Source organism: Microvirga sp. P4_A5 (genome assembly GCF_056402495.1).
The window spans coordinates 1-57,671 of record NZ_JBFUHH010000015.1; the positions used below are offsets into that span (position 1 = coordinate 1).

Below are 57,671 nucleotides of genomic sequence, written 5' to 3' on the forward strand. Positions count from 1 at the left end.
GGGTTACTGCTCGTGAACTGGAAAAACACAAGCGTGTCGAGAAGGTTCCGCCGAGATTTGCAGCGATCGCATCCGGCAGGCGCTCCGGGTCGGAGCACCTGCCGGCTTTTTCATCGCGAGTAAGACTCCGGGTCAGTTGCCTTCAGGCGCGATATTGGCCGCCTTGATCACGTCCGCCCAGGTCTGGATTTCCTTCGCGAGGTAGGGCTTGAAAGCCTCCGGATCGCGCACGTTCAGGGTGAAACCCAGCTTGGTGATCCGGTCCTTGACGTCGGGCTTGTTGAGGATCGTGACGATAGTGCCCGAAAGCTTGTCCAGGATCGGTTTTGGGGTGTTCACGGGCGCAAAGAACGCGGCCCAGGATTCAGCGTCCGCGTTGGTGATGCCCTGTTCCTGCAAGGTCGGCACGTCGGGCGCCCGCGGGTTGCGCTTCGGGCTCGCGATGCCGATGGCCCGCATCTGGCCGGCCTGGAACTGCGCGAGCACGCTCGGCAGCGTCGAGTTCGAAACGTCGATGCGGCCCGCCATCAACTCGGTCACCAGGGGAGCGGCGCCCCGGAACGGCACATGGGTCATCTTGGTGCCGGTGCGGGTCATGAAGAGTTCGGTTGCCAGATGCGAGCCGGAGCCCACGCCGGTGGACCCGTAATTGAGCTTGCCGGGATCGGCCTTTGCGAGGGCGATCAGCTCCTGCATGGACTTTGCCGGGAGGGAGTTGCTGACCACGAATACGTGCTCGAAGGCGCCGGCGCCGGCCAGGGGTGCAAAATCCTTGATGGCGTCGTAGCCGGGCTCCTTCAGCAGGAACATGTTGTTGCCGTGCGTCTGGTTGTTGCCGAACACGATCGTGTAGCCATCGGGCTCGGCCCGGGCCACCGACCGCGTGCCGACCGCGCCGGAAGCCCCCGCGAGGTTCTCCACGATGACGTTCTGGCCGAGGGTCTTGCCCATCTCTTCGGCGACGATGCGCGCGATCACGTCCGTCGGGCCGCCGGCCGGATAAGGCACCACCATCTTGATGATCCGCTCCGGAAAGGTCTGTGCCGAAACACCGGTGGCGAGAAGGGTGGCGCCTGCGAACAGGCCCAGCGCGAGGCGGCGGGTAATGGAAGAATTCATGGCTTCAGGCGTCTCCTCAAAAACCCGTTCCACACGGGCTGTTTTGCTTGCTTGGCCGGCTTGGGCGGACTAGAGCATGGTCCCGGAAAGCCTGACGGCTTTTCCGGCAAGGGCAGGCTCCCGCCGGTCGATCCCTCGGCGGCACGCGTCCGAGGAACGTCCAGGCAGAGGTGCTTCCGCTCCGCGCCGCCCTGATTCCTTATCTAACGCCCCGCTCGGAGGATTCCCATGGGCTTTTTGTCTGACGCCCTTTCCCGCATCAAGCCGTCTGCAACGATCGTCATCACGCAGAAAGCGCGGGATCTCAAAGCGCAAGGGCGGGATGTCATCAGCCTCTCCGTCGGGGAGCCCGACTTCGACACCCCCGATAACATCAAGGAAGCCGCCATCGCGGCCATCCGCCGCGGCGAAACCAAATACACCCCGGTCCCCGGCATCGTGCCCCTGCGCGAGGCGATCGCCCGCAAGTTCAAGCGCGAGAACGGCCTCGACTACAAGCCCTCGCAGGTCATCGTGGGGACCGGCGGCAAGCAGGTGATCTACAACGCGCTTCTCGCCACACTGAACCCCGGCGACGAGGTCATCATTCCCGCGCCCTACTGGGTCTCCTACCCGGAGATGGTGGTGCTCTGCGGCGGCACGCCGGTCTTCGTCGAGACCACCATGGAGCACAATTTCAAGCTCCAGCCCGGGCCGCTGGAACGCGCGATCACGCCCAAGACGAAGTGGATCATCCTCAACTCGCCGTCGAACCCGACGGGCGGCGCCTATACGCGCGACGAGATGAAGGCGATCACCGACGTGCTGATGCGCCATCCGCATGTGTGGGTCCTCACCGACGACATGTACGAGCATCTGACCTACGGCGATTTCGAATTCGTGACGCCCGCCCAGGTCGAGCCCCGTCTCTACGACCGCACGCTCACCATGAACGGCGTGTCCAAATCCTACGCCATGACGGGCTGGCGGATCGGCTACGCGGCCGGTCCCGAGGAATTGATCCGCGCCATGGATTTCGTCCAGGGCCAGCAGACCTCCGGCGCCTGCTCCATCGCCCAATGGGCGGCGGTCGAGGCGCTGAATGGTCCGCAGGATCACCTCAAGGTGTTCCGCAAGGCTTTCGAGGAGCGCCGCGACCTCGTCGTCTCGATGCTCAACCAGGCCAAGTACCTGAAATGCCCCATGCCCGAGGGCGCGTTCTACGTCTATCCGTCCTGCGCGGAGGCCATCGGCAAGACGGCTCCGTCGGGTAAGGTGATCGAGACCGACGAGGATTTCGTCTCCGAGCTTCTCGAGACCGAGGGCGTCGCGGCGGTCCACGGCTCGGCCTTCGGCCTCGGCCCGAACCTACGCATTTCGTACGCCACCTCTACGGAGGTTCTCGAAGACGCCTGCCACCGCATCCAGCGCTTCTGCGGCAGCTTGCGGTAGACGGCCCAATCCTTGTGGCCTCCGCACCAGACGGAGGCCACAACCCCGAAATTGCCCCGCCTGGGCATGGAACATCCGCCACCTCTCGGCGGTTAACGGCCAAGCTGTTCAAAGCTGGAGAGATCGCCATGTTCCGTGCCGTCGCCTCAATCGCCGTCCTGACCGCATTTGCCGCCCTTGGGGCAACCGACGCCTCCGCGCAAAGCCGAACCCGCGCCGGGGTGCTCACCTGTAACGTGGCGGGTGGTGTCGGGCTGATCCTCGGTTCGCAGAAAGCAACATCCTGCGTCTTCGCTCCCCGGCGTGGCCGCAGCGAGCGTTATACGGGCGTGATCCGCAAGTTCGGTCTCGACATCGGTGCCACCCAGCGCGGCGTCATCACATGGGCGGTGTTCTCGCAAGGGAGTCTGGCTCCGGGCTCGCTCGCCGGCAGCTATGTGGGCGCAAGCGCCGAGGCGACCGTCGGCGCGGGTCTCGGCGCCAACGTTCTGGTGGGCGGCAACAACCGCACCGTGGCACTCCAGCCGCTTTCGGTGAGCGGGCAGACGGGCCTGAACTTCGCGCTCGGCGTGGGCGACCTGGAACTCCGCCCCAGCCGCTGACCCCTCTCATTCGCATGACGTTCGCAACGGCCGGGCTCATCCCCGGCCGTTGCCGTTTCGGCGTAAGCGCTTGCCAACCAGCCGCGACAGGCAGAGCATTGGGGCCGACGCGACGGTGAAGAGCGCGCTTTTCTCGGGGCAGGAAAGGAGACTTTCATGGCCACCAACGGAAGAGAAGCCGGGGGCCCTCGGTGCATCGCCATCGTCGGCCCATTTCAGAGCGGAAAAACCAGCCTCCTCGAATCCATTCTCGAACGCACCGGAAGCATCGGACGCTCCGGCCGCGTCAGCAATGGCGATACGGTCGGCGATTCAAGCGCGGAAGCGCGCGCCCACCGCATGAGCATCGAGCCCAACGTGGCGAGCGCGACGTTCCTCGGCGAAACCATGACATTCGTCGATTGCCCCGGCTCCACGGAATTCATTCATGAGATGCGCAATGTGGCCCCGGTCTGCGACGCGGCCGTTGTGGTCTGCGAGGCGGATGAGCGCAAAATTCCCGCCCTCGAAGTCGTCCTGCGCGAACTCGAAGAAGCGGACATCCCGCGCTTTCTGTTCATCAACAAGGTCGACACCGCGTCGCGCCGGGTCCGCGAGACGCTGGCGCTCTTGCAGCGCGCGTCGCGCACGCCGCTTCTTCTGCGCCAGATCCCGATCTGGAAAGACGGGATCGCGGTCGGCTTCATCGATCTGGCGCTGGAGCGCGCCTTCATCTACCGCGAACATGCGCCAAGCGAGATCGTGGACATCCCCGAGGGTGAATCCTTGCGCGAGCGCGAGGCGCGTTTCGCCATGCTGGAGCGGCTCGCGGATTACGACGATGYGCTGATGGAAGATTTGATTTCCGAAATCGATCCGCCGCGCGATCGCATCTTCGACGACCTTGCGCGGGAGTTGAAGGACCAGCACGTCGTGCCGGTCTTCATCGGCGCGGCGGAACGCGGCAATGGCGTCACGCGGCTGTTGAAGGCGCTGCGGCACGAAGCGCCGACATTGTCCGAAACGCGCTCCCGCCTCGGTGTTGCGGAGGACGGCGCGCCGCTCGCGCAGATCGTCAAGACGCTGCATATGGGCCAGGGCGGCAAGATGTCCGTTGCCCGGGTTCTGCGCGGCGCGTTCCATGAGGGCGACGGCGTCGTGGGATCGCGGGGAGCCGAGACGCGGGTCGGGTCGCTGTTGGCGCTCACCGGCGCCGGAACCGCGCGCGTTCCCGAGGCGAATGCGGGCGAGGTCGTCGGTTTCGGGAGACTTGAAGGTCTCGCCACCGGCGATTGCTTCGCGGCCGGCAAGACGCGTCCTGAGGCCATCCTCTCGAATGCGCCGCCCGAACCCGTCTATGCGCTGTCGCTTCGCATCAAGGACCGCAAGGACGACGTGCGCTTGTCCGGCGCTCTTGCCAAGATCGCCGAGGAAGATCCCTCGCTGGTGATTGAAACCTCGCCGGAACTCGGCGAGATCCGCCTGCTCGGGCAGGGCGAGATGCATCTGCGGGTCGCCGTCGAACGGCTGCAATCGCGGTTCCAGGTCGGGGTCGAGACCGCCAGGCCCCGCATCGGCTATTGCGAGACGATCCGGGCTCCGGCCTCGGCGCGTGGCCGCCACCGCAAACAGACCGGAGGGCACGGGCAGTTCGGCGATGTGATGATCGAGATCAAGCCGCTGCCGCGAGGGGAGGGGTTTGCGTTCGTCGACCGGATCACCGGCGGCGTCGTTCCGCGCCAATACATCCCGTCGGTCGAGACCGGGGCGCGGGACGCGGTGAAAAGCGGTCCGCTGGGCTTTCCCGTCGTCGACCTGTCGGTCACCTTGACCGACGGCTCGTACCACACGGTCGATTCATCCGACGCAGCCTTCCAGGCCGCCGCGCGGCTCGCCCTCGCCGAAGCTCTGCCGAAGGCGAAGCCGGTGCTCCTCGAACCGGTGCTGGCGGTGGAGATCACCATTCCATCCGATGCGCTCTCGCGGGCGACCGGCCTTGTCACGTCGCGACGTGGGCAGATCCTCGGCTACGATTCCAGGCCGGGATGGTCCGGCTGGGACGTGATCAGCGCGACGATCCCGGAGGCTGAGATCGGCGACCTGATCGTGGAGCTGCGTTCGGCAACCTCGGGGGTGGGGACGTTTTCGACACGCTTCGACCATATGGCCGAACTCAGCGGCAAGCCTGCCGAGGCCGTGACACACAAGGCGCATTAGGAGGGCGCCTGCCGGGAAAGGCGCGGCCGGCGTCGCCGGTCGGCCGACCATCGACAAACCGTTTCGGACGCGCCAAGTTAAGCTTCAGAGGAGACATCATCTCCCGTCGCGAAAACCGCGTCCCCGCGGAGGAAAAGTCGATGAACGTCAGTGGTCCGGCAGAGATGCCAGGTTCGGAAGCCGCCAATGCTGCAGCCGCTTCGATCTCGCGGCCCTGGCTGAAATCCTATCCCGAGGCGATTCCGCCGAAGATCGACGAAGCCAGGATCGGAACCCTCGTCGATTTCTTCCGGCACGGGATCAGCGCCTATGCGGATCGCCCGGCGGTCGAAAGCTTCGGCAAGCGCATGACCTACCGGGAGCTCGGGCAAGAGGCCGCGAAGGTGACGTCGTGGTTGCAGAGCCGGGGCATCGGCAAGGGAGATCGCGTGGCCATCATGCTGCCGAACGTGATGGCTTATCCGGCCATCATGTACGGCGTCCTCAACGCGGGCGCGACGGTCGTCAACATCAATCCGCTCTATACGCCGCGCGAGTTGATCCAGCAGATGCGCGATTCCGGCGCGCGTCTTCTGTTCGTGCTGGAGAACTTCGCCACCACCGTGGAGGCGGCGGGCGCCGACATCAAGGTCGATCAAGTCGTCATCGTAAAGCCGGGCGATCTGCTGGGGCTGAAAGGTGCGATCATCAACCTCGTGTCCCGCTACGTGAAGAAGGCCGTGAAACCCTTCACGCTTCCCGGCTCCGTATCTCTGCACGAAGTGATGGCGAAAGGTGCGGGGACGCCCCCCAAACTGGTGCCAGTGTCGCCCGACGATATCGCGTTCCTGCAATATACCGGCGGCACGACCGGCGTGGCGAAGGGCGCGATGCTGCTCCATCGCAATGTCGCGGCGAATGTCATGCAATGCGAAGCCTGGATGGTGCCCTATTTCGGTGATCRCAGCGACCACGTGATGGTGACGGCGCTGCCGCTCTATCACATCTTCGGGCTCACGGCGTGCGCCTTGCTGATGCTCAAGATCGGCGGTTGCCAATTGCTCATCACCAATCCGCGCGACATTCCGGGATTCGTCAAAACATTGAAGACGCGACCGTTCACGCTGATGTCGGGCGTCAACACGCTCTACAACGCCCTGTCGCACGCGCCCGGCATCGAGGAGGTGGATTTTTCGCACCTCGTCTTCGCGATTTCGGGGGGCATGGCCACGCAGGCGGCGGTGGCGAAGAAGTGGCAGGAAGTCGCCGGTGTGCCCATCGTCGAAGGATATGGCCTGTCGGAGACATCCCCGGTCGTGTGCGTGAACCGACTCGACATCAAGGAGTTCACCGGAACCATCGGTTATCCGGTCCCCTCCACGGACATCGATGTCCGCGGGCCGACCGGCGCGGTTCTGCCATTTGGCGAGCGCGGGGAGCTGTGCGTGAAAGGTCCGCAGGTCATGGCGGGCTATTGGCAAAAGCCCGACGAGACCGCGAAGGTCACCACGCCCGATGGCTTTTTCCGGACCGGCGATGTGGCCGTCATCCTTCCGGACGGGCAGGTGAAGATCGTCGATCGAATGAAGGACATGATCCTGATTTCCGGTTTCAACGTCTATCCCAACGAGGTCGAGGACGTGATCGCGATGCATCCGGGCGTCATGGAGGCGGCGGTCATCGGTGTGCCGGACAACGATGGCGGTGAGACCGTGGCCGCATACGTGGTTCGCAAGGATCCCACCCTTACGGCGGACGCCCTTCGTGATTTCTGCCGCGAGAACCTCACCGGCTACAAGGTGCCGAAGCGGATCGAGTTTCGCGACGCATTGCCGAAGACGAATGTCGGCAAGGTGTTGCGGCGCGTGCTCAAGGACGAGGTCACGAGACACGCCTGAGACTGCGCGCAGGGGCGCTCGACAATCCACGCTCCCGACAAGGCAAAAAAAAGCCGGGCACGAGGCCCGGCAAAGTAGAGGTCCGACAAAAAGTCAAAACCTTCCAGAGGGAACGGCCGAACACGGGATCACCGGGAGGAAGAAAGTGATGCCGTGCTGAATTCGACCAAGGCTGATATCGGCCGCATCGTGCCCGTTTGCAAGGCAAAGTGCATCATGAAGGGGCTGCGTTAAGCGCATGGCTCACGCGGTGACCCGCCACAATACGGACATCTTGCGAAGCTTGGCTGTTGGCATGCTGCGCTAAAAGGTCCAGCGTTGCGCCTTCGTGATGAGAAAATCGCGAAATGCCTGCACGCGCGCCACCGAGCGCATTTCCTCGGCATAGACCAGATAGCTGTCGAGCGTCGGCATCTCAACGTCGCGCAGGATCTGCGTGAGATCAGGATTGCCGACGACCGCGTAATCCGGCAGCACCGCGATGCCCGCGCCCGTTTCGACGGCGAGTTTCAGCGCCGTGATGTTGTTGACCATGTAATGGTATTGGCGCGGTTCCTGACCTTCGCGCCCGGCGGTCGACAGCCAGTGCACGGCCAGCAGGTACGACGGCTCCTGTCCGCCGAACGACACGATGCGATGCTTGTCGAGATCCGCGATCGTGGTGGGCTCGCCGAACCGCTTGAGATAATCGTTCGACGCATAGACGTGGAAGTGGATCGTGAAGAGGCGACGCTGGATGAGATCGGGCTGGGCCGGGCGACGCAGGCGGATCGCCACGTCGGCCTCGCGCATGGCGAGATCGAGTTCCTCGTTGTTGAGGATGAGCTCCACGCGGACGTCGGGATAGAGATCGAGAAACTCTCCGATCCGCTGCGCCAGCCAGATCGAGCCGAGGCCGACCGTGGTGGTAACCTTCAGCGTGCCCGAAGGGCGCTCGCTGGTATCGACCAGCCGCGCCTTGGTGGTTTCGAGCCGCATCCGCATATCGCGCGCCGCGCGGAACAGAAGGTCGCCCTGCTCGGTGAGAATCAGCCCGCGGGCGTGACGGTGGAAGAGGGGCGCGCGCAACTCGCGTTCGAGGGCGCTGATCTGGCGGCTCACGGCGGACTGGCTCAATCCCAGATCCTCACCGGCGCGCGTGAAGCTGCCTGCCTCCGCGACGGTGTAGAAAATCCGGACCTTGTCCCAATCCACGACGTGTTCCTCGTATCCAGCGCACGCGTGGCCGGTCTTGGCCTTTGGAGCGGTTGTCGTTCGGGCCGTTCAAGGCCCGGACACTTAAATCTATGTCCTGCGAGTGCCCGACGGACACAATAGGAATTCTGCCCAGTCGTAAACGAAATTTCAGCGGGCGCCAGAGCGCGGCCTCACTCGGCGGCCTGTCGGGTCAGCTCAATCGCCTGCAGATAGCGCTCGGCCTCCAAAGCCGCCATGCAGCCGAGGCCGGCCGCCGTCACCGCCTGGCGGAACACGTCGTCCGCGACATCGCCCGCGGCGAACACGCCCGGAATGTTGGTGGCGGTCGAGCCCGGCTGGGTCTGCAAATAACCGCCCGGCTTCATATCGAGCTGCCCGACGAAGAGTTCGGTGGAGGGTTTGTGGCCGATGGCGACGAAAACCCCGTCGGTGCGCAATTCGGAGACCTGTCCGGTGACGATGTTCTTCAGCCTCACGTGGTCGACCGACAGGGGCGCCTCGGTGCCGCCGATTTCCTCGACGGCCGAATTCCACACCACCTCGATATTGGGATGCTTGAACAACCGATCCTGCAGGATTCGTTCGGCCCGGAACGAATCGCGCCGGTGGACCACCACGACTTTCGACGCGAGATTGGCGAGATAGAGAGCCTCCTCGACCGCCGTATTGCCGCCGCCCACCACCACCACTTCCTTGCCGCGGAAGAAGAACCCGTCACAAGTCGCACAGGCCGAGACGCCGAAGCCCTGGAACCTCGCCTCGGACGGCAGGCCGAGCCATTTGGCCTGCGCCCCGGTGGCTATGACGAGCGAATCGCACGAGAAGGTAGCACCGGAATCGGCCTCCAGGCGGAAAGGGGCCTTGCTCAGGTCCGCCTTGACGATGTGATCCGAGATCATCTTCGTGCCCACATGCTCGGCCTGCATGCGCATCTGTTCCATCAGCCACGGGCCCTGGATGACATCGGCGAAACCCGGATAGTTCTCCACATCCGTGGTGATCATCAGCTGGCCGCCCGGCTGGAAACCGGAAATGAGCAGCGGCTCGAGCATGGCGCGGGCCGCGTAGATCGCCGCGGTATATCCCGCCGGGCCGGAGCCGATGATGATGAGTTTGGCGTGAGTGTGGGCCATCAAAGTCTCTCCGGTCCATCGGGCGCGGCGGCAAGTCCGAGGGCGCGGCGATGGGAGGCCACGCCTTGGGCGATGGCGCTGGCGATGTCAAAGGTTGAATTTAGGGGCTTGTAGGGGTTTCCTTCAAGCTGACCCCCGAAGCCATGCACAATTCCCTCGGATTTCAGGACGCCAATATAGGCGTCGAGCTTGGGATGGCCGCCCTGGGGCTCGAAAACCAGCACCGGAACGCCGGTCGCGGCGGCCTCACCGATCATGTTGAAGGAATCCGCCGTGACGACGACATAATCCGCCAGCGCCAGCATGGACAAATAGGGGTTGGTGCCGTCGCCGTTCCAGAAGAAGCCTCCGTGGTCCACCGCCAGGGCGATCATGCGCCGGCGCAGGGCCTCGGGCGTGCGGCGCGAGGCGGTCATCATCAGGCCGGCACCGCTTTGCGCCAGAGCGCCGAGCTGATCGGCAAGGCGCGCCACGTCCGCGTCGGTGAAACGATGGTGGCGGCTGTCGCCGCCGACCAGCACCGCGACGCGGGGATGCGGCAGCGGGGCGAGGCGCATGTCCGGCGCGGCGCGGGCCTCCCTCAGACGCTCCGGCGAGATTCGGTGCGGCGGGGTCAGGGTGGTGAGGACGTTCGAACCCCGGATGCGATCGTAGCTGGGAGCCCAGATGAAATCCGCGGCCCCGGGGCCGGTACGCGGGTCCTTCAGGAACACCGTGTAGGTGCGCCCGCCCGAAGCATGCTTGACGTAGCGCAGATAGGGCACCGCACGGCGGCCGGATGCGATGGCGATATCGGGGAAGGGCGGCGCGAGCGGCGAGTTATGGGCGCCCGGTCGCTCGCGCGGGTCGATCGGCCCGAAAGGCATGAACCAGCTGAAGGGGGGTCGGGGACGCACGCGACGGATCTCGGGATCGAGACCGAGCGCCTCGGCGACGCTGAGGGCCTGCAGCTCGTCCCCGGCCTTGCCGTCGGTCAACACCCAGGCCGTCAAGGAAGCCGGGAGGGTCACCAAAGCGCGCCTGCGCAAGAATCGATCACGGTGCCTGTGGAGTTCATGTGGTTCGTTGCGATGGCCGGGCCGGGACTGCTTGTGTCCTCCGTCTACACCGTCTACTCACCCGAGACGAGCTTTTCTCGGGAAGATCACGTGCGCGGACGCCTCGATTCCATCGACTGGGCCATCCTGAAAGAACTGCAGGCCGACGGCAGCATCACCAATGTGGAGCTGGCGCGGCGTGTCGGCCTTTCGGCTCCCCCCTGCCTGCGCCGGGTGCGGGCGCTCGAGAGTTCGGGCGTGATCAAGGCTTATCGGGCCATGCTCGACCCGAAGGCCCTCGGCTTCGAGATCGTCTGCTTCGCGATGGTGCAGCTGGCGGTCCAGGGGCAGGCCGAACTCAAGGCCTTCGAGGATCACATCACCGAATGGCGGGTGGTGCGGGAGTGCTGGAAGCTTTCGGGAGACATCGACTTCATCCTGAAATGCGTCGCTCCCAATCTGGGAGCCTTTCAGGGCTTCGTGTCAGACCTGACGTCGCTGCCGAATGTCCGCAACGTGCGGACGGCCTTGGCCCTCGACCAGATCAAGGACGAACCGCTGATCCCGATCGAGGATTCGGTCGAAATCAGCTGATGAGTCGGCGGCGGAGCCACCGGACGTAATGCCGCGAGACCGTCACGGCACGCCCCTGTTCGTTGGGCGTCAGGATGCTGGTGCGCACGTCCAGAACGGCGAGCTGGGGGAAGGACGCCAGGATTTCGCCGCGCCGTCCGACCGCCAGCGCTTCGCCCTCCACCGAATCGGTGCCGCCTCCGCCTGCACCTCCGCCCCACCAACGCTCGCCGCCGCCATCCGGGAAGGCCGTCAGATTGACGGCGGTCACGCGAACCACGAGGCGCGGACCGCGAGGATCGACCCGATCCGCGAACGAGCGCCGCAACTCGTCGAGGGTCGCGGCGGCCACGAGGTCGGCGAAGGGCCCAAGGCCCTTCGCCTTCAGGACGCTCACATCCACCGCGAAGGAGGAGAAATATTGGGGGAAGCCCTGCGCCGGAGCGGGCTGAGGCGCCAGGACGACGGCGCCGGCCAAACCGGCCAGGAAGGTCCGACGCGAGAGACTGGACATGATCCGCACCCTCATTTGCCGCCCCCTCCTGCCGACATCGGTCAGCCGAACGTAACGCCCACCACCTCGTAGGATTTTCCGCCGCCGGGCGTGGTGACCTCGACCGTATCGCCCACCGTCTTGCCCATGAGGGCACGCGCAATGGGGGACGAGATCGAGACGCGGCCGGAGCGCACGTCCGCCTCCGGATCGCCGACGATCTGGTAGGTTTTCTCTTCCTCGGTGTCCTCGTCCACGAGACGGACGACGGCCCCGAACTTGATTCGGTCGCCCGAGAGCTTCGACACGTCGATGACCTCTGCGCGGGAGATCAGGCTTTCGAGCTCGAGCACCCGGCCCTCGTTGAGGGACTGCGCCTCCTTGGCAGCGTGATACTCGGCATTTTCCGACAGGTCGCCCAGTGCCCGGGCTTCCGAAATCGCCTGAATGATCCGCGGGCGGTCAACCTGCTGGCGCTGCTTGAGTTCTTCTTCCAGCGCAGCATGACCCTTGATTGTCAGCGGAACCTTTTCCATCGTTCGTCTCGTTCAAAAAGAGGTACGAGGCCGCCGTTTCCGACGCCCTCGCTGATCAACGAAAACTTCTCTGAAGCTTCGCAGTTCCTGTAGAGGCTCACGCCTCAGGCGAAATAGTCCTGAAGCGGTCGAACCTCGAGATCGCCGCCGAGATAGGCTTTGATCCCCTCGGCCGCCGCGATCGACCCTGCAAGAGTGGTATAGTAGGGCACCTTATGCAAGAGGGCGGCCTGGCGCAGGGAGCGGGAATCCGACAGGGCGCCGGCCCCCTCCGTGGTGTTGAAGACAAGCTGGATATCGCCGTTCTTGATGGCGTCCACCACGTGGGGCCGGCCTTCCAGCACCTTGTTGATGCGCGTCGCCTTGACGCCGTTCTCCACCAGAAACTTCTGGGTGCCGCTGGTGGCGACGATCCGGAAGCCGCTCTCCTCCAGCGCCCGGATGGTCGGCAGGATGCGGGCCTTGTCGCTGTCGCGCACGGACACGAAGACGGCCCCCGTCTTCGGCACATGGGTGCCGGAGCCGAGCTGGCTCTTGGCAAAGGCAACGCCGAAGCTGCGATCGAGGCCGATGACCTCGCCGGTCGAGCGCATTTCGGGTCCGAGCAGCACATCGACGCCAGGGAACCGGGCGAAGGGGAACACCGCTTCCTTGACGCCGATATGGTCGAGCTCCTTGGCCACGAGCCCGAAATGGGCGAGGCTTTCGCCCGCCATGATGCGGGCGGCGATCTTGGCGATGGGCTCGCCGATCACTTTCGCCACGAAGGGGATCGTGCGGGAGGCGCGGGGGTTCACCTCGAGGACGTAGATGTCGCCGTTCTTGATGGCGTATTGGACGTTCATCAGCCCTCCGACATCGAGGGCCAGCGCCAGCGCCTTCGTCTGGCGCTCCAGTTCGGCCAAAATCTCGGGCGACAGGGAGCGGGGCGGCAGCGAGCAGGCGGAATCGCCCGAATGGATGCCCGCCTCCTCGATATGCTCCATGATGCCGGCGACGAACACGTCCTTGCCGTCGCTGAGGCAATCCACGTCCACCTCGATCGCGTCCGATAGGTAACGGTCGAACAGCAGGGGGTTCTTGCCGAGCACCGTGTTGATCTGGCCGGTCTTGTCGTTCGGATAGCGCGCCTTCACGTCCGAGGGGATCAGGCTCGGCAGGGTGCCCAGCAGGTAATCCTCGAACTGGACCTCGTCGCGGATGATCGCCATGGCCCGGCCACCGAGCACGTAGGACGGCCGCACCACGAAGGGCAGGCCGAGTTCGGCGGCGATGAGGCGGCTCTGCTCGACCGAATAGGCGATACCGTTCTTGGGCTGCTTCAGGTGCAGCTTGTCGAGAAGGCGCTTGAACCGATCCCGGTCCTCCGCGAGGTCGATGGCGTCCGGCGAGGTGCCGAGGATCGGAACGTTGTTTTCCTCCAGGGCCCGCGCGAGCTTCAGCGGCGTCTGGCCGCCGAACTGCACGATGACGCCGTGCAGGGTCCCCCGCGAGCGTTCGGTCTCGATGATCTCCAGCACATCCTCTTCGGTCAGCGGCTCGAAATAGAGCCGGTCCGAGGTGTCGTAATCGGTCGAGACGGTCTCGGGATTGCAATTGATCATAATGGTCTCGTAGCCCGCGTCCTTGAGCGCGAAGCAGGCGTGGCAGCAGCAATAGTCGAACTCGATACCCTGGCCGATCCGGTTCGGGCCGCCGCCGAGAATGATGACCTTCTTGGCATCGGTGGGCCGCGCCTCGTCGGCAGGCACGCCCGCGAAGGGCGCAACATAGGTCGAGTACATGTAGGCGGTCGGCGACGCGAATTCGGCCGCGCAAGTGTCGATGCGCTTGTAGACCGGGCGCACCGCCAGCGAGCGGCGCAGATTGCGCACTTCGAGCTCAGTCGAGCCGGTCAGGACCGCGAGCCGCGCATCAGAGAACCCCATGGATTTGAGGTGGCGGAACGCGCCCGGCGTCCGGGGCAGGCCGTGCGCCTTTACCTTGGCTTCTAGATCGACGATTGCCTGCAATTGCTCGAGGAACCAGCGATCGATCTTGCAGCTGTCGTAAACCTCGTCATGGCTGACGCCGAGGCGCAGCGCCTGCGCGACCTTCAAAAGCCGGTCCGGCGTCGGGGTGCCGAGCGCCGCCTTGATGGCGTTGCGGTCGTCGCCCTTGCCGAGGCCCTCGATCTCGATCTCGTCGAGTCCCTGGAGCCCCGTCTCCAACGAGCGCAAGGCCTTCTGCAGCGATTCCGGCAGGGTCCGGCCGATCGCCATGGCCTCGCCGACGGATTTCATCGCCGTGGTGAGGGTCGGCTCGGCGCCGGGGAACTTCTCGAAGGCGAAGCGCGGGATCTTCGTCACCACGTAGTCGATGGTCGGCTCGAAGGAGGCCGGCGTCGCGCCCCCGGTGATGTCGTTGGCGATCTCGTCCATGGTGTAGCCGACGGCGAGCTTCGCCGCGACCTTGGCGATGGGAAAGCCCGTGGCCTTGGAAGCGAGCGCGGAAGACCGCGACACGCGCGGGTTCATCTCGATGACGATCATGCGGCCGTTCTCGGGGTTCACGGCGAATTGCACGTTCGATCCGCCGGTCTCGACGCCGATCTCGCGAAGCACCGCGAGCGAGGCGTCGCGCATGATCTGGTATTCCTTGTCGGTCAGCGTCAGCGCCGGCGCGACGGTGATGGAATCGCCCGTATGGACGCCCATCGGATCGATGTTCTCGATGGAGCAGACGATGATGCAGTTATCCGCCTTGTCGCGGACGACCTCCATCTCGTATTCCTTCCAGCCGAGCACGCTCTCCTCGATCAGCACCTCGTTGGTGGGCGAGGCGTCGAGGCCCCGCTCGACGATGTCGAGAAATTCCTCGCGGTTATACGCAATGCCGCCGCCGGTGCCGCCCATGGTGAAGGACGGGCGCAGGATGGCGGGCAGGCCCACTTCGGAGAGCGCCAGCAGGGCCTCGCCCATGGCGTGCTCCTGATAACGCTTGCGGCGCTCGTTCTCGGCGGCGTTCCATTTGAGCTCGTAGCTGGCGATGATCCGCTTCTTGTCGCCCGGATGCATGTCGAGGGATTCGAGCCGCGCCAGTTCGGCCAGATACGCGTCCCGGTCGGCCTTCTTCAGCGCCGAGGCGTTGGCGAGGCGGGATTTCGGGGTGTCGAGGCCGATCTTGGTCATGGCCTCGCGGAAAAGCTGGCGGTCCTCGGCCTTGTCGATGGCCTCAGCGGTCGCGCCGATCATCTCGACGTTGTACTTGTCGAGAATGCCCATCTTCTTCAGCGACAGGGCGCAATTCAGCGCCGTCTGGCCGCCCATGGTCGGCAGCAGGGCGTCGGGACGTTCCTTCTCGATGATCTTGGCCACGATCTCGGGCGTGATCGGCTCCACATAGGTGGCGTCGGCGAGATCGGGGTCGGTCATGATCGTCGCCGGGTTGGAATTAACCAGGACGATTCGGTATCCCTCTTCCTTCAGGGCTTTCACCGCCTGCGTGCCCGAATAATCGAACTCGCACGCCTGCCCGATGATGATCGGGCCCGCGCCGATGATGAGAATGGAGGAGATGTCGGTCCGTTTCGGCATTGGGCACCCGTATCCAGCCGCGCGACCGCATGATGCGGCGCTTCTTACGCGCAGCCGGGATGTTGTCAGATTGAAGGTTGAGTGAGGCTCTTACACGGGCTTACCCCGCAAAGGAAGGGCCAAGGCGCAGCTTCTCCCGCTCGAATGGGCTTCACCCCCGGGGGCGGACGGGATATCGAGAGCCGTGAGCCACTTGCCATCCCCGCGAAACCTTGCCCGCCAGTTCGCCGCCTTCTTCGGCGTCGGAATCGCCGCGGCGATCGTTCATTACGGCGTGTTGATCGCCCTCGTGGAGGGGATTGCCGCCGAACCGGTGCCCGCGACCCTCATTGGCTATATCGCGGGCGGGCTCGTCTCCTACGCATTGAACCGACGCCACACCTATGAGAGCACCCGCCCGCACCGGGAGGCGACTTGGCGCTTTGCCGTGGTGGCGTTCGTGGGCTTCCTGCTGACCTGGGGCTTCATGCACGCCTTCGTCGAGTGGCTGGGCGCGCCCTACCTGCCCGCGCAGATGGTGACGACCGGGATCGTGATGCTGTGGAGTTTCATCGCCCACAAGGCATGGACGTTTGCGTGAGCAGCCGTCATTCCGGGCCGCGTAGCGGTGCCCGGAATCCGGGCGCGCTGACGCCGCCAAATGAGCAGAGTCGGTCGGCACTCGTCTTGATCCTCGGCGTTTATGGGTTCCGGGCTCGCTTCGCGACCCGGAATGACGGCTAGTCTCAGCCTGCCTTCGGTTCGAGCGGTCTCGCCACGAACGTCATCCGCGCCTGGTTGTGCCCCAGATTGCGGGCCGACCGCTCCGCTGAAAATCCTGCCTCGTCGAGGATCTCCAGCAGTTCGCCTTCGCCGTATTGCGCCAATCCGATCTCGTCCCGGATCTTGCGGTAATCCGAGAACGCGGTCCGTCCCAAGCCGAGGAGGGCGGATTTCAGGAACCCGCCCTGCCAGGCGAAGGACAGCAGCGCCTTGGCGTCCACGAGAGGGCTGAGGCCGGGCGGCAGCACGTCGGCGAGGACGAGCCTTCCGTCGCTCTTGAGCTTGCTCTTCCAGAGCCTCAAAAGCCCGCGCAGCTCTTCGAGCGACAGGTATTGCAGCAACGAATTCACCACGATCAGGTCGAGGGACCAGTCCGCGATGGTGGAGACTTCATCGGGGGAGAAGATCGTGACTTTCGCATTGGCCTCGAGGCGCTCACGCAGCCTGTCGCGCACCAGAAGGGCGGCATCGCTGAGGTAGAGATGGCCGCATTGCGCGGCGATCCGGTCGGCGAACAGGGCCTCGCCGCTGCCGTAATCGAGCACGCGGGCGTCCCGTGACGGGATCAGCCCGATAATGTCGTTCGCCACCAGTCGGTAATGGAGGAGCTTGTGCCGCTCTCCCGAATAGATCGGGGTGTCCTGATTCCAGTAGTCGCGCCAGTTCATGTATCCCCTGCCGTCCGATGAACGCGCGCACCCTGCCGCAGAGTCTCGCCGTCTCAAAGGGGATTTTTATCAGCCAGCCGCGCGCCGCGCCGCTCAAAGCCCGAGAAAATAGGCAGCGACCGCCCGATCGATCGAGAGATAGAACAGGATGAAGGCGACGAGCGCCGCGACTCCGAATTCGGCTGCCTGATTTTTCAGGATCTGGAATTGACGCAGGGCATTCTGGCCGAAAACGCTCAGGAGCCAGGCTGCCGCCAGCACGGTGGGGAAGACGAACAGGAACGACCATGTGCTCTCGACCTGCCCGGAATAGCCCGGATCGAGCAGCGGCCGAATATTGCGAACCCACGGAGCGTAGAACGAGGCCCAGAAGGACGTTACCCAAGCCAGCGCGACCGCGATACCGAGATGAAAGGTGAAAAGGCCGTGGAATTTGCTGAATTGCCCAGCGTCGTCATTAATCGTCATGTGAAAAAAGCCCCAGGACAGTCCGGATCGTCCCCTTTTATGGTTAACGACCGGTTACCGTGATTTGGGGTTCTGGCGCAATTGGCGCGTTGTCGCGCCTCGTTTGGGGAGGTCAGGCGTTTCGGCCGGCCTTGTCGTCTTCCATGAGCTTCACGAAGCGGCCGAACAGGTAATGACTGTCCTGCGGGCCAGGGGATGCTTCCGGGTGGTATTGCACCGAGAAGGCCGGGCGGTCGGTTAGCGCGATGCCGCAATTGGACCCGTCGAACAGCGACGTATGGGTCTCGACGGCGTTCGGCGGCAGGGTGGCGGAATCGACCGCGAAGCCATGGTTCATGGACGTGATCTCGACCTTGCCGGTCGTCTTGTCCTTCACCGGGTGGTTCGCGCCGTGATGGCCCTGATGCATCTTCATGGTCTTGGCGCCGACCGCGAGGCTCAGCATCTGATGCCCGAGGCAGATGCCGAAGGTGGGGATCTTCTTCTCCAGGACCTTGCGGATCACCGGGACGGCATATTCGCCAGTCGCCGCCGGGTCGCCGGGGCCGTTCGAGAGAAAGACGCCGTCGGGCTTCAGCGCAAGGATGTCCTCCGCCGAGGCCGTCGCGGGAACCACGGTCACGTCGCAGCCAGCCTCCGTCAGCAGGCGCAGGATGTTGCGCTTGACCCCGTAATCGATGGCGACCACGTGGTGTTTCAACTCGCCGGGCGCGCGATAGCCCTCGCCGAGCTTCCAGGTGCCCTCATGCCAGTCGAACCGCTGGGCGCTGGTGACCAGCGGGACCAGGTCGAGACCGTCCATGGAAACGGCCTTGACCGCACGGGCTTTCAGCGCCTCGATATCGAACCTGCCCTCGGGATCGTGAGCGATGATGGCGTTCGGCATTCCCTTGTCGCGGATCAAGGCGGTGAGCGCGCGGGTATCGATCCCGGTCAGGCCGATGATGCCCCGGGCCTTCAGYCAGGCATCGAGGTCCCGGGAGGCGCGCCAGCTCGACGGCTCGGTGACGGCGGCGCCCAGGATGGTGCCCCGCACGCCGGACGAAGCGGCAGCGTTGATGCTTTCGGTGTCTTCCTCGTTGGTGCCCACGTTGCCGATATGGGGGAAGGTGAAGGTGATGATCTGGCCCGCATAGGACGGATCGGTCAGGATTTCCTGATACCCCGTCATGGCGGTGTTGAAGCAGACTTCGCCGGTCGCCTCGCCGGTGGCCCCGATCCCGAACCCTTCGAGAACGGTTCCGTCCTGCAGCACGAGGAGGGCGGTTGCGCGCGGCTCCGACCAGCCATCCGAGGAGGTCCCGGCGGCGTGTTTATCTTGCAGCATCGTCATGATCTCTTTAAGTCCCAGGCCAACGGGCCGCGCTTGAGCAGGCCACGATAGGCCGCCTTTGAACTATCGCTGTGACTTAAGGTGCCGCTCGCGCCACGTCAACGCTCGAAGGCCATACGACACAAGAGGAGAAGCGCCATGCGCGAACGTTTCACGACGGAAATGAAAGAGGCCATGAAGGCCGGCGACAAGCGCAAGCTCGGCACCGTGCGGCTGATCCAGTCGGCACTGAAAGACAAGGATATCGAGGCGCGCGGGCTAGGCAAGGGGCCGATCTCCGAGGAAGAGATCCTGGGCCTGCTCCAGAAGATGATCAAGCAGCGCCAGGAATCCATCACCATGTACGAGCAGGGCAACCGTCCCGAGCTCGCTCAAGCGGAAAAGGAAGAAGCCGACGTGATCGCCTCCTTCCTCCCCAAGCAGATGGACGAGGCCGAGACGAAAGCCGCCATCGCGGCTGCGATCACCGAGACCGGCGCCGCCTCCATGAAGGACATGGGCAAGGTCGTGGGCCTGCTCCGCGGCAAGTATGCCGGCCGGATGGATTTCGGGAAGGCGAGCGGGCTGGTGAAGGAGCTGCTGCCGAAGGGGTGAGGTCCGAGTTTCTGCGACTCGATCTTCGCGCTACACTTTTTTCTGCCGCCCGGAGGTCCAGTCTCGTTGCGCTACCCGCCCCAGATCCTCGAGGAAATACGCGCCCGCCTGCCGGCATCGGCGGTGGTGGGGAAGCGTGTGCGCCTGAAGAAGGCCGGGCGGGAATGGCGGGGGCTGTCGCCCTTCAACGCCGAGAAGACGCCGTCCTTCTACGTCAACGACCAGAAGCAGTTCTACCATTGCTTCTCGTCGGGCAAGCACGGCGACATCTTCTCGTTCGTGATGGAAACGGAGGGGCTGTCCTTTCCCGAGGCGGTCGAGCGGCTGGCGGCGGAGGCCGGTGTCGCGCTGCCGAAGATGACGCGGGAGGACCAGGAGCAGGAAGTCCGGCGCAACAGCCTCTACGATGTGATGGACCTCGCGACGGAGTTCTTCGAGGCGTCGCTGAAGGRCCGGTTCGGGCTGAAGGCGAGGGATTATCTCGCCGGACGGGGATTGAGCCCCGAGACACAAGGGCGATTCCGCATCGGTTATGCGCCCCCGGACCGTTATTCCCTGCGCGACCATCTGGCGTCCAAGGGTGTTTCCACCGCGATGATGGAGGAGGCGGGCCTGCTGGTGACGGCGGAGGACGTGAAGGTCCCCTACGATCGCTTCCGCGACCGCATCATGTTCCCGATCTCCGACGTCCGCGGCCGGATCGTGGCCTTCGGGGGCCGGGCGATGAGCGCCGATGCGCCGGCGAAATATCTGAACTCGCCCGACACGCCGCTCTTCAACAAGGGCCGCCTGCTCTACAATTATCATCAGGCGCGAAAACCCGCCCATGACCGCGGAACGGTCATCGCCGTCGAAGGCTATGTGGACGTGATCTCCTTGAGCGTCGCGGGTTTCCCCAACGCCGTGGCGCCGCTGGGGACGGCCTTGACCGAGGACCAGCTTGCCCTGCTGTTTCGCCTGAGCGACGAGCCCACCTTATGCTTCGACGGCGACAAGGCAGGCCGACGGGCGGCATTCCGGGCCGTCGACACCGCCTTGCCCAATCTGGTGGCGGGAAAGTCCCTGCGCTTCGCGCTCCTGCCGGAAGGGCAGGACCCCGATGATCTGGCCCGCGAGGGTGGCGCGGCGGCAGTCGAGCGGGTCTTGGCGAGCGCGCGGCCGCTGGTCGACATCCTCTGGGCGCGGGAGATCGAAGTCGGTCCGCTGGACACGCCCGAACGCAGGGCAGGGCTTGAACGGCGCCTGCGCGAATCACTTGCACTGATTCGCGACGAGACCCTGCGGCGGTACTATCGGGAAGACATCGAGAGCCGGATTTCTGGGCTGAATCCCGATTCCCGCCAGAATCGTTTCCAACGGCAGCCCGGAAACCCCCGATGGGATCGGCGGGGGCCGCAACCGACGACTCCCAATGCCCGCCTGAGCGTGTCCCCGCTGCTGGCGCAAAGCACCCTGTTCATGGGCGGGACCGCCGAGAGCCCCCGCGAAGCGGTCATCCTGTGCGTGTTCCTGGCCCACCCGGAATTGCTGCAGAATCATGCCGAAACCCTTGCGGAGATTGAACTTGAGGGAAAAGCCGCGCAGGCGTTTCGGCGCTTTCTTTTGGACGGGGCGGCGAGCGGCGAACCGGTTGATTCGAGCGTCATGCAGCACCGGCTCGAACGCGCCGGCCTGACCCAGGCGGCCGAGAAGCTGACGGCCCAGGTGCGCCCCGGCGACCGCTGGATGCTGGATATCCATGCGGATTCCTTGCGGCTTGAGGACGCATTGCGGCAGGCCATCACCTTGCATCGCCGCGCACGCACGTTACATAGCGAGCTTCGGGCTGCTGAACGCGCGCTCGCCGAAGAGGACAACGAGGCCAATCTCGCCTGGCTGCGAGAGGTCCAAAATCAACTGTCCTCGGTTGAGGGTGCTGAGGCCGACTCGGACAACGGCGTTGTCCACCGCGATCACTGACGACCCGGGGTCGGCGGCGCGGGAGGTCGGTGCGATGCGGGTCGAGCGGGTTGTTTAACGGTTAGTCAAGCGACTCACTGTTTAGGTTTTGAATGGATTTCGGGTGGTGAGGCCTTGGCGCTTCGCCGCCCATTCGCGCATCACGGTTTCAATCAGGGAGCCGCTGGAGCGCCGGAGTTGGGCAAAGCATGGCGACGAAGGCAACCGAACGGGACGAAGGCGAGACAGCGGCTCCGGAGCAACAGAGCGACGGGCCTCTTCTGGACCTGAGCGATGCCGCCGTAAAACGGATGATCAAGCTCGCGAAAAAGCGCGGGTACGTGACCTATGACGAGCTGAACGAGGTCCTGCCTTCCGAGGAATTCTCCTCCGAGCAGATCGAGGACGTGCTCGGCCAGCTGTCCGAAATGGGCATCAACGTGGTCGAATCCGAAGAGGCGGAAGAGGGCGAGAAGCCCGAGGCCGAAGAGGAGGAAGCCGAAGGCGGCGACCTCGTCGAGACCTCGCAGGCGCGCGCCGTCGTGGTACGCGAGACCACCACCAAGGAGCCGACCGACCGCACCGATGACCCGGTGCGGATGTATTTGCGCGAAATGGGCTCGGTCGAGCTTCTGTCCCGCGAGGGCGAAATCGCCATCGCCAAGCGCATCGAGGCCGGCCGCGAGGCCATGATCGCCGGGCTCTGCGAGAGCCCGCTGACCTTCCAGGCCATCATCATCTGGCGCGACGAGCTGGTCGAGGGCCGGGTTCTCCTGCGCGACATCATCGATCTCGAGGCCACCTATGCGGGTCCCGAAGGCAAGGGCGCCCCCCGGATCGACGGGGACGCCGAGGAAGAGAAGGCTGAAGGTGAGACCGCCGAGGGCGAGACCCCGCCGGAGGATCTCGACGACGACGACCTGGAAAACAACGTCTCGCTCTCCGCCATGGAAAGCGAGCTCAAGCCGCGCGTTCTCGAGACCTTCGATTCGATCGCCGACAACTACAAGAAGCTGCGCCGCCTGCAGGTCGAGCATGTGGAACAGCGCATGCAGAACAAGCAGCTCACCCCGGCCCAGGAGCGCAAGTACAAGACCCTGAAGAGCGATATCGTCACGAGCGTCAAGTCGCTCTCGCTCAACAACAACCGCATCGAAGCCCTGGTCGAGCAGCTCTACGACATCAACAAGCGCCTCATTTCCCATGAGGGCCGCCTGATGCGCTTCGCCGAAAGCCACGGCGTTGCCCGCGACGAGTTCCTCAAGCATTGGCAGGGCTGGGAGCTCGATCCCAAATGGGTCCTGCGCGTGTCGAAGCTCGGCGGGCGCGGCTGGAAGGATTTCGTCGCCAAGGGCAAGGACCAGATCCACGACCTGCGCGAGCAGATCCACAATCTGGCCTCCGAGACCGGTCTCGAGATCCAGGAATTCCGCCGCATCGTGCTGATGGTCCAGAAGGGCGAGCGCGAAGCCCGGCAGGCCAAGAAGGAAATGATCGAGGCCAATCTTCGCCTCGTAATCTCGATCGCCAAGAAATACACCAATCGCGGCCTGCAATTCCTGGACCTGATCCAGGAAGGCAATATCGGCCTCATGAAAGCGGTCGATAAGTTCGAATACCGGCGCGGCTACAAGTTCTCGACCTACGCCACCTGGTGGATCCGCCAGGCGATCACCCGCTCGATTGCCGATCAGGCCCGCACCATCCGCATTCCGGTGCATATGATCGAGACGATCAACAAGATCGTCCGCACGTCGCGGCAGATGCTCCACGAGATCGGCCGCGAGCCGACCCCGGAGGAGCTTTCCGAGAAGCTCGCCATGCCGCTCGAAAAGGTCCGCAAGGTCCTCAAGATCGCCAAGGAGCCGATCTCGCTCGAAACGCCGATCGGCGACGAGGAGGATTCGCACCTCGGCGATTTCATTGAGGACAAGATGGCGATCCTGCCCATCGACGCCGCCATCCAGTCGAACCTGCGCGAAACCACCACCCGCGTGCTCGCCTCGCTGACGCCCCGCGAGGAGCGCGTCCTGCGCATGCGCTTCGGCATCGGGATGAACACCGACCACACCCTCGAAGAGGTCGGCCAGCAATTCTCGGTCACCCGCGAGCGCATTCGTCAGATCGAGGCCAAGGCCCTGCGCAAGCTCAAGCATCCGTCGCGGAGCCGGAAGCTTCGAAGCTTCCTCGACAACTAGGTTTCAAAGGCGGGCTTCGGTCCGCCTTTTCTTTGCCGGTCGGTGAGCAGCGGCAGGTTCTCTACCCGAATGCCATGAACGCAGCGGTCCCTGCGCAGATGGCCACAGCACTCGCGGCTGAGACGATCCATCCCGTCCGACGGGTTCCGAGCCCCAGCGACATTCCGGCCTTGACGGCAGTGTTGACCGCGACCGCGATGGCAATGCTTTCGGTGGCGGTGACGACCGAGATGCTCTCGCGCGACAGCCGGGCGAGGGACAGGGTGATGGCATCCACATCCGCGATGCCCGAGACGGCCGCCAGAAGGGTGAGGGCGCTCTCGCCCACTCCTGCGATGAGCCATTTGGCCAGGAGGCTGATGAGGGCGATCAGGCCCGCGAGTTTCAGGGCCGTTCCGAGATCGAAGGGCGTCTTCATCTGGAGTTTAGGATGGGTCTCGTCGCCGCGCCCGTTCGTGAACAGCAGCACGGCCGCCACAGCCAGGAGAACGAATGCCCCGATGCCGAGCGGCCAGAGTAGCGGCATCAGCAAAGCCACGTTGAGGGTGCTGGCGATGACGAGCACGCGCACGATCATCACCGAACCGGAGAGCAGGATGCCGCCCGCCACAAGCGGACTCGCAGCCGGCTGTTCACGAGCCAGCCGCGCTAGCGTCAGGGTCGTGGCGGTCGAGGAGGCAAGCCCGCCCGTCAGCGCCACGAGGGCGATGCCCGCATGGCTGTCCATGATCCGCATGGCCACATAGCCCACGAACGAGATCCCGGCGATGATGATGGCGAGGAGCCAGATCTCGGCCGGGTTGATGGCGCCCCAGGGATCGACGGTACGGTCGGGCAGCAACGGCAGCGCGAGAAACGTCATGGCGAGCAGCGTCAGTGCCGCGCGAATCTCGATCCAGGTGAGCGTCCGAAGCCAGCTGTGCAGCGGTTGCTTGAGCGCGAGCATCAGCGTCACCGCCACACCGCCGGCAACCGCGACCTGCACCTCTCCGAGCACCGCGTAGGCCCCGAGGGCAAAGGTCAGCATGGCGGCGACCACGCCGGTCACGCTGAAATTGCGCTCGGCGCGCGCCTCCAGCCACGCGAATGCAATGAATCCGAGTGAGAAGGCGAAAAACGAAAACCCCAGAAACACGGGGCCCGCATAGGAAGCCAGTGCCGCCGAAACGCCTCCCAGCAAAGCCGCCAGCGTGTAGGTGCGAAAGCCCGCGGTCCGCTCGCCCTCCGCCTCTTCGCGCTGCCGCCAGCCGCGCTCGAGCCCGATCAGCAATCCGATGGCGAGGGCGACGCTCAGGCGGTAGAGGATCTCGCTCATGCGCGGACCTCCCGCAGCAGCCCCGCCAGGGCTTCAGCGTCAGCGCGCCTCGTGGAGGAACGCCGCCATGCGAGGCCGATGGTCCGCACCGGCTCAGGCGCCGCGAATCGCACGAGCTGAACCCGGTCGGTTGCTTCGACTTCCGCGGCCATTTCGGGAAGAAGCGTGATGCCGTAGCCATTGGCCACGAGATGCATCACGGTGGAGAGGCTCGACGACGCAAAGGCCTGCGACAGGGCGGGCGTCAGGGAGCCGCAAACGCTGAGCGCCTGATCGCGCAGGCAATGCCCTTCCTCCAGCAAGAGCAACTGTTCGCCCGCGATTCCGGTCGGATCTACGCGGTCGCTCGCGGAACGATCCTGGCGGGCCTGCCGGGCGATGAGAAACCGGTCCTCGAACGCCTCGACGGCATCGAAATCCGGCCTCCCGAGGGGGAGGGCGGCGAGGATCATGTCGAGATCGTCCCGGGCGAGTTCCTCGACGAGCGCGGAGGTCTGCGTCTCGCGGATCCTCAGTTCGAGACCGGGATGGCGGCGGTGCAGTTCCGGCAGCACGCGGGGCAGCAGGTAGGGTGCGATCGACGGGATGATCCCCAGTCGCAGAAGCCCGGTGAGGACGGGTTGCTCGCGGCCGGCATAATTCTCGAGATCGGCGACGGCCGTCAGGATGGCGGTGGCCTTCCGGGCGATCTCGGTGCCTGCCGCGGTGAGGGAAACGGAGCCCMGGCGGCGCTCCACGAGCTGCACGTCGAGGCTCTCCTCGAGGTCCTGAATCTGCATCGAGAGGGCGGGCTGGGTGACGTGGCACAATTGTGCCGCCCGGCCGAAATGCCGCGTTTCGGAAATCGCCGCGAGGTAACGCAGCTGCCGCAGAGTGATCATGGCGATAAGATATTCTGATCGTGATCGTCAGACAATCGAATTGGACTAATTCAACTCGAGCGACGATGGTGCGGCCAACGAGGAGAATCCAATGTCCAAGCCCACCATGACTACGACCGCCGGCGCGCCCGTTCCGGACAATCAGAATTCGGTGTCCGCCGGGCCGCGCGGCCCGCTGCTGCTGCAGGATTATCAACTGATCGAAAAGCTCGCCCACCAGAACCGCGAGCGCATCCCCGAGCGTGTCGTCCACGCCAAGGGCTCGGGCGCCTATGGGGCGTTCACGGTCACGCAGGACATCAGCCGGTTTTCGAAAGCCCGGATCTTCTCCGAAATCGGCAAGAAGACCGAGGTTTTCATGCGTTTTTCGACCGTGGCAGGCGAGCGCGGCGCGGCGGATGCGGAGCGTGACGTGCGGGGCTTCTCGGTGAAGTTCTATACGGAAGAAGGCAACTGGGATGTGGTCGGCAACAACACGCCGGTCTTCTTCGTCCGCGATCCCGTGAAATTCCCGGATTTCATCCGCACCCAGAAGCGCCACCCATCGACCAACATGCGCAGCACCACGGCGATGTGGGATTTCTGGAGCCTGTCGCCCGAGAGCCTGCATCAGGTCACGATCCTGTTCTCGGATCGCGGGTTGCCGCAGGGCTATCGCTCCATGCATGGCTTTGGCTCCCACACCTACTCGTTCATCAACGAGGCGGGCGAGCGCCATTGGGTGAAGTTCCATTTCAAGTCGCTCCAGGGCATCGAGAACTGGACCAACCGGCAGGCCGAGGCGGTGATCGCCACCGATCGCGAGAGCGCCCAGCGGGACCTCTACGAGGCGATCGAGGGCGGCGATTTCCCCCGTTGGCGCGTCTGCGTGCAGATCATGCCGGAGGCCGATGCCGAGAAGACGTCCTATAATCCCTTCGACATCACGAAGGTCTGGCCGCATGCGGAATATCCGTTGCACGAAGTCGGCATTCTCGAACTGAACCGCAACGCGCAGCATTATTTCGCGGAAGTCGAGCAATCCTCGTTCTCGCCGTCCAACATCGTGCCGGGGATCGGATTCTCGCCGGACAAGATGCTGCAGGGCCGGATATTCGCTTACGCGGATGCCCACCGCTATCGCGTGGGCACTCATTACGAAGCGCTGCCCGTCAACCGGCCGCGCTGCCCCGTGGCGCATTACCATGCGGATGGCGCCATGCTGCACGAAATCCCCAACCGGCGCGATGCGTATTACGAGCCGAATTCGTTCAACGGCCCGATCGAAAACGACCGCTTCGCCGAGCCGCCGCTGAAGATTTCGGGCGATGCGGACCGTTACGATCACCGTGTCGGCAACGACGATTACAGCCAGCCCGGCGCGCTGTTCCGGCTGATGAACGCGGACCAGAAGCAGCAGCTGTTCGACAACATCGCCGAAGCGATGCAGGGCGTGCCGCTTGAGATCGTCAAGCGGCAGATCACGCATTTCTACCGGGCGGACAAGGCTTATGGCCTGGGTGTCGCCGAGACCCTCGGTCTGTCGCCCGCCGATCTACTCGCTGAGGCAGCCGAGTAAGGTTCTTTCATCGGCCAGTCCCGCCGTCCCGTCTCGGGCGGCGGGCGGTCGGGCGTTCGTTTGCCAGGAGGCGTGGAGCGGGGGAGAACGCCTCGGCAACCCAGCATTGCGTTATCGGGGGGGAGATATGCGGCGGCGTTGCCGTTATAGAGATTCTCCAGGAAACGCCGCCAAACCTATCCGGGACGCAAGTCCCCGGAAAAAGAACGCCAATGGATACCAAATCGCCCATCGCACGCGCGGCACCCGCGCCGACGCCGATCGACAAAGTGGCGTTCCCCATTCTGGCGGCGATCAGTTTTTCGCATCTCCTCAACGACCTGATCCAATCTCTCCTGCCGGCGATCTACCCGCTGCTCAAGCAAGCCTATCGGCTGGATTTCGGCCAGATCGGCATCATCACGCTCACCTTCCAGTGCACCGCATCACTGCTCCAGCCGCTCGTAGGCTATTTCACCGACAAACAGCCGCGGCCCTTTTCGCTGGTGATCGGCATGGGCTTCACGCTCGTAGGATTGCTGACGCTGTCGCAGGCCTCGTCCTATGGGGTGCTTCTGCTGGCCGCCGGTCTCGTGGGCATGGGGTCGTCGGTCTTCCATCCGGAATCCTCCCGCGTCGCCCGCATGGCGTCGGGCGGGCGGCACGGCTTCGCCCAGTCGTTCTTCCAGGTCGGCGGCAATGCGGGCACGGCCATCGGGCCGTTGCTGGCGGCTTTCATCGTGGTGCCTTTCGGCCAGTCCAGCATCGCGTGGTTCTCGGTCGTGGCCCTGCTGGCGATGGTGGTGCTCTACCGGGTCGGACTCTGGTATCGGGCCCGGCTCGTGGTGCTGCGCTCGCGACCCCGCCCGGCGGAGATCCGATCCGTCCACACGCGACGCACGATCATGGTGTCGATCGCCATCCTGATGCTGCTCACCTTCTCCAAGAACTTCTACACCGCCAGCATCACGAGCTATTTCACGTTCTATCTCATCGACCGTTTCCAGCTCTCGGTGCAGGACGCCCAGTTCCACCTCTTCGTCTTCCTGTTCTCGGTGGCGGCGGGGACGCTTCTCGGCGGGCCCGTGGGCGACCGGTTCGGGCGAAAATACGTCATCTGGTTCTCGATCCTCGGCGTCTTGCCGTTCACGCTGATGCTGCCTTACGCCAACCTCTTCTGGACCGGCGTGCTGAGCGTGATCATCGGCCTGATCCTCGCCTCGGCCTTCTCGGCGATCCTCGTCTACGCGACCGAACTGGTGCCGGGTCGGGTCGGCGTCATCGCCGGGCTGTTCTTCGGCCTGTCCTTCGGCATGGGCGGCCTTGGCGCCGCGGTCCTGGGTCAGCTCGCCGACGTCACGAGCATCGGCTTCGTGTACAAGATCTGCTCGTTCCTGCCGGCGATCGGCCTTCTCACGTTCTTCCTGCCGCACGAACGCCCGCGCGGGCACTAAAGACGCGAGGCTCGTTCTTCAGCGCCAGGCGTAGTTGAAGCTGATGCTGATCCGCTCGCTCTCGGCCTCGTTGACCGGCACTTCATGGCGCAGCCAGCTTTCCCAGAGCAGCACCGTGCCGGATGTCGGCGCCACATAGGCGAATTGCCGATTCTCCGGCCGGGCCTTGGCCTTGCGCGGAGGCGCCGCCATCATGAAACCGAGGCGCGGATCCTCGAATTTCAGGGCGCTCGCCCCGTCGGGAATCGTCACATAATAGGTGCCGCTCACCACCGAGTGCGGATGGATGTGGGACGTATGGACGCCGCCCGGCGGCAGGATGTTGATCCACAGGCTGTCGAGGACGAGCTTTCGGCCCTTCAAGTCGAATTCCAGCTCCTTGGAGAAGGCCGCCACATGGGTGTTCAGGAGCTTGAGAAGCTGACCGAAGGCCGGCACGCGCCAGGGGAGGTCGTTCAGCGACGCATAGGAGGTGTAGCCCGGATAGCCGTTCTTCTCGCACCAGCGCTGCCCCGCCTCGTCATCCTCGGCGATCGAGAGGCTGGCGGCCTCGAGTTCGGCGTTGAGGTCCGCCTGCTTCGCGTCGTTCAATTCGGCGCGGTAGATCTTGGTGACGAAGAGGGTCTCGAGCGTCGACATGGTTCGTCCTGGATTCGGGCTCAACGGCCGGGCGTGACGACGGCCTGCCGGCCTGTCGAGGAAGCTGCCGCTCTAGACCCCGCAATCGGGGCTGTCAAAACGAAAGCTGTGCCGGCGCGCAAACTCACTTATGCTCGAAGCGCAATCCTACCGCGCTTGCAGGTCCACGCCGTGAAACCCACCTTGGCCTTATGACGCTTTCCCCCGCCCCCCTCGAAGACCCGATCGACATCGCCCGAAGCCTCGGCCCCGAGACCCTGTCTCAGACCATCGCGCTGCGAGACTGGCTGGTGACGCGCGCGGTACAGATCCACGATCAGAACGAGCTATTGACGGGATTCATCGAGCGTCTGCGGGCAATGGGCATCCCGATCGATCGCGCGGCATCCGCCATCGAGGCGCTTCACTCGGAATATGCAGGCATCGGCCGCTTCTGGACGCACGAGGAGGGGACGGTGGTGCGCTACTTACCCCATGGCGACCAGCGCGGGCAGATCTACACGTCGAGCCCCTTCGCGCATGTGAACCGCACCGGCGAGTGGCTGCTCCTCGACCTCTTGGAGACGCCCGACGACATGTTCCCGATTCTCGTGGAACTGAAGGCCAGCGGCCAGCGGCACTATCTCGTGATCCCGATGCAATTCAGCAGCGGAGCAAAGAACGCCATTTCGTTCGCGACGCGCCGGCCCGAAGGGTTCGATGAGCGGGCGCTGAAGGTGTTGCGGATGGTCATCCCTTCCTTCACCCTGGTCTTCGAGCTTCGCGCCACCAGCAGCAGGCTCGACGAGGTGCTGCGCATCTATGTGGGCGAGGAACCGCACAAGGCCATCCTGTCGGGCGCGATCCTGAGAGGCCAGGTGACGCGTATCCGCTCCGCGATCCTGTTCGCGGACATGCGCGACTACACGCGGATATCATCGACCCTCAGCCCCGAACACGCCGTCGAGCTCCTGAACAACTATTTCGATTGTTTGGTGCCGCCGATCGAAGACGAAGGGGGCGAGGTGCTGAAATATCTCGGGGATGGGCTTCTGGCGATCTTCCGGGACCGGGGCGACGATACGGGCGGGGCGCCGCAAAGCGCGTTGTCGGCTGCCGCGAACGGCATCCGCCGCGTGCACGCCGCGAACAACGAGGGGCGTTTTCCAGTGCCGATCAATGTCGGCATCGCGCTGCATCATGGCGATGCGGCCTACGGCAATGTCGGGTCGGGCCGAAGACTGGATTTCACCGTGATCGGCCGGGACGTCAACATCGCGAGCCGGATCGCCGATCTCAACAAGACGCTCGGCCAACCGCTGCTGATGTCGAAATCCTTCGTCGAGCACCTCTGGGGAAACCCGGTCCCGCTCGGTCCACAGCACCTCGACGGCATCGACGAGAAGATCGAGGTCTTCCGCCCCTGACGGGTTTATCGCCGACACCGTTGCGGAGCGACCCCATTTGCCGCTACAAGCCAGCACCCTTGGGTAAAAGGGCCTGTAGCTCAATGGTTAGAGCCGGCCGCTCATAACGGTCTGGTTCCCGGTTCGAGTCCGGGCGGGCCCACCACTTGCTTGCTGTGACTCGCCCAACAATTAGCGGACGATCAGCTCATGCGGCAGAAGCTGGTCGGTGGGTTCTTTGCCCGACCACAGGGCTCGCAATTGATCCAGGACCCTTTCGCCGAAATCGGCATACGGAATGCGGACCGAGGTCAGCCACGGGGCGAGCCAGGCATTCAGCGCATTGTCGTCGACACCCACGATCCTGCATTGCCGAGGGACATCGATGCCTTCTTCCGACGCAAGGCGGTGGGCTCCATACGCCATCAGGTCGCTCGGACAGAACAGGCCGCGAGGCCACGATTGTCCTTGGACGAGCGTTTTCGCCGCCGCGTACCCAACCTCGAGATGAGACAGCCCCGGCGCCTCCGCCTGCCGGATCGCGTCGTGGCGCAGGCCAAGCTCCTGAAGGCGCGTGATGAAGCCCTGTACTCGATCCCGCGACGCCGATGATCCTTGCGTCGGATGGATGACGGCAAGGTCGCTGATTCCGCGCGCCCACAGGTGATCGGCGGCATCCGCCCCGGCGCGCCGGTTGTCGATCCCCACAAAGGATCCCCCGCCGTGGGGGTTTCGGCGACCGACAAAGACGACAGGATCGCCACGGGCGACAGCGGCGGACAGCCCTTCGCTCGGCACAGCGTTGACGAGAACATAGCCCTGCACGACCTGCGAGCGCATGGCACTCAGATATTCATCCTGGAGCTCTGCCCGGTCGTGGGTGTCGCACAGGATCATCACATAGCCGGCCGAGCGCAGGGCTGCCTCAACGGAAGCGGCAACGGCCGCCATGGCCGGGTTGTCGAGGTTGGGCGACAGCATGGCCACGATACGGCTTTCCCGCCGGCGCAGGGTGCGGCCCACATGGTTCGGGCGGTAGCCCAGCGCCGCCACGATCTTCTGGACCCGCTCGACCGTCTCGGCGGAGGCCCGGCCCGTTTGCCCGTTTACAATTCGGGAGACGGTAGAAATCGACACCTCCGCCTTGGCCGCCACTGTTGCCAACGAGACCGGCTCTTGTCGGGGAGGTCGCTTGCTGTTCATGGCACCTTGTTCACCACTTTGGCCTGCCCTGTCGAGACTCGGGATGCGTCTGTCAGGAACGCTGACTTTAACAGCGCTGGACAGCTCGGCAAACGTTTGCCAAACTATCGCCGCATCCACTCGTCGCTGACGGCCGGCCGTGTTGGTCCTCAGCGGAATGCCCGATGAAAGGAGAGGCGAGCCCGATCAGGCACCAGAGCCGGTCTTCGATAAGGTCTGACGCCCCGGTGGCGCCACAGATTCAAGCAAATCTCAAAATCTGAACAAGAGAACAAACGGAGGAAACGATGAAGGGCACAAAGATGCTCCTTGGCGGCGCCCTACTCGCGGCGAGCCTGGTGGTCGGCCAAGCGCAGGCGGAAACGACCTTGCGGATGACCTGGTATTCGGACGGCAATGAAGGCGAGGTCATGTCCGACCTGCTGCGACGCTTCGAGGCGCAGAACAAGGACATCAAGATCGTTCTCGATCAGGTGCCGTTCAAAGCCATCAACGAGAACCTGCCGGTTCAACTGGCAGCAGGACAAGGTCCCGACCTCGCTCGCGTCGCGGATCTCGGTGGCGTGGCCCGCTACATGCTCGATCTGCGGCCTCACCTGAAGGATCCCGCCTATTTCGAAACGAATTTCGGACCCTTCCTCGAATGGATGCGGTTGCCGGGCGACAAGAGCTCCATTCCGGGGTTCATGACCCAGCTCACGCTGACCGGCCCGTTCGTGAACAAGACTTTGTTCGAACAGGCCAAGGTTGCGATGCCTGGGCCTAAATCGACCTGGGAGGATTGGGCGAAGGCCTCGAAGGACGTCGCCACCAAGGTGCAGGCTCCGTTCCCGCTCGCCATCGACCGCTCCGGCCACCGTTTCTTCAGCCTGGCGATTTCGTATGGCGCGAAAGTCTTCGACGAGAAGGGCGAGCCCGCCGTCGTCGATGACGGCTTCAAGAAGGCCGCGCAGCTCGTCTATGACTGGCACAAGAACGGCGTGATGTCGAAAGAGCTCTGGGGCTCGGTTGCGGGCACCGCTTATCGCGGCGCCAACGACGAGTTCAAGAATGCGCAGGTCGCGATGTATGAGTCGGGCTCCTGGCAGATCGGCCAGTTCGACAAGACCATCGGGAACGCCTTCGATTGGGAAACGGTCGCGGCCCCGTGCGGCCCGGCCAATTGCTCGCCGATGCCTGGCGGCGCCGCGCTCGTCGCCATCAAGACCACGCAGCATCCGCAGGAAGTTGCGCGCCTCATTGAATATCTCGCCAGCGAGAAGGTCGCTGCCGAGTTCTACGAGCGGTCGCTGTTCGTGCCGGGTCATCTCGGCCTCGCCAAGCAGGGTCTCGCCTACAAGGACGCGTCCCCCCAGGGCAAGGCGGCGCTCAAGGTGTTCAGCGAAGGTGTGTCGCAGCTCTCGCCCGTCGCCAACAAGCTGCAAGGCTACGTCCACAACCGCGTGATCTTCAATGCGGTGATCAGCCGTCTTGGACAGGCCATCGCCGGCGAGTCGTCGCTCGACGAGGCCTACAAGCGTATCACGGCGGATATCGAGCAGCAGATCGCCGAGCGCACCAAGAAGTAAAACCTGAAACCGTCCCGGGCGGATGTCGCCCGGGACATTTCAACCTTCGCCAGAGACACGATGACCCTCTCATCAAAGCCCTCTCCAGCGACGTCGTCCGACACGTTGAGCCGAAAGGCTGAGCCGCGCGGGACGAACTCTGTCCTGAGACTGGTCACGCGGATCCTCGACTGGCCCATGGCAGGGCTGCAACGGATGATCGGCGAAAGGCGGATGCCTTACGTCTTCCTGTTGCCCAACCTCCTTTTCTTCGGCCTGTTCGTCTTCGCGCCCATCGGCATCAACTTCGTCTATTCGGTGACAGGCGGGCCCGCGCTGTTTCCGTCCGAACGTCCCTATGTGGGCGCCGGCCAATACGCCTATCTGTTCGATTGCGGGTCCTATGTGGATCCGAGCTCGTGCCGCGAGGATCATTTCTGGCGCGGCGTCTTCAATACGCTCAGATTTTCCGTTTTCCAGGTCGCCGCAATGGTGGGGTTGTCGCTTTTGACAGCCGTCGTGCTCAACATGAAGATCCGGGGACGCGGCTTCTTCCGCGCCGTCTACTTCTTTCCGGTCCTTCTGTCGCCCGTGGTGGTCGCCCTGATCTGGAAATGGATCCTGCAGCGGGACGGCCTTCTGAATGCGGCCATCACCGCGCTTGGCGGCGACAGAATTCTCTTTCTCACCGAATCCGGGTGGGCGATGTTCTGGGTGATCTTCGTGTCGGTTTGGGCCCATATGGGGTTTTACACGCTGATCCTGCTGGCAGGCCTGCAGGCAATTCCGGCGGACATCTACGAGGCCGCCGAGATGGACGCGACGCCGCGATGGCGGGTGTTCTGGCGCCTGACCCTGCCGCTGCTCTGGCCCAATCTGATCGTGGTGATCGTGCTGGCGCTGATCCGCGCCGTGCAGACCTTCGACGAAGTCTTCGTACTGACCGGAGGAGGGCCGGGTACGTCGACCCTGATGGTGGTGCAGTACATCTACGAGACGGCGTTCTCGAACCAGGTACAGAATTTCGGCCTCGCTGCGGCGGCTTCCGTCGTGCTCGGCATCGTGCTGTTCGCGCTGACCCTGGCGCAGCTTGCCTTTACGCAGCGCAAGTCCTCGTGAGGCCGTCATGAACATACGCCGTCTCCTCACCGCTCGCCGCGAGGCCAAGAGCTGGCACTGGACCGATATCGCGGCCTACGCCTACCTGCTGATCGGTGTTCTTCTGATGTTCGGTCCCGTGCTCTGGCTGGTCATGTCGTCGTTCAAGACCCAGGCCGGTCTGCTGGAGTTTCCGCCGTCTCTTCTGCCGATGTCGCAGAAGGAAATTTCGGTTCCCGGCTACCCGCAGCCGTTGCCTCTCTTCACGGTGACCATGGAGGACGGGACGACGCGCGAGCTTGCGCAAGTCCGCCGCGTCGGCATCCAGGCGCAGATGGTCGATCCCGCAGACCCGAGCCAGCAATTCCGGGTGCCCATCGACAAGAGGAGTGCGGTGCGCGAGTTCTCGCTGGCGACGGAAAACTACACCGAGCCGCTGGCACGATTTGCCTTTCCGCAGTTTCTCGCGAACTCGGTTTTCGTGACGATCGTCGCGACATTGATCACGCTTCTGATCAACTCGATGGCGGCCTATGCGCTCTCCATCTATGAGTTCAAAGGCAAGAACGCCGCGATGCTGATGGTGGTCGGCACGCTGATGATACCGATCACCATCATCCTGGTGCCGGTCTATCTGGTGGTGACGAAGCTCGGGCTCGTCAATTCGCTCTGGGCCGTGATCCTGCCGGGGGCCGCGACGCCGACCGGCGTTTTTCTTTTGCGCCAATACATGCTGACGCTGCCGCGCGACCTCATCGAGGCGGCTCGCATGGACAAGGCATCGGAGTGGCAGATCTACTGGCGCATCGTGATGCCGCTCACGCTGCCCGCGCTCGCGGTCCTGACGATCTTCTCGATCATGTGGCGGTGGAACGAGTTCCTCTGGCCGCTGGCGGTCCTGACGAAAACGGAGGTCTACACGCTGCAGATCGGCCTCAACGCCTTTCAGGGCGAGCTGCAGACCCAATGGCAGTACCTTCTTGCGATGACCGTTATGACGCTCACTCCGGTCGCGATCGTCTTCGTGTTCCTGCAACGCTTCATCACAACCGGTATCGCCAATACCGGGATGAAATAGCCCACTGGTAACCCATGGCCGATCTGAAACTCATCGACATCAAGAAATCCTACGGCAACGTGACGATCATTCACGGCGTCGACTTGACGATCGCGGATGGCGAGTTCGTCGTGTTCGTCGGTCCGTCGGGCTGCGGGAAGTCGACGCTCCTGCGCATCATTGCCGGGCTCGAGGAAGTCAGCGGCGGCGAGATCAAGATTGACGACCAGAGCGTCACGAATGTTCCGGCCTCCGACCGTGGGCTTGCGATGGTGTTCCAGTCCTATGCGCTCTACCCGCATATGAGCGTCTACAAGAACATGGCGTTCGCGCTCGAGAATATGGGCCTCGGCAGGAGCGACGTCGATCAGCGGGTCCGTCGCGCCGCGCAGATGCTGCAGCTCACCGATTATCTGGACCGCAAGCCTAAGGCCCTCTCGGGCGGTCAGCGCCAGCGGGTCGCCATCGGCCGCGCCATCGTTCGCGATCCCAAGATCTTCCTGTTCGACGAGCCGCTATCGAACCTCGATGCCGAGTTGCGCGTCGCCACGCGCAAGGAGCTGGCCGCGCTCCATGCCGAGATCGGCGGCACCATGATCTATGTGACTCATGACCAGGTCGAGGCCATGACCCTGGCCGACCGCATCGTGGTGCTTCGCGCCGGTCGAATCGAGCAGGTGGGGACACCGCTCGACGTCTATAACAATCCGGCCAATCTCTTCGTGGCGGGTTTCATCGGCTCGCCGCGCATGAACCTTTTCCCGGCGCGTGTGACGGGGGCAGGGCAGGTCTCCGTCGGCAGCGAGGCGCGCCCCATTTCCATTCCTTCGACCGGCGATGTCGCTGCGGGGGCCGATGCGACGCTGGGCGCGCGACCGGAGCATATCGACGTCGTGGACGAGGCAGAGGCCGATCTCGTCATCACCCTCGACCTTGTCGAGCAGCTCGGTGGCGAAACCTATCTTTACGGATCGGCTCCCGGCCTTCCGCAGCTCACCGTGCGCCAGGACGGGCAGGCGGGATACAGCCGCAACCAGCGGCTCGGCCTGCGCCTCAAGCGGGAGGCGCTCCACCTTTTCGATGCGGACGGAAGCGCGATCCGCATCCGCTGATATTGCTGAGGAGATATTTCGAATGAAAGCGTTGACGGAGGGCCGATATCGCGGCCGCGATGGAATTTGGGCCGTGTTCGATCTCGGTGGCGACACGGAGCTGCGCGTCGGGATCCTTGAGCACGATATCGGACGGGTCGTCATGAAGCGCGCCGGGGGCTATCGCCTCGATCGTGGCTGGACCATCGCGCCGGGCGGGCTCGAACCCCCGTATGAAGGCAGGTTGCGCGACTCCACGGCCGGTTTCACGTGCCCTGACGCCGCGGTGGCGCAGCGCGACGATACCGTCGTGCTCGAAGCCCCCGGCTTGAAAGCCGTCGTCACATTGTCCCCCTTCGGAATTGCATGGCATCGCGCCGGGGAAGGCCGTCCGTTCCTGCAGGACCGGACGACCCAGGCCTATTTCCACTCCCGCAAGACGGGCGCCCTTCAGCACGTGATGGCGCGGGACGGGAAGGAGCGCCATTATGGCGTCGGCGACAAGGCAGGACCTCTCGATCATACCGGCCGCCGGTTCAAGATCGACGCTGTTGACCCTTGCGGATTCGACGCGGAGCTGAGCGACCCGCTCTACAAGATGATCCCGTTCGTCGTGGTCGACGGTCCGGCGGGAACTCATGGAATCTTCTACGACAACCTTGCAATCGGCGAGATGGATCTCGGCTGCACGCTCGATAATTATCACGGCCTGTTTCGCTCCTACAGCGCAGTGGACGGAGATCTGGATTTCTATGTCCTTGCAGGAAACGGCGTGCCCGACGTCGTCCGTCGCTTTTCGTGGTTGACGGGCGGCCAAGCCTTTGCGCCGAAATGGTCCCTCGGCTTCGGGACGACCTCGATGACGATCGCGGACGCACCGGATGCCGATGCGAGGATCACGGATTACATCGAGAAGTGCCGTCATCACCGCATCCCGTGCGACAGTTTTCACTTCGGTTCCGGCTACACGTCGATCGGCCCGCGCCGCTACGCGTTCAACTGGAATCGCGACAAGTTCCCCGATCCCGCCGGCACGATGGCGCGCCTGAAGAACGCGGGCATGCAGCCGGTCACCAATCTCAAGCCATGCCTTTTGGATGACCATCCTCGCCTCAAAGAGGCAATGGATCAGGGCATTCTCGTCGTCGACGGAGAGACCGGTCGGCCGGCCGTTGCGCAGTTTTGGGATGGTCTCGGCTTCCACATCGACTTCACGCATCCGAGCGGACGCGCCTGGTGGCGGGACGGCATTCAGACGGCGCTGCTCGATTACGGCGTTGCATCGGTCTGGAACGACAACAACGAATACGAAATCTGGGACGAGGACGCCTCGTGCAATGGCGACGGACGCGCCTTTCCGCAGGTGCTGGCGCGCCCCGCACAGCCGCTTCTCATGACGAAACTGTCATATGAGGCCCAGGCCGCGCATACGCCCGGAAAGCGCCCCTACGCCATTACGCGTGGCGGCGCGGCCGGCCTTTGGCGCTATGCCCAGACGTGGTCCGGCGACAACGAAACCGCGTGGAAGACGCTTCGCTTCAACCTGACCCAAGGACTCAACATGAGCCTGTCGGGCATGTTCAACATCGGGCACGACGTCGGTGGATTTCATGGGCCAAGCCCCAACCCCGAGCTGTTCTGCCGCTTCGTGGAATTCTGCTCGCTCTGGCCGCGCTTCGTCATGAATTCCTGGAAGGACGACGGCATCGTCAACCTTCCCTGGATGCACGAGAGCGTCATCCCGCAGGTTCGCGACGCCATTACACTCCGTTACCGGCTGATGCCTTACCTCTACACGCAAATGTGGCAGGCTTCGCGCCGCAACGAGCCGGTCGTGCGTCCGCTGTTCTACGATTTTCCGGGCGACCGCTTGGCCGTGGATGTGCAGGACAGCTTCATGCTCGGCCCTGATCTGCTTGTAGCGCCCATCCTCGAGGAGGGGGCCGCGGAACGGCAAGTCTACCTGCCGGAGCACCCGGGCGGCTGGTTCGACTTTCACGATGGACGCCACTTCGACGGTGCGCAGACGATCACGGTCAAGACACCCCTCGGCCGTCTGCCTGTCTTCGCCCGTTGCGGCGCGATGATCCCTGTAACGCGGCAGGTCGACCGGATCGATCCCCATCTCGACACGCAGCGCGAGATGATCGTCTTCGGGATTCCCCAGGATGCCTCTGAGGCGTATCTTTATGAGGATGACGGCGACACGACGGATTGGCAGGGCGACAGCCGGCTGGAGCTTCGCTTTCAACTTCGTCGGGGGAATAACGGGCCGGAGTTGTCTGTCGATGCCAGCGGCTCATACCGTCCCGCTTTCGACACGGTCGCGGTGCGTGCCGTGTCCGTCGATGGCCAGATCCGGATCGAAGCGCCCGCGGGCGTCGTCAAGATCGAGCAGGGTGCCCCGGCGTTCCCAGTCTAAAAGCGTCTCATTGGCGCTTGAGAAAAAAGGGTTGATCGATGAGACAGGCATGGCGCCGGTCGGCCACGTTGCTCTGGCGGCAACCACGGGTGAGGATCTTGCAATGACACGTCGAGCACTTGCCGAGCTCCGCAGCCAGCGCTGGTTCGCATCGCAGGATATGCGCGGCTTCGCGCACCGCCAGCGCACACAGCAGATGGGCATGCGGCGCGAGGAGTTTCTCAACAAACCGGTGGTCGCCATCCTCAATACCTGGAGCGACATGAGTCCCTGCCACGCGCATCTGCGCGATCGCGCCGAGGCCGTGAAGCGCGGCGTTTGGCAGGTCGGCGGCTATCCCGTCGAGTTGCCGGCCCTGTCGGTCGGAGAGGTGATGGTGAAGCCCACCACCATGCTTTATCGCAACTTCCTCGCCATGGAAGCCGAGGAGATCCTGCGCTCGCATCCTGTCGATGGCGCCGTGCTCCTTGGCGGCTGCGACAAGTCCACGCCCGGTCTCCTGATGGGGGCGATCAGCATGGATATTCCGGTGATCTTCTGTCCCGCCGGCCCCATGTCCAACGGCCAGTGGCGGGGACAAAAAACCGGCGCCGGAACGCATACAAAAAAGTACTGGGACGAGCTGCGCGCCGGCAACATCTCACCGCAGGATTGGGTCGATCTCGAAAGCCGGATGACGCGCTCCATCGGCACCTGCAATACCATGGGCACGGCCTCCACGATGACGTCCATCGTCGACGCCATGGGCTTGACCCTCCCGGGCGCGTCCTCCATCCCGGCCGCCGACAGCGGTCATCCGCGCATGGCGTCCGCCTGCGGCGCCCGCATCGTCGAGATGATCTGGGAGGACCTCAAGCCCTCGCGTCTTCTCGATGCGCGCAGCTTCCGGAACGGCCTTGTCGCCTACATGGCGCTGGGCGGCTCGACGAATGCCGCCGTGCACCTCATCGCCATGGCGCGCCGGGCAGGCGTCGACCTCAATCTCGACGACATGTCGGAGATGGCCGCCAAGGTTCCCGTTTGCGCGAACCTTTTTCCCTCCGGCGAATATCTGATGGAGGATTTCTACTTTGCCGGCGGGTTGTTGGCTCTCCTGAAAAAGCTGGAGGCGTATCTCGACAGTGACGCGTTGACGGTCAATGGCAAGACGCTCGGTGACAATCTCGCGGGCGCGGATTGCTGGAACGACGACGTCATCCGGTACCCGTCGAACCCGGTCGTGCCTCTGTCACGCGGCAAAACGCTTGCAGTCTTGCGGGGCAATCTCGCGCCCAATGGCGCCGTCATGAAATCATCCGCCGCGAACCCGAAATTCCTCAAACACGTCGGCGCGGCCATCGTGTTCGACAATCCCGCGGAGATGAACGCTGCGATCGACGATCCCGATCTCGAGGTGACCGAGGACAGCGTGCTTGTTTTGCGCAATGCGGGGCCGGTCGGCGCTCCGGGCATGCCGGAATGGGGCAATCTGCCGATCCCCAAGAAGCTCCTGGTGCAAGGCATACGCGACATGGTCCGCATCTGCGACGGCCGCATGAGCGGGACCCATTACGGAACCTGCATTCTCCACGTTTCCCCGGAGGCGGCGATTGGCGGTCCGTTGGGCCTGCTGAGGACCGGCGACCTAATTGAGCTCGATGTTGAAGCGGGTCGCCTCGACATGCGGGTGGATGAAACCGAACTTGAACGCCGGAGGGCCGCGTGGAAGCCGACTGCGCCGATGTACGGACGTTCCTTTGCGGCGTTGTACCAGCGTCATGTCTCGCAGGCCGACGAAGGCTGCGACTTCGATTTCCTGAGCACGCCCGGCCCGGTCGCCGAGCCAGCCATCTTTTGAGGATTCCATGATCGACATCGAGAACCGCTTCAAACGCTGGCTGGGAGGCGAGGGGCCGCGTCCGCCGCTCGGCACCTGGTTGATGGCCGCGGCACCCGCGACAGCAGAGGCCATGGGCTACACCGGCTTCGACTTTCTCGTCGTGGACATGGAGCACGTGCCCATCGAGGTATCGGATCTCACCCACATCCTGCGTGCCATAGGCTGCACGCCGGCCGACGCGGTCGTGCGCCTCGCGTGGAACGATCAGGTCCTCATCAAGCGCGTTCTGGATGCCGGCGCCCAGACCATCATGGTGCCGTTCGTGCAGACGGCCGAGGAGGCGCGCCAGGCCGTGTCGTTTGCCAAATACCCGCCGGAAGGTGTGCGGGGAGTAGCGGCGGTTCATCGCGGCTCCCGATTCGGGCGGGTCGGAGATTATCTGAAGCGGGCGAATGGCGAGGTTGCCGTCATCGTCCAGCTTGAAACGCCCGACGCCATTGCGCGGCTGCCGGAAATCGCCGCGGTGCCGGGGGTGGACGCGCTCTTCGTCGGTCCGGGGGACTTGTCCGCCGCCATGGGACATATCGGGAATATCGCTCATCCCGACGTTCAAGCCCTGATCGAAAGCGCCGCCAAGGCATCGCGCGCCGCCGGAAAGCCCGTGGGCATCGTCGGGCCGAATCCCGATATGGTTCGCCGTTTCATCGATTACGGCTATGACTTCGCCGCCATCGCATCCGATATCGCCATGATGACCGGCCGCGCTTCCGATTGGCTGGGCGCCTTGCGTGACCAGCCTGCCGAGGCCGCGGCGCCTGCCGCTGCCTATTGAGGTCGAGATGGAACTGCCCTCGATCGTCACCCTCAGGAGCGGAGCACTCAAAGTCGACGTGGCTCCGTCCATCGGCGGCGCGATCGCGGGTTTCTGGCGCGGCGGGATTGCACTGATGCGCGAGACGCCTGAAGACGCGCTTCGCAACGGGCTTGTCCGCCAGACCAGCAGCTATCCTCTCATTCCCTATTCGAACCGGATCGCGCACGGCCGATTCTCGTTCCAGGGCGTCGAGCACAGGCTGGCGCTGAATTTCGGCGATCATCCGCACTCCATCCACGGGAATGCGTGGCAGAAGCCCTGGCAGGTCGCCGAAGCGAGCGAGACGCATTGCCGGCTGTCGTTCCTTCATCGGCCAGTCGGTGACGACGCGAGGGGATGGCCGTTCGCATACCGCGCCGAGCAAAGCTTCGCGCTGTCACCCGAGGGTCTCGCCATCACGCTCCTCGTTGAAAATCTGGACGAAGACGCGATGCCGGCCGGTTTGGGTCTGCACCCGTTCTTTGCCAGGCGACCCGGTGTTCGGCTGAAATTCTCAGCCGCGAATGTTTACCGTACCGGACAGGATTCGCTTCCCGGGGAATGCGTCCCCGTGCCGGCCGAATGGGATTACGGTGTGATTCGCGACCTGGGGGAACCCGGTCTCGACAATTGCTTCGAGGGCTGGGACGGGGACGCCGAGATCCTGTTCGACCAGGACAAGATCATGCTTCGGCTTGAAGCCGATCCGGTCTTCGGCCACCTCGTCGTGTATGTGCCGACGGGGCGCGATTTTTTCGCCGTCGAACCGGTCACTCATCTGAACGATGCCATCAATCGTCCCGATCTGCTCGGTCACGGGTTGCATGTGCTTCAACCCCGCGAGCAATTGAGCGGCACCGTCAGGTTCGTCGTGGAGTCGACCCGATGACGTTCACAGTCGCCCTCGATCTTCGCGCCGAACTGGGCGAGTGCCCAATATGGTCGGCGCAGGAGCAAGCTCTCTACTTCGTGGATATCAAGGGCAGGGCGATTCATCGTTTCGAGCCGCGTGCCGAGAAACATGCTGCAATTCCGATGCCCGAGGACATCGGCTGCATCGGTTTCAGAAAAGGCGGAGGCTTCATCGCCGGTTTTCGCTCCGGTCTGTGGCTTCTCGATCAACGGGGCGCACGGGCGCGGATGCTCGCCGACAATCCCGAGGATCAGACCCAGAGCCGTTTCAACGACGGACGCGTCGATCCCGGGGGGCGTTTTCTCGCAGGAACGATCGACGAGCCGAAACAAGGCGGCAGAGCGCATCTCTATCGATATGACGCTCGCGGTTTGAGCGTGCTGGCGGACGGGCTTCTGACGTCGAACGGAGTCGCGTTTTCGCCGGACGGACGCACCCTCTATCATGCCGATACGCCGACCTTCACGATCTGGCGTTATGCCTACGATCCCGCGACCGGCGAGGCGAAGAACCGCGCCTTGTTTGCACGGCTTTCGCCGACGGAAAGCGATCGCGGTCGTCCCGACGGCGCGGCGGTGGATGCGCAAGGATGCTACTGGACGGCGCTTTTCGAAGGTGGCCGGATACAGCGCTATGCGCCCGACGGAAATCTTCTCGCAGAGATTTCCGTCCCGGYCCGCTGCCCGACGATGGTTGCCTTCGGCGGGCACGATCTCAGGACGCTCTATGTGACGTCGGCAAGAACGAGCCGTCCTGCCGACGAACTCGCAGCCCTGCCACATTCGGGCAGTCTCTTTTCAATGCGGGTCGAGGTGCCCGGCCTGCCCGAATTTCATTTCGATCCCGCCGTCTAACGACTGAGGTTCCGATGCCGTTCGACTATCAGACAGTTCTGTATCGTTCTCTGGAGAAACGCTCCGTGGTCATCACTGGCGGCGCGTCGGGTATCGGCGAGGAGATGGTCAAGGCTTTCGTCGCCCAAGGGTCGCGCGTTTCGTTCATCGACATCGATACGGCAAGAGGCGAGGGTTTGGCCTCGGCCACTGGAGCTTCGTTCCACGAATGCGATGTGACGGATATCGAGGGCTTACGACAGATTCTCGCTCGCATCGAGCAGGAGAACGATGGCATCGATATTCTCGTGAACAACGCGGGCAAGGACGACCGCCACGACATCGGTGGGATCGAGCCGGATTACTGGCGTCGCGCTCTGGCGCTCAATCTCGACCACCAGTTCTTTGCCACGCAGGCTGTCTCGAAAGGGATGGCAGGTGCGGGGCACGGCTCCATCATCATGCTGGGCTCCATTTCCTGGATGCGAGGGCGCCCCGGCATGGTGGGATACACAACCGCGAAGGCAGCCATCAACGGCATGACACGCACACTCGCCCGCGAACTCGGTCCGTCGGGCATTCGCGTCAACTGCATCTTGCCCGGCGCCATTCTCACCGAGCGACAGGAAAAGCTCTGGCTCACGCCCGAGCTCAATCAACAATTCATCGACCTTCAGGCCCTGAAGTTCCGCCTCGATGCGAGCCATGTGGCGAAGGTTGCGCTCTTCCTCGGATCGGATGAAAGCGCCGGCTGCACGGGTGCTAATTTCATCGTCGATGCCGGCCTCACGCAGAACTGAGCAACCTATGCAGATCGAGACTCATTCGGACGGATTCGACCTCCTGCTCGATGGCAGGCTCCTCCTTCGTCACCGCAGCGATGCCCCATGTCTCTTCGTCGGTCATGGCGACGCGCGCATGGACATGTACCGCGGGAATTTCGACATCGAGGACTACGTCGTCGAACGCACGCCGCTTTCGCACGCGCAGGTGTCGCTTACCGGCAAGGAATTCGAGATCGCTCTGTCCGCGGCGCCCGGTCTGCCTCCCCGCCTCACCCTCGTTATCTCGGGCGGCGATCGCGACGGCGCCCTCTTCTTCAATACTTCCGATCCGTCGATCAATCGGATTTGGCTTCGCGTCGTCGCGGATGAGGACGAACATGTCTGGGGCGGCGGCGAGCAGATGTCATATTTTGACATGCGCGGGCGGCGGTTTCCGCTCTGGACCTCGGAGCCGGGGGTCGGGCGTGACAAGTCGACCGAGATCACCTTCAGGGCGGACGTCGCGGGCAAGGCGGGCGGCGACTACTGGAGCACCAATTATCCGCAGCCGACCTATATGTCGTCCCGTCGCTACGCGCTGCATGTGGCAACGACCGCGTATTCGGCCTTCGATTTCCGGCAAACAGGTTTTCATGAAATCGAGATCTGGGCGGTGCCGGACCATATCGAACTGACCGCCCGGCCGATCTTCGCGAGCCTCGTCGAGGCCCTCTCCGAGCGCTTCGGTCGCCAGCCGCCCCTCCCTGAATGGGTCTATGCGGGCGCCATCATCGGTCTGAAAGACGGCACACGATCGTTTGAGCGGCTCGACGCCATCATGGCCGCAGGAGCCAAGGTATCCGGCCTCTGGTGCGAGGATTGGGTCGGATTGCGCCATACTTCGTTTGGCGCGCGACTGTTCTGGGATTGGCAAGCGAACGAGGGACGCTATCCAGGCTTGCGCCAGCGCATCGCCGAACTGGGGAACCGGGGCATCCGGTTTCTCGGCTACGTGAATCCGTATCTTGCAGTCGACGGACCGCTTTTTCCGGAAGCGGATGCGGCGGGATATTTTGCAAAGGACGATTCAGGCGTGACCGCGCTCGTCGATTTCGGCGAATTCGATTGCGGCGTCGTCGACTTCACCAATCCCGACGCCGCCGAGTGGTTTGCCGAGCGCGTGATCGGCCGCAACATGATCGACTTCGGGCTCTCCGGTTGGATGGCGGATTTCGGCGAGTATCTTCCCATCGACGTTCACCTCGCCAACGGTGTCGATGCCAGGTTGATGCACAACGCCTGGCCGACCCTCTGGGCGGAGGTCAACGCGCGCGCGGTCGAGAAACGAGGGAGAACCGGCGACATCCTGTTCTTCATGCGGGCAGGGTTCACGGGGGTCCAGAAACATTGCCCCCTCTTGTGGGGAGGCGATCAATCCGTTGATTTCACGCGGCACGACGGTCTCGTGACCGTGATCTCGGCCGCCTTGTCCTCCGGCCTCCTCGGCAATGCGTATCATCACTCGGATATCGGCGGTTACACGAGCCTTTTCGGAAATGTCCGCACGCCGGAACTCATCATGCGGTGGGCCGAGATGGCGGCCTTCACGCCTGTCATGCGCACTCATGAAGGCAACCGCCCGCGCGAGAATTTGCAGATCGACGAGGATCCCGACGTTCTGGCGCATTTCGCCCGCATGACCCGGATTTATGTGCATCTGGTGCCGTACTTGAAGTCTCTCGTGGCGGAGGCTTCCACCCGCGGTCTTCCGGTGCAGCGTCCCTTGTTCCTTCATTTTGAGGAGGATACCCACACCTACGCGATCCAGGATGCCTATCTCTATGGCCCGGACCTCCTGGTCGCCCCGGTCTCGCAGGCGGGCAAGACAGAATGGAGCACCTACCTTCCGAAAGGATCGAATTGGGTTCACGTCTGGACGGGCCGCACTTTCCCGGGCGGGCAGGACATAACGGTTGCGGCCCCCTTCGGAGAACCGCCCGTATTCCATCGGGCAGCGAGCCCATTTGCGGCGTTATTCGCCGCGTTGCGGAACCTGTAGGCGATGTCGCCTGCGGAGCTCACCGGATTCCTCGCGCTCACAGCCGCAGCCGCTTACGCCCAGACGCTGACGGGCTTCGCCTTCGGACTCATCACTATGGGCGGCGTTGGCCTCACGGGCCTCCTGCCCCTGGCCGATGCCGCCATGATCGTCAGCGTGCTGTCGATGGTGAATTCAGTGCAGATGCTTTTGAAGGGCTGGCGCGACGTCGCCTGGAGAGAGTTCTGGCTTGTCATGGCAACGAGCATTCCGCTGCTCTTCGTCGGATACTGGCTGCTGGAATGGCTCGCCGACTCGCGTGCCGACCTTCTGCGCCTGATCCTTGGCGTCGTGATCATCGTCTCCAGCCTGCAACTCGCGCGAAAACCTCAGCCGCTGCCGTACCGTTCCGGCGCAGGATCGTTCCTGTTTTTCGGCGGAATCGCGGGCGCGATGGGGGGCATGTTCTCAACGGCGGGTCCTCCGCTCGTCTATCATTTCTACCGCCAGCCCATGTCGCTGGTCATGGTCCGTGAAACTCTGGTGGCGGTGTTCGCGGTAAACGCCGTGGTCCGCATCGGACTTGTGGCCGGCTCCGGCGATCTTCCGTCAGGATCGACGTTGTCCGGCCTTCTCGCCGTTCCGGTCGTCATCGGCGCGACCCATGCGGCCCGCCGATGGCCGCCACCCGTCTCGCCCGCCACGATGCGTCGCATCGTATTCGCTCTTCTGTTTCTGTCGGGCGTTTCGCTATGTCTGCCTGCGGTCGTCCACCTTTCGGGAGCACTTCGATGACCGCACATGCCGAACGGGCGGAAGCGGTGATGTCGTGCGGAAAGACCCGGTGAGGCGTTTGGCGACCAGAAGGGATTGGATAGGCTCCGGCGGGGGAGCGTCACGGCCAGAACCGTGCGGCGGGTCAGCCTGCCAGCAGACCTTCGCGAACGCAGCGCTGATAGGCCTCCGTCGGGCTTTTGATCACGTACTGGAATTCGTCGTCGTTCGCCGGCCGGATGCTGATGATCTCATAGCTTGAGCCCCGCGTCGTCCGGCCAAGGCCGTTCGTCGACAGCTGGACGGTCTGCCCGACCTTGAACTTCGGTTTCATCGAACGATTTCCTTGTTAGTCGCGTCGAGCCTCCTGGACCCGATGCGGGACGCGGCTGAAATTCCGATCGTCTTGAGGTGCGGGACATCAAGCGTGTTCACGCTCAGCAACCCTTGCAAATGCTGTTGGTGGACGCCCGCATCTTGCGGTCCCACTCTCGCTCCCGATTCTGCGTCCGCAGGCGCGAGGCTTCGGCCTCGGTGGCGATGCCTTCCGAGGGACGCCGGGCTTCTGCGTTCTGGACGGAGGGCGCGGGCGGAACGGGTGCGGGGGCCGGCTGTTGGCCGAGCGCCGGAGCACTCAAGCCCATCGCAACCAGAAGGCCCAGACCCGCCCGCCGCATCATCAGCGTTTGCCGGTATTGGGTTTCACGGAGCCGACCGTCTTCGACGGTACGGTCGTGAAAGGCGAAGTCGCCTCTTTGGTCTTGACCTTGTCCTGTTTCGGCTTCTTCGACTCGCGGTTTCCGCGTTGCTCACCTTTAGCCATCGGACCTTGTCCTTTATCTCACCCGCTTGATGCGCGTGATGTTGCCTTCAGGCAGCAAACCCGCCGCCTGGCGTTCTTTCGCAATCGATGTAGCAAGGTAATCCTCGCCCGGGCCGCCATGTCCTTCGACGACAAGGTATCCAGTGCGCCCATCGTCGTATTCAACGGCGAACATCACGGATTTCGGGTGGATCGTTCTTTTGAATTTAAACATCAAATCCTCACTTGCGAAAGCGAATAGTTTCGCGGACGTCGCAGAACTTGCGACAAAAAAGAAGAGGCCGCACCTTCAAGAAGTGCGGCCCCGAATGCTCCGGCGCGAGTTACCTCTCGCCGGACAAGTCTGGCTTATGCAGTCTGGATGGTGCTGACTGCGATCTTGCCGCTACGACGATCTTCTTCGGTGTCGAAGGAAACCTTCTGGCCTTCAACGAGGCCGCGGATGCCAGCGCGCTCGAGAGCGGTCGCATGCACGAACACATCCTTGTCGCCGTTGTCGGGCTGAATGAAGCCGAAGCCTTTTTGATCGTTGTAGAATTTTACGGTGCCGGTAACCATTGTGTAAGTCCTTTCACTGACTTGTATATGCACGTCCGCGCCTGTCTTCATTTCTGCAAACAGGCACAATTTTTCGAGTTTTGGAGAGATTGTTCGGAGTGCGCGGCAAGCAGTGCAAGGCGAAACAGAGCAGTCGTCAGGCCAAATTCGATAAGCTGATATAGTCGCATCGGATGAAAATTACAAGGCTGAACGAAATACTGCTTTGGGAGGCGGAGATAATATTCGATTTCCGCCCAAATTTCCGTGCCGGAGCCGGGAATAATTTGCAGCGGGGTGCTGCAAAACTGTTTGTTTACAAGGGTCTCGCCGAGAGCCTCGCCTGCGCTCGTAGAACGGGTCAGGCAGCCTCGGCCTGCTCTTTTTTCCGGCGCTTGGAGGATCGGTCCCTGTTCTGCGCAGGCCGGGAACCCGCCTTGGCACGGTCGAGGACGAACCGCGCGTAATCGTCCATATCGCCTTCGAAGGGCTTCACATGGCCGTCGGCGGCGAGCCACAGGCGGTCGGCCACCAGCTCCATCAGGGATCGATCGTGGGTGATGAGGATGACGGCCCCGGCGTAATCGTTCAGCGCGTCGAGGAGGGCTCGCCGGCTGTCGATATCGAGATGGTTGGTCGGCTCGTCAAGGATCAGCAGGTGAGGCGCGTCCATCGCGACGAGATTGAGGAGCAGCCGGGCCCGCTCGCCGCCCGAGAGGTCGGCCACCGTGGTCTGCTGCTTGTCGAAACCGAGGCCGAACTGGGCGAGTCGCGAGCGGCGCGAGGATTCGCTGTCGTTCGGTCTCGCCCGGCGGATGATTTCCAGCGGCGTGTCGGCAGGGTCGAGCGCCTCGATCTGGTGTTGATGGAACCAGCCGACCTTGACGCGACCCTCCCGGCGCATCAGGCCGGATTGAACCGACAGCGCGCCCGCCGCCATCTTGGCAAAGGTCGACTTCCCGGCACCGTTGACGCCCAGAAGGCCGATGCGGTCGTCGATGTCGAGACGCAAATTCAGGTCGCGCAGGACGGCGTGACCGTCATATCCGACATCCGCGTGCTCAAGCTGCATCAAGGGCGGGGCGAGGGGGCGCTCGGGCGACGGTAGGGTGAAGGGCGCGACGCGCTCTTCGATGACGGCGGCGATCGGCTCGAGCTTTGCCAGCCGCTTCATGCGCGATTGCGCCTGCGCTGCCTTGCTGGCCTTGGCGCGGAAACGGTCGACGAAGCTTTGAAGATGGGCGCGCTCGGCTTCCTGTTTGTTGCGTGAAGCGGTCTGCAGGCGGAGCTTCTCGCCTCGGCGGCGTTCGAAATCGTCATAGCCGCCGGTATAAAGGTCGAGCTTGCCTTCGCTCACATGCAGGATGGCATCGACCGAATTGTTCAACAATTCCCGATCGTGGCTGATGATGAGGGCCGTATGCGGGTATTTCTTGAGGCGCGCCTCGAGCCAGAGCGCGCCTTCGAGGTCGAGGTAGTTCGTCGGCTCGTCGAGGAGAAGAAGGTCGGGCGCCGCGAAAAGCGCTGCCGCGAGCGCAACCCGCATCCGCCAGCCGCCGGAAAACTCAGACATGGGGCGACTCAGATCACCGGTTGCAAAACCGAGGCCGCTCAGGATCTCACCGGCGCGGGCAGGGGCGCGATCGGCGTCGATCTCGATGAGGCGGCCATAGATTTCGCCCATACGCTCCGGCTCGGCGGTTTCGAGTTCGAGATACAGGGCGTCTCGCTCGATATCCGCGGCCAGGATGGTGTCGATGAGCGATACCGGCGTTGCGGGGTGTTCCTGATCGACCGAGGCGATGCGCGCGGCCTTCGGGAACGCAATTTCGCCACCGTCCGGCTGCATTTCACCGAGGATCAGCTTGAACAGGGTGGATTTTCCCACGCCGTTGCGGCCGACCAGCCCGACTTTTGCGCCGGGCGGAAGGGTTACGGTCGCCTTGTCAAAAAAGCGGCGGCCCCATCCGTTGAAGACGAGGTTTTCGATCTGGAGCATTAAAACTGGCCGAACGGTAAAGGTGAGGGAAAGCCTTTGAAGGCGGCGCTCACTAACACGGGCGGCACGAAACTGCGAGCGCTGTCGGCACCAACACCGACAACCGGCATTTTCGTGAGAGACGGGCCGCGTTGAGGAAACATAATAACGCGGTTGGCTTGGCGAGCCCCAATGAGACGATGTTCATTGCCTGCCGTAAGGGTCAAATGCTAGTTTACGATGTAAGGCCAAGAAAAATTAAGAACTTAGCCAGAATGCCCGTGCGACAATCGCGACACGGGCTGCGAAACGAAGCAACATTTGCAGAAGCGGATTTGATGATAGACGACATGGCCGACCGTCAACGAGTATTTTTTCCCGGCGCAACGCGATGACGGGCGCTGCGTAATGGCCAGTATCATCATCGTCGACGACCAGGCCACCAATCGAAATCTGTTTTCGCGGCTGGCCAAATCGATTTCCAGCGACATCTCGGTCAATGCTTTCGCAGACCCGCTGGATGCCCTGTCGTGGCTGAGCGAGAACACGCCTGATCTCATCATCAGCGACTACAAGATGCCGCAGATGGACGGCGCGGAACTCATTCGCCGAATCCGGGAATTGCCGGCGCTCATCGACTTGCCGGTCGTCGTCGTGACCGTCTACGAGGACAGGGAATTCAGGCTCCAGGCCCTGGAAGCCGGCGCCACAGACTTCCTGCAGAGTCCAGTTGACCATCACGAATTCGCCACGCGGGCGAGAAATCTCCTCAAGATGCGCCACCAACAGCTCCTGCTGGCGAGCCGCGCCGACGGGCTGGAGCGGGACCTGGAGCACAGTGAACGCTCCCGCGAACAGGCCTTGCGCGATTCCAGCGAGCGCCTCGCCCAGGTCATCGATACTGTCCCGGCCATGATTTCCGCGGCAGACCGCGACGGGAAGATCCTGTTCACCAACGCCTATCAGACGCGGTTGCTTGGGCTCGATCCGGCCAAAGTGGTCGGGCAGGATGCCACCGTGCTGTTCGGCGAAGAGCAGGGCGGGCGGAGCAAGTCGCTCGATCGCGTGGTCTGGGATACCGGACGACCCATATCGGCCTTCGAGGAAGAATTCGCGGATCGCATGGGCGAGAAGCGAACCGTCCTGACCACGAAAGCGCCTCTGCGGACGTCGGCCGATGCGATCACGGCGGTGCTGACCACATCGGTCGACATCAGTGAGCGCAAGCAGGCCGAGGCCCACCTGCACCATATCACCCACCACGATGCTCTCACGGGGCTACCCAACCGCATGATGCTGCAGGAGCGGCTGAGCGCAGAGATCGTGCGTTCCCGCCGCGGCAACCGGACCTTCGCGCTGCACCTCCTCGACCTCGATGGCTTCAAGCCCATCAACGACATGCTCGGCCATACGGCGGGTGACCGTTTCCTGATCGAAACGGCCAAACGCCTGGTGCGGGTGGTGGGCAAGAGCGGCATGGCGGCTCGCATCGGCGGCGACGAATTCGCCGTCCTGCAGACCGGGATCGAAGACGATGAGACGGCCCCGGACCTTGCGCTGAGGATCGCCGAGGCGTTGTCGCAGCCCTACGGTCTTTTCGGAAAGCCGATGACGACGACGGCGAGTCTTGGGACAGCTTTCCACCCCGTGGACGCCAGCAACGTGGAGGATCTACTGAGAAGCGCCAACCTGGCGATGCATCAGGCGAAGTCGGAGGGCGGAAATCTTCACCGCTTCTATGTCCCCGACATGACGATGCGCGCGAGAGAGGCCGCGGTTCTCGATGCCGAGCTGAGGCAGGCGATCGCCGAAGAGCAGTTCACCCTCTTCTATCAGCCGCGGATTGATCTTGCGACGGGCCAGATCATCGGCGCCGAGGCGCTTCTGCGCTGGAACCGCCCCGGTATCGGTATCGTCGCCCCGGGCGTGTTCCTGCCCCGGGTCGAGGAGAACGGCCTGATCCTGCCGCTTGGCGAGTGGGTGCTGAAGAAAGCCTGCCTGCAGGTGGTACAATGGCAACGCGAGCGACTGCCGGCGATCCGAGTCAGCGTCAACCTGTCGGCGCTGCAGTTCCGCAAACAGAACGTGCCGGAACTCGTCGCCCAGACCCTCGCCGAAACTGGTCTCGACCCGGCCTTCCTCGAACTTGAAATCACCGAAAGCATCATGCTGGAGGATACGGACGCCGTCGTCCGGGATCTTCATCGGTTGCGCGAGATCGGCGTGAGCATCTCGATCGACGATTTCGGGGTCGGCTACTCGTCGCTCCAATATGTGAAGCATCTGCCAGTCGATCGCATCAAGGTCGATCGGTGCTTCATCCGCAACATCACGACCGATCCGAACGACGCCGCCATATTGCGCGCCATTGTGGGACTTGGGCACAGCCTCGACCTCACCATCGTCGGCGAGGGAGTCGAAACCGCCGAGCAACTGGCGCATTTGAGAATCGAGGGTTGCGACGAGGGGCAGGGCTATCACCTCGGAAAGCCTATGCCGCCGGAGGAATTCACCGCGTTCGTCAAGGCCGACAGCAAGCACGTTCACCTTGCTTAGGTCCCGATGACGGAGGCTTGTCATGGTGGTCAAATCGTCAATCTTTTCGGCCACCTGGGGTCGGGCGTCACGGCTGTGGAAACGCATCCGGGCTGAACTGAAGCGCCGCCCCGACAGCGAACACGAAATGACGATCAACCGCTTCGTTTTGAGCGGGATCGTCCTCGCCTATCTCAGCATTGCAAGCCTCCTCGGCAGCACCGATGCCTCCGTCATGCTGCAGGAGACCGCGATCTACTTTGCGGCCTACGACTTCCTGTCGCTGCTCCTGTTCCTCCACATTCTCTACCGCCCGGGAGTGTCCGTCACGCGACGGCTGCTCGCCATCGTCCTCGATCTCGGGCTGTTCTCCTACGGGGTCGCAGCCGGCGGCGAATCCATGGCGGCGCTTTATCCCATCTATCTCTGGGTGATCCTCGGCAACGGCTTTCGGTTTGGCGTCAAATACCTGTTTGCCGCCTCCTTTGTGGCAGTCCTGGGTTTTGGGTCGGTCATAGCCGTCAGTGAATTCTGGCGCACGCATCTCGCCATGAGCGCGGGACTTCTCGCCGGCCTCGTGGTGCTGCCGCTCTACGTGTCGCGCCTGATCGCAAAACTCTCCGAGGCTCAGCGCCAGGCCGAGGCGGCAAGCCGCGCCAAGAGCCTCTTCATTGCAAGCGTCAGCCACGAACTGAGAACGCCGCTGAACGCCATCATCGGCCTGGGCAACCTGCTGGGAAAAACGGAGCTCAATGCCGATCAGGGCAACATGGCCCGCACCATCACGTCGGCCGGACAGTCACTGCTCGGCCTGATCAACTCCATCCTGGACTTTTCCCGTGTCGAGTCCGGCGTTGGGCGAGTGACGATCGGCGAGTTCGACGTCTATTCATCGTTGGACAATGTCAGGCGGATGCTCGCCGTCCAACTGGGCCAGAAGGATCTACGCCTGAGTCTTCACATCACGCCCCGCACCCCCCGCTACATCAGGGGCGATCTGCATGCCTTCGAGGGATCCCTCATCAATCTCGTGGGCAACGCGGTCAAATTCACCAACGAAGGCTACGTCACCATCGCGGCAGACGCGATCGACCGGCGGGGTAGCAATTTTACCATGCGGATCGAGGTGTCGGACACGGGGATCGGCATCACGCCCGAAGCGCAGACACGCATCTTCGAGAGCTTCACCCAGGCCGATGCCACCATCGTCGACCGTTTCGGCGGAACGGGCCTGGGGCTTGCGACGTCGAAGCAACTGGTCGAGCGGGCCGGCGGAACGATCGGCGTCGAGAGCAAGCCGGGGGTCGGCAGTACCTTCTGGTTCGAAATGGATTTCGCCGCCGCGGAGAAGCCGGAAGCAGCGACCAATGTGGCGAAGCCCGATTATGTGGTGCTCTCGCGGGATCCTGAGGTGCAGCGAGTTCTCGCAAATGCACGCGATTTCGCAATCGCCGAGACGCCCCAGGAGGTTGTTGCCCTTCTGGCCGCCCGCCCGCGGATCGCGGCGGAGCGTCCCCTCGTGTTTCTCCTCGACGCGGCGCTCATATCCGCCGACAGCGTCGAGAGTTTTGCCTCCAAGTTTCCCGAGAACGACGCCGCCGACAAGCTCGCGGTCGTTCTCATCGGCACGACGGAGGCCGAGGACCTGCCCGAAGGCGTCGTCCGCCGCCAATGCGTCAGCCGCTTGAGTCGCCCGCTGGACCATGAAGCCGTGGCGCGCGCGCTCGAAATCGCCGAGAGCGGGTTCTACGCGTCCGCCCCGCCGGCTTTCGATCATGTTCCGAACCGGGGCAATCCGCTTTCGATCCTCGTCGCCGACGACAACCGCACGAACCAGATGGTGCTGAACAAGATTCTGGGGCTCGCCAACCACAGGGTCAGGCTGGTGGACGATGGAGAAGCCGCGCTCGATGCTCTTGAGGAGGAAAGCTTCGACATCGTGCTCATGGACGTTAACATGCCGGTGCTGAATGGGATCGATGCGACGAAGCTCTATCGTTTCGGCGCCATCGGTCAAAAAACCGTTCCGATCGTCGCCCTGACGGCGGATGCATCTCCCGATACCCGGCGGCGATGCGTGGAAGCCGGCATGGTCGCGTGCATTCCCAAGCCGGTCGATGCCGATGAACTGCTGGCGATGATCTCGGATATCGTTTCCGGGGAGGGGACAGTGAAGCCGATGCCTCCTCTCGCAAGTGCGTCGGCGCCGGTGAAGGCCGAGCCGCTTCTCACGATGCCGGCTGCGCCGGGCAAGGCGCCGCCCGTGGATCAGCGCACGCTGGATCGCCTCGAGCAATTGGGCGACAAGCAATTCGTCCAGGAACTCGCGCAACTCTTCGCGGACGACGCCAGCAGGACGATCGAGGATATCGCGGCCGCGGTCGCTGAGGGGAACGCGCGCACGTTCCAGGATTCCATCCATGCGCTCCGCAGCAGCGCGGCCAATATCGGTGCGCTGGAGATCTTCAAGATGTGCCTTGCGTGGCGAGAGGCATCGCCGCGCGATCTCGCCGCGAACGGCGAGCAATACCTGTTCCTCGTTCGGACCGAATTCGACAGAGTGTGTGAGAGCCTTGGCGTCGCCCCGGCGGTTCCCCCTTCCAGTCTGGGGGAACCTGCGGAGTGGCACCACACACGTCGTCAATAGAAACGGGAATGTCGCTCTGCGGTCAGAGAGCTTGAGATTCGGCGATTTCTCCGAGACGACGGTGCTGGGCGGTCATCAGGCGCTGCATCCGGCGCTGTTCCATCGGGGTGAGCTGAAGGGCGGTGTCGACCCAGATATCCGTCACGTCCTTCAGTTCTTCCAAGGTCAGCGGCATGACGCGGCGGCGGATGCGGCTCAAGGCATGGTGCACGGCATGGCGGCGTGAATTTTCGGAGATGTACTTGCGAACCGCAGCCTCGCCCTCGCCGTCTTCACACAGGACGTCGATCAGACCCATGTCGAAGAGTTGCTGCGCGCTGAAGATCTCGCCGCTCAGGATCATTTTTTCGGCCTGAACCGGGTTCAGCTTGCGCGAAAGGAAGCTGGATGCGCCCATTCCTGGGAACAGGTTGAAGAGGATTTCGGGAAGGCCGAACTTTGCGCTGCGTTCCGCGATGATGACGTTGAACGACAATGCGCCTTCGAATCCGCCGCCGAGCGCGTCGCCCTGCACCAGCGCGATGGTCTGGATCGGAAGGTCGAAACCCGTCCACATGTGATAGGCGACGTTGACGCAATCATGGGCATAGCGACGCAAGCCTTCGCGATTGCCGTCGCGRATGCAATCGAGGAAGAAGCCGAGGTCGCCCCCGAGATTGTAGATGCCCGGAATGCGGGAAGCGCCGACGAARTACTGGATCGCCTCACCGTTGGCGCGATTGGTCGCAAAGAAATCCTGCACGGATTTGCGCAGCGCAATGAGGTCGGCCAGCATCCCCTTCGTGAAGCTCGGGGGGCCCTTGGGGTTCATGTAGCACCAGAGCGACCGATCGGTGGGGCTCAGCACCACGTCGAGTTCGTTGTAGTTCGGCGAGAGAAAGCGCAGTTCTGCCGGCAGAACCGGTGCACGGTCGAATTCGCGACGGGCCTGCGGATTGGCGAGGGGGCTCGCATCGGTGTTGCGGGTCAGCTCGCCAATGTGCGCCACCTCGGCAAGGTTGACCTCGGTGTAGTCGTGGCGCTGCATTGCATCCCGGCGAATGGTGACGGTCATAGACTTTCTCCGTGTTGAAAAGTTGAAACTTATGCCTCTCCGCTAGTTAAACGTCGAGGTTAACGAAAGGTTAATTGAGTTCGGATTTTTTTCCATTGAGAATATGGATCCGAGGATAAGTATGGTTAAAATATCTGCCCGTGATAAGCATTAGATCGCCGACGTCGAATGGCGAATTATAGCAATATTATTACTAAAAAAGCCCGTCGGCCGCCTAAGGCGCGGGTATTGCTCATCTTACTGTACGGGAGACACCTCAGGCGCCGGCGCGCTCATCGGCAATGACCTTGCCGTCGTTGGGGAGGCTTCCGGGCGCCACGATGTCGACCCGACCCCGCAATTTGGTGATCGATTGCAGCGTTTCGGCAATCCGTGGCGCGAGATCGCCGGCCGGCCCGTCCACTTCGCAGGCCAGCGTCATGGCGTCCGAATCCTCGCTTCGGGTGACCACGAGCCGGAGTTTGCGGAGTTCGGGGTGGCGTTTGCGAATGCTGTCGATCTGTTCGGGCCGCACGAACATGCCTTTGACCTTCGTGGTCTGGTCGGCGCGGCCCATCCATCCCTTGATCCGCATATTGGTGCGCCCATCCACGCTTGGCCCGGGAATGACGGCCGTCAGGTCGCCCAGGGCGAACCGAATCAGCGGATAATCCTCGTCGAGGGTGGTGACCACGATCTCGCCGACCTCGCCCGGACCCACGGGGTCGCCGGTTCCAGGCCGGACGATCTCCACGATCAGGTTCT

General features: G+C 63.4%; 46 protein-coding genes and 1 tRNA gene (1 of these 47 running past the window's edge). 28 read left to right on the plus strand and 19 right to left on the minus strand.

The window, feature by feature from the left end:
- Positions 1–132: 132 nt before the first annotated feature.
- Positions 133–1,119, minus strand: coding sequence for a Bug family tripartite tricarboxylate transporter substrate binding protein (locus AC1DVM_RS06905; RefSeq protein WP_477253137.1), 987 nt, complete (start codon positions 1,117–1,119; stop codon positions 133–135).
- Positions 1,120–1,347: 228 nt separating this feature from the next.
- Here AC1DVM_RS06905 and AC1DVM_RS06910 point away from each other — a divergent pair, with 228 nt between their 5' ends.
- From AC1DVM_RS06910 to AC1DVM_RS06925, 4 genes are all read left to right on the plus strand, one after another.
- Positions 1,348–2,550: a pyridoxal phosphate-dependent aminotransferase gene (locus AC1DVM_RS06910; protein WP_477253139.1), complete on the plus strand. Its 1,203-nt coding sequence runs from the start codon at positions 1,348–1,350 to the stop codon at positions 2,548–2,550.
- A gap of 128 nt (positions 2,551–2,678) precedes the next feature.
- On the plus strand, positions 2,679–3,152 hold the full coding sequence (locus AC1DVM_RS06915) for a DUF992 domain-containing protein (protein WP_477253141.1): 474 nt from the start codon (positions 2,679–2,681) through the stop codon (positions 3,150–3,152).
- Positions 3,153–3,308: 156 nt separating this feature from the next.
- The gene (locus tag AC1DVM_RS06920; RefSeq protein WP_477253143.1) at positions 3,309–5,348 is read left to right on the plus strand and encodes an elongation factor G; all 2,040 of its coding nucleotides are present in this window, start codon (positions 3,309–3,311) and stop codon (positions 5,346–5,348) included.
- A 140-nt stretch (positions 5,349–5,488) separates the two neighbouring features.
- Complete coding sequence (locus AC1DVM_RS06925; protein ID WP_477253145.1) at positions 5,489–7,225, plus strand: AMP-binding protein; 1,737 nt, start codon at positions 5,489–5,491, stop codon at positions 7,223–7,225.
- Between the two features lie 303 nt (positions 7,226–7,528).
- Here AC1DVM_RS06925 and AC1DVM_RS06930 read toward each other — a convergent pair whose 3' ends face one another.
- From AC1DVM_RS06930 to AC1DVM_RS06940, 3 genes are all read right to left on the minus strand, one after another.
- Positions 7,529–8,419 (minus strand): LysR family transcriptional regulator, encoded by an 891-nt coding sequence (locus AC1DVM_RS06930; protein ID WP_477253146.1) that lies wholly within the window; start codon positions 8,417–8,419, stop codon positions 7,529–7,531.
- Between the two features lie 173 nt (positions 8,420–8,592).
- Positions 8,593–9,555, minus strand: a complete 963-nt coding sequence (gene trxB / locus AC1DVM_RS06935; RefSeq protein WP_477253148.1) for a thioredoxin-disulfide reductase — start codon at positions 9,553–9,555, stop codon at positions 8,593–8,595.
- On the minus strand, positions 9,555–10,565 hold the full coding sequence (locus AC1DVM_RS06940) for a mitochondrial fission ELM1 family protein (protein ID WP_477253150.1): 1,011 nt from the start codon (positions 10,563–10,565) through the stop codon (positions 9,555–9,557). Before AC1DVM_RS06940 ends, trxB begins: the two co-directional genes overlap by 1 nt.
- Positions 10,566–10,703: 138 nt before the next feature.
- Here AC1DVM_RS06940 and AC1DVM_RS06945 point away from each other — a divergent pair, with 138 nt between their 5' ends.
- Entirely contained in the window at positions 10,704–11,186 is a 483-nt protein-coding gene (locus AC1DVM_RS06945) for an Lrp/AsnC family transcriptional regulator (protein ID WP_477253212.1), read from the plus strand.
- On the opposite strand, the gene AC1DVM_RS06950 is transcribed toward AC1DVM_RS06945, so the two are convergent.
- The 3 genes from AC1DVM_RS06950 to carB form a co-directional block, all read right to left on the minus strand.
- Positions 11,179–11,679 (minus strand): hypothetical protein, encoded by a 501-nt coding sequence (locus AC1DVM_RS06950; protein ID WP_477253151.1) that lies wholly within the window; start codon positions 11,677–11,679, stop codon positions 11,179–11,181. The two genes, AC1DVM_RS06945 and AC1DVM_RS06950, sit on opposite strands and share 8 nt — an antisense overlap.
- 41 nt (positions 11,680–11,720) lie before the next feature.
- A complete protein-coding gene (gene greA / locus AC1DVM_RS06955; protein WP_477253153.1) occupies positions 11,721–12,194 on the minus strand; it encodes a transcription elongation factor GreA in 474 nt (157 codons plus the stop codon).
- Positions 12,195–12,298: 104 nt separating this feature from the next.
- Positions 12,299–15,769: a carbamoyl-phosphate synthase large subunit gene (gene carB / locus AC1DVM_RS06960; RefSeq protein WP_477253155.1), complete on the minus strand. Its 3,471-nt coding sequence runs from the start codon at positions 15,767–15,769 to the stop codon at positions 12,299–12,301.
- 184 nt (positions 15,770–15,953) lie between these two features.
- Here carB and AC1DVM_RS06965 point away from each other — a divergent pair, with 184 nt between their 5' ends.
- Positions 15,954–16,349, plus strand: coding sequence for a GtrA family protein (locus AC1DVM_RS06965; RefSeq protein WP_477253157.1), 396 nt, complete (start codon positions 15,954–15,956; stop codon positions 16,347–16,349).
- Positions 16,350–16,494: 145 nt separating this feature from the next.
- Here AC1DVM_RS06965 and AC1DVM_RS06970 read toward each other — a convergent pair whose 3' ends face one another.
- The 3 genes from AC1DVM_RS06970 to carA form a co-directional block, all read right to left on the minus strand.
- On the minus strand, positions 16,495–17,199 hold the full coding sequence (locus tag AC1DVM_RS06970) for a methyltransferase domain-containing protein (RefSeq protein WP_477253158.1): 705 nt from the start codon (positions 17,197–17,199) through the stop codon (positions 16,495–16,497).
- Between the two features lie 93 nt (positions 17,200–17,292).
- Positions 17,293–17,667: a hypothetical protein gene (locus tag AC1DVM_RS06975; RefSeq protein WP_477253160.1), complete on the minus strand. Its 375-nt coding sequence runs from the start codon at positions 17,665–17,667 to the stop codon at positions 17,293–17,295.
- A 112-nt stretch (positions 17,668–17,779) separates the two neighbouring features.
- The gene (gene carA, locus AC1DVM_RS06980; protein WP_477253162.1) at positions 17,780–18,994 is read right to left on the minus strand and encodes a glutamine-hydrolyzing carbamoyl-phosphate synthase small subunit; all 1,215 of its coding nucleotides are present in this window, start codon (positions 18,992–18,994) and stop codon (positions 17,780–17,782) included.
- Positions 18,995–19,138: 144 nt separating this feature from the next.
- On the opposite strand from carA, the gene AC1DVM_RS06985 reads away from it, so the two are divergent.
- The 3 genes from AC1DVM_RS06985 to rpoD all read left to right on the plus strand — a co-directional run bounded on the left by AC1DVM_RS06985 (position 19,139) and on the right by rpoD (position 23,730).
- The gene (locus tag AC1DVM_RS06985) at positions 19,139–19,594 is read left to right on the plus strand and encodes a GatB/YqeY domain-containing protein (RefSeq protein WP_477253164.1); all 456 of its coding nucleotides are present in this window, start codon (positions 19,139–19,141) and stop codon (positions 19,592–19,594) included.
- Between the two features lie 66 nt (positions 19,595–19,660).
- On the plus strand, positions 19,661–21,553 hold the full coding sequence (gene dnaG / locus AC1DVM_RS06990) for a DNA primase (protein WP_477253165.1): 1,893 nt from the start codon (positions 19,661–19,663) through the stop codon (positions 21,551–21,553).
- 188 nt (positions 21,554–21,741) lie between these two features.
- Complete coding sequence (gene rpoD, locus AC1DVM_RS06995; RefSeq protein WP_477253167.1) at positions 21,742–23,730, plus strand: RNA polymerase sigma factor RpoD; 1,989 nt, start codon at positions 21,742–21,744, stop codon at positions 23,728–23,730.
- A 61-nt stretch (positions 23,731–23,791) separates the two neighbouring features.
- Here rpoD and AC1DVM_RS07000 read toward each other — a convergent pair whose 3' ends face one another.
- Positions 23,792–25,045, minus strand: a complete 1,254-nt coding sequence (locus AC1DVM_RS07000; protein WP_477253169.1) for an MgtC/SapB family protein — start codon at positions 25,043–25,045, stop codon at positions 23,792–23,794.
- Positions 25,042–25,926, minus strand: coding sequence for a hydrogen peroxide-inducible genes activator (locus AC1DVM_RS07005; protein WP_477253171.1), 885 nt, complete (start codon positions 25,924–25,926; stop codon positions 25,042–25,044). The genes AC1DVM_RS07000 and AC1DVM_RS07005 overlap by 4 nt, the downstream gene beginning before the upstream one ends.
- 91 nt (positions 25,927–26,017) lie before the next feature.
- On the opposite strand from AC1DVM_RS07005, the gene AC1DVM_RS07010 reads away from it, so the two are divergent.
- Both AC1DVM_RS07010 and AC1DVM_RS07015 read left to right on the plus strand, forming a co-directional pair.
- Positions 26,018–27,484: a catalase gene (locus AC1DVM_RS07010; RefSeq protein ID WP_477253173.1), complete on the plus strand. Its 1,467-nt coding sequence runs from the start codon at positions 26,018–26,020 to the stop codon at positions 27,482–27,484.
- A gap of 212 nt (positions 27,485–27,696) precedes the next feature.
- Positions 27,697–28,917, plus strand: a complete 1,221-nt coding sequence (locus tag AC1DVM_RS07015; protein ID WP_477253175.1) for an MFS transporter — start codon at positions 27,697–27,699, stop codon at positions 28,915–28,917.
- Between the two features lie 18 nt (positions 28,918–28,935).
- Here AC1DVM_RS07015 and AC1DVM_RS07020 read toward each other — a convergent pair whose 3' ends face one another.
- Positions 28,936–29,556, minus strand: a complete 621-nt coding sequence (locus tag AC1DVM_RS07020) for a TIGR02466 family protein (protein WP_477253177.1) — start codon at positions 29,554–29,556, stop codon at positions 28,936–28,938.
- A 191-nt stretch (positions 29,557–29,747) separates the two neighbouring features.
- Between AC1DVM_RS07020 and AC1DVM_RS07025 the strand changes: the two genes are divergently transcribed.
- On the plus strand, positions 29,748–30,962 hold the full coding sequence (locus AC1DVM_RS07025; protein ID WP_477253178.1) for an adenylate/guanylate cyclase domain-containing protein: 1,215 nt from the start codon (positions 29,748–29,750) through the stop codon (positions 30,960–30,962).
- A 69-nt stretch (positions 30,963–31,031) separates the two neighbouring features.
- Positions 31,032–31,107, plus strand: a tRNA-Ile gene (locus AC1DVM_RS07030).
- A gap of 26 nt (positions 31,108–31,133) precedes the next feature.
- Here the strand turns inward: AC1DVM_RS07030 and AC1DVM_RS07035 are convergent.
- Positions 31,134–32,096 carry a LacI family DNA-binding transcriptional regulator gene (locus AC1DVM_RS07035; protein ID WP_477253213.1) on the minus strand — a complete coding sequence of 321 codons (963 nt, stop codon included), beginning with the start codon at positions 32,094–32,096 and terminating at the stop codon, positions 31,134–31,136.
- A 335-nt stretch (positions 32,097–32,431) separates the two neighbouring features.
- On the opposite strand from AC1DVM_RS07035, the gene AC1DVM_RS07040 reads away from it, so the two are divergent.
- The 12 genes from AC1DVM_RS07040 (at position 32,432) to AC1DVM_RS07095 (ending at position 47,374) form a co-directional block, all read left to right on the plus strand.
- On the plus strand, positions 32,432–33,712 hold the full coding sequence (locus tag AC1DVM_RS07040; RefSeq protein WP_477253180.1) for an ABC transporter substrate-binding protein: 1,281 nt from the start codon (positions 32,432–32,434) through the stop codon (positions 33,710–33,712).
- Positions 33,713–33,772: 60 nt separating this feature from the next.
- Positions 33,773–34,810 (plus strand): carbohydrate ABC transporter permease, encoded by a 1,038-nt coding sequence (locus AC1DVM_RS07045; RefSeq protein WP_477253181.1) that lies wholly within the window; start codon positions 33,773–33,775, stop codon positions 34,808–34,810.
- 7 nt (positions 34,811–34,817) lie between these two features.
- Positions 34,818–35,867, plus strand: coding sequence for a carbohydrate ABC transporter permease (locus AC1DVM_RS07050; protein WP_477253182.1), 1,050 nt, complete (start codon positions 34,818–34,820; stop codon positions 35,865–35,867).
- 14 nt (positions 35,868–35,881) lie between these two features.
- Positions 35,882–36,958, plus strand: coding sequence for an ABC transporter ATP-binding protein (locus AC1DVM_RS07055; RefSeq protein ID WP_477253184.1), 1,077 nt, complete (start codon positions 35,882–35,884; stop codon positions 36,956–36,958).
- 22 nt (positions 36,959–36,980) lie between these two features.
- Positions 36,981–39,359 carry a glycoside hydrolase family 31 protein gene (locus AC1DVM_RS07060; protein ID WP_477253186.1) on the plus strand — a complete coding sequence of 793 codons (2,379 nt, stop codon included), beginning with the start codon at positions 36,981–36,983 and terminating at the stop codon, positions 39,357–39,359.
- Positions 39,360–39,462: 103 nt separating this feature from the next.
- Positions 39,463–41,196: an L-arabinonate dehydratase gene (gene araD / locus AC1DVM_RS07065; RefSeq protein WP_477253214.1), complete on the plus strand. Its 1,734-nt coding sequence runs from the start codon at positions 39,463–39,465 to the stop codon at positions 41,194–41,196.
- A gap of 7 nt (positions 41,197–41,203) precedes the next feature.
- The gene (locus AC1DVM_RS07070; RefSeq protein WP_477253188.1) at positions 41,204–42,010 is read left to right on the plus strand and encodes an HpcH/HpaI aldolase family protein; all 807 of its coding nucleotides are present in this window, start codon (positions 41,204–41,206) and stop codon (positions 42,008–42,010) included.
- Positions 42,011–42,017: 7 nt separating this feature from the next.
- Positions 42,018–42,920, plus strand: a complete 903-nt coding sequence (locus tag AC1DVM_RS07075) for an aldose 1-epimerase (protein ID WP_477253190.1) — start codon at positions 42,018–42,020, stop codon at positions 42,918–42,920.
- A complete protein-coding gene (locus AC1DVM_RS07080; RefSeq protein WP_477253192.1) occupies positions 42,917–43,798 on the plus strand; it encodes an SMP-30/gluconolactonase/LRE family protein in 882 nt (293 codons plus the stop codon). Before AC1DVM_RS07075 ends, AC1DVM_RS07080 begins: the two co-directional genes overlap by 4 nt.
- A gap of 14 nt (positions 43,799–43,812) precedes the next feature.
- Positions 43,813–44,577, plus strand: coding sequence for an SDR family NAD(P)-dependent oxidoreductase (locus AC1DVM_RS07085; protein ID WP_477253194.1), 765 nt, complete (start codon positions 43,813–43,815; stop codon positions 44,575–44,577).
- A gap of 7 nt (positions 44,578–44,584) precedes the next feature.
- Positions 44,585–46,600, plus strand: coding sequence for an alpha-glucosidase (locus AC1DVM_RS07090; RefSeq protein WP_477253196.1), 2,016 nt, complete (start codon positions 44,585–44,587; stop codon positions 46,598–46,600).
- A 3-nt stretch (positions 46,601–46,603) separates the two neighbouring features.
- Positions 46,604–47,374 carry a TSUP family transporter gene (locus tag AC1DVM_RS07095; RefSeq protein ID WP_477253198.1) on the plus strand — a complete coding sequence of 257 codons (771 nt, stop codon included), beginning with the start codon at positions 46,604–46,606 and terminating at the stop codon, positions 47,372–47,374.
- 124 nt (positions 47,375–47,498) lie between these two features.
- On the opposite strand, the gene AC1DVM_RS07100 is transcribed toward AC1DVM_RS07095, so the two are convergent.
- Positions 47,499–47,687 carry a hypothetical protein gene (locus tag AC1DVM_RS07100; protein ID WP_477253200.1) on the minus strand — a complete coding sequence of 63 codons (189 nt, stop codon included), beginning with the start codon at positions 47,685–47,687 and terminating at the stop codon, positions 47,499–47,501.
- 280 nt (positions 47,688–47,967) lie between these two features.
- Between AC1DVM_RS07100 and AC1DVM_RS07105 the strand changes: the two genes are divergently transcribed.
- Entirely contained in the window at positions 47,968–48,417 is a 450-nt protein-coding gene (locus AC1DVM_RS07105; protein ID WP_477253201.1) for a hypothetical protein, read from the plus strand.
- Positions 48,418–48,524: 107 nt separating this feature from the next.
- Here the strand turns inward: AC1DVM_RS07105 and AC1DVM_RS07110 are convergent, their stop codons facing one another.
- Positions 48,525–48,734 (minus strand): cold-shock protein, encoded by a 210-nt coding sequence (locus AC1DVM_RS07110; RefSeq protein ID WP_150944542.1) that lies wholly within the window; start codon positions 48,732–48,734, stop codon positions 48,525–48,527.
- A gap of 340 nt (positions 48,735–49,074) precedes the next feature.
- Positions 49,075–50,712, minus strand: coding sequence for an ABC-F family ATP-binding cassette domain-containing protein (locus AC1DVM_RS07115; protein ID WP_477253203.1), 1,638 nt, complete (start codon positions 50,710–50,712; stop codon positions 49,075–49,077).
- A gap of 387 nt (positions 50,713–51,099) precedes the next feature.
- Between AC1DVM_RS07115 and AC1DVM_RS07120 the strand changes: the two genes are divergently transcribed.
- Both AC1DVM_RS07120 and AC1DVM_RS07125 read left to right on the plus strand, forming a co-directional pair.
- Positions 51,100–53,247: an EAL domain-containing response regulator gene (locus tag AC1DVM_RS07120; RefSeq protein ID WP_477253205.1), complete on the plus strand. Its 2,148-nt coding sequence runs from the start codon at positions 51,100–51,102 to the stop codon at positions 53,245–53,247.
- Between the two features lie 22 nt (positions 53,248–53,269).
- The gene (locus tag AC1DVM_RS07125; protein ID WP_477253207.1) at positions 53,270–55,873 is read left to right on the plus strand and encodes a response regulator; all 2,604 of its coding nucleotides are present in this window, start codon (positions 53,270–53,272) and stop codon (positions 55,871–55,873) included.
- A gap of 22 nt (positions 55,874–55,895) precedes the next feature.
- On the opposite strand, the gene AC1DVM_RS07130 is transcribed toward AC1DVM_RS07125, so the two are convergent.
- Both AC1DVM_RS07130 and AC1DVM_RS07135 read right to left on the minus strand, forming a co-directional pair.
- Positions 55,896–56,927, minus strand: a complete 1,032-nt coding sequence (locus AC1DVM_RS07130; RefSeq protein ID WP_477253209.1) for a crotonase/enoyl-CoA hydratase family protein — start codon at positions 56,925–56,927, stop codon at positions 55,896–55,898.
- 256 nt (positions 56,928–57,183) lie between these two features.
- Positions 57,184–57,671, minus strand: partial view of a phenylacetate--CoA ligase family protein gene (locus AC1DVM_RS07135; protein ID WP_477253210.1) — the final stretch only. The gene runs 745 nt beyond the window's last position; the window shows 488 of its 1,233 coding nt (coding positions 746–1,233); its start codon lies off the right edge, out of view; its stop codon occupies positions 57,184–57,186.

Coding starts and splice junctions, on each gene's coding strand:
- AC1DVM_RS07010 (WP_477253173.1), top strand. CDS start 26,018: ATGTCCAAGCCCACCATGACTACGACCGCCGGCGCGCCCGTTCCGGAC.
- AC1DVM_RS07040 (WP_477253180.1), top strand. CDS start 32,432: ATGAAGGGCACAAAGATGCTCCTTGGCGGCGCCCTACTCGCGGCGAGC.
- rpoD (WP_477253167.1), top strand. CDS start 21,742: ATGGCGACGAAGGCAACCGAACGGGACGAAGGCGAGACAGCGGCTCCG.
- AC1DVM_RS07100 (WP_477253200.1), bottom strand. CDS start 47,687: ATGAAACCGAAGTTCAAGGTCGGGCAGACCGTCCAGCTGTCGACGAAC.
- trxB (WP_477253148.1), bottom strand. CDS start 9,555: ATGGCCCACACTCACGCCAAACTCATCATCATCGGCTCCGGCCCGGCG.
- carB (WP_477253155.1), bottom strand. CDS start 15,769: ATGCCGAAACGGACCGACATCTCCTCCATTCTCATCATCGGCGCGGGC.
- araD (WP_477253214.1), top strand. CDS start 39,463: ATGACACGTCGAGCACTTGCCGAGCTCCGCAGCCAGCGCTGGTTCGCA.
- AC1DVM_RS07110 (WP_150944542.1), bottom strand. CDS start 48,734: ATGGTTACCGGCACCGTAAAATTCTACAACGATCAAAAAGGCTTCGGC.
- AC1DVM_RS07090 (WP_477253196.1), top strand. CDS start 44,585: ATGCAGATCGAGACTCATTCGGACGGATTCGACCTCCTGCTCGATGGC.
- AC1DVM_RS07025 (WP_477253178.1), top strand. CDS start 29,748: ATGACGCTTTCCCCCGCCCCCCTCGAAGACCCGATCGACATCGCCCGA.
- AC1DVM_RS07125 (WP_477253207.1), top strand. CDS start 53,270: ATGGTGGTCAAATCGTCAATCTTTTCGGCCACCTGGGGTCGGGCGTCA.
- AC1DVM_RS06985 (WP_477253164.1), top strand. CDS start 19,139: ATGCGCGAACGTTTCACGACGGAAATGAAAGAGGCCATGAAGGCCGGC.
- AC1DVM_RS06950 (WP_477253151.1), bottom strand. CDS start 11,679: ATGTCCAGTCTCTCGCGTCGGACCTTCCTGGCCGGTTTGGCCGGCGCC.
- AC1DVM_RS07015 (WP_477253175.1), top strand. CDS start 27,697: ATGGATACCAAATCGCCCATCGCACGCGCGGCACCCGCGCCGACGCCG.
- AC1DVM_RS06910 (WP_477253139.1), top strand. CDS start 1,348: ATGGGCTTTTTGTCTGACGCCCTTTCCCGCATCAAGCCGTCTGCAACG.
- AC1DVM_RS07095 (WP_477253198.1), top strand. CDS start 46,604: ATGTCGCCTGCGGAGCTCACCGGATTCCTCGCGCTCACAGCCGCAGCC.
- AC1DVM_RS06975 (WP_477253160.1), bottom strand. CDS start 17,667: ATGACGATTAATGACGACGCTGGGCAATTCAGCAAATTCCACGGCCTT.
- AC1DVM_RS07115 (WP_477253203.1), bottom strand. CDS start 50,712: ATGCTCCAGATCGAAAACCTCGTCTTCAACGGATGGGGCCGCCGCTTT.
- AC1DVM_RS07060 (WP_477253186.1), top strand. CDS start 36,981: ATGAAAGCGTTGACGGAGGGCCGATATCGCGGCCGCGATGGAATTTGG.
- AC1DVM_RS07045 (WP_477253181.1), top strand. CDS start 33,773: ATGACCCTCTCATCAAAGCCCTCTCCAGCGACGTCGTCCGACACGTTG.
- AC1DVM_RS06970 (WP_477253158.1), bottom strand. CDS start 17,199: ATGAACTGGCGCGACTACTGGAATCAGGACACCCCGATCTATTCGGGA.
- AC1DVM_RS07070 (WP_477253188.1), top strand. CDS start 41,204: ATGATCGACATCGAGAACCGCTTCAAACGCTGGCTGGGAGGCGAGGGG.
- AC1DVM_RS07055 (WP_477253184.1), top strand. CDS start 35,882: ATGGCCGATCTGAAACTCATCGACATCAAGAAATCCTACGGCAACGTG.
- AC1DVM_RS06905 (WP_477253137.1), bottom strand. CDS start 1,119: ATGAATTCTTCCATTACCCGCCGCCTCGCGCTGGGCCTGTTCGCAGGC.
- AC1DVM_RS07050 (WP_477253182.1), top strand. CDS start 34,818: ATGAACATACGCCGTCTCCTCACCGCTCGCCGCGAGGCCAAGAGCTGG.
- AC1DVM_RS07075 (WP_477253190.1), top strand. CDS start 42,018: ATGGAACTGCCCTCGATCGTCACCCTCAGGAGCGGAGCACTCAAAGTC.
- AC1DVM_RS07120 (WP_477253205.1), top strand. CDS start 51,100: ATGGCCAGTATCATCATCGTCGACGACCAGGCCACCAATCGAAATCTG.
- AC1DVM_RS06915 (WP_477253141.1), top strand. CDS start 2,679: ATGTTCCGTGCCGTCGCCTCAATCGCCGTCCTGACCGCATTTGCCGCC.
- AC1DVM_RS07020 (WP_477253177.1), bottom strand. CDS start 29,556: ATGTCGACGCTCGAGACCCTCTTCGTCACCAAGATCTACCGCGCCGAA.
- AC1DVM_RS07085 (WP_477253194.1), top strand. CDS start 43,813: ATGCCGTTCGACTATCAGACAGTTCTGTATCGTTCTCTGGAGAAACGC.
- greA (WP_477253153.1), bottom strand. CDS start 12,194: ATGGAAAAGGTTCCGCTGACAATCAAGGGTCATGCTGCGCTGGAAGAA.
- AC1DVM_RS07000 (WP_477253169.1), bottom strand. CDS start 25,045: ATGAGCGAGATCCTCTACCGCCTGAGCGTCGCCCTCGCCATCGGATTG.